A 56456-nucleotide genomic window follows, 5' to 3' on the forward strand; every position below is an offset into this window, starting at 1 on the left:
GCGGCTCGCCGACCTGTGGCGGCTGCTGCTGCCCGGCGTCGTGGCCGCGGACCGGCAGGACCGCGTGCCGCTCCTCGTCGACCTCTTCCTCCACGGCACGACCTAAACCGGTCGAACGGTTTGTTTTTTCCGGGAGCCCGGCTACTGTTGCTTCTGGCACGGCAGGGGCTCCGTGGGGGAAGCCCCCTGCCCGATCCGCGAGGATCCCGCCCGCGGGCGTCCACGGCAGCGAACGGCTTCGCTGGACGCCCGCTCCTCCCCCTCCCCGATCCGTCCGGATGCCGCCGGTCGGCGCGGGCGCCTCACTAGAGTGGGACCCATGCGCTACGTGAAACTCGGCTCCACAGGCCTCGACATCTCGCCCCTCGCCCTCGGCTGCATGAGCTACGGCACCCCGGACCGCGGGAACCACGCGTGGACGCTCCCCGAGGAGGAGAGCCGGCCCCTGATCAGGGCCGCCGTCGACGCCGGGATCAACTTCTTCGACACCGCCAATGTCTATTCGGACGGCTCGAGCGAGGAGATCGTGGGGCGTGCCCTGGCCGACTTCACCCGACGCGACGACACCGTGATCGCCACGAAGGTCCACGGGCGCATGCACGAGGGCCCCAACGGTGCCGGCCTCTCCCGCAAGGCGATCCTCGCCGAACTGGACGCCAGCCTCCGGCGGCTCGGTACCGACTACGTGGACCTGTACCAGATCCACCGCTTCGACCCCACGACTCCCCTGGAGGAGACGCTCGAGGCGCTGCACGACGTCGTGAAGGCGGGCAAGGTCCGCTATCTCGGTGCGTCCTCGATGTACGCGTGGCAGTTCTCGAAAGCGCTCCACCTCCAGCGCACGAACGGGTGGACGAGGTTCGTCACCATGCAGGACCACTACAACCTCATCAATCGTGAGGAGGAACGCGAGATGTACGGGCTGTGTGCCGACCAGGGCATCGGAGTCCTGCCGTGGAGCCCCCTCGCGCGCGGCAGGCTCACCCGGGCGTGGGACGAGACGACGTCGCGCTCCGAGTCCGACCAGTTCGGCAAGACCCTGTACGGCACCGTCGACGCGGACCGCCGCGTCTCCGACGCCGTCGGCGCGGTGGCGGAGGCCCGCGGTGTGACCCGGGCGCAGGTGGCCCTCGCCTGGGTGTCCCGGAATCCCGTGGTGTCGGCGCCGATCGTCGGCGTCGGCAAGCCGCACCACCTCGAGGACGCCCTCGCGTCGCTGGACCTCGAGCTGACCGCGGACGAGGTCGCGGCCCTCGAGGAGCACTACGTGCCCCACTCGCTCGTCGGCTTCTGACACCCACGCCGACACCCCCTACCGGGATTGCTCCGGGGCAGCAAGACCCTTCGCCGTGTCCGTGGCGTGCTGTACGTTGTGAGCACCCTCACCCGGAAGGCACAACGATGACCATTTCCAGACGGCAGATCCTCGGCGGCGCAGGTTTCCTCGCAGCGGCAGCAGCACTGAACGGTTGCGCCGGATTCTCGGGCGGCGGCAACGACAGCGGCGGCGACGGCGACGGCACCGACACGCTCACCTTCACCACCTGGGGCAGCGCAGCCGAGGAGGAGGGCTTCCGGAAAGGGATCGCCGCCTTCGAGGCCGCGAACTCCGGCACGAAGGTCGAACTCAACCTCGTGCCGTACGAACAGATCTTCACCAACATCGATGCGCAGCTCCAGGCCGGGACGGCCCCGGACCTCTTCCGCGTGGACTACGGCACCATCGGTGCCTACAGCAGCCAGGACCAGCTCCTGGACCTCAGCGGCTACTTCGACACGGCCGCCGCCGAGGAGTTCCTCCCGGCGATGTGGCAGGCCGTGCAGTTCGACGGCAAACCCTTCGGCGTCCCCCACCAGACGGACACCTCGGCCCTCGTCTATCGCACCGACCTCTTCGAGCAGGCCGGCATCACGAGCGTGCCGGACACCCTCGACTCCGCCTGGACGTGGGACGAGTTCCGGCAGGTGGCCGAGCAGCTGCGCGGCTCCATCCCCGACGATCTCTACCCGTTCGTGTACAACTGGCAGCTCGGCGGCTCCACCCGGTGGCTGAGCTGGCTGTTCCAGGCGGGCGGCCGCCTCTTCAACGACGACCTCACCGGCTCGGCCATCGAGTCCGACGCGGGGAGGAAGGCGCTCGAGTTCACGCAGGGCTTCTTCACCGACGGCCTCGTGCCGCCCAGCAGTTCCGTCAAGTCCTCGACCTACGCCGACGACGCCTTCTCCGCGGGCACGACGGCGATGGCTTTCGTCGGCAACTTCGTGCTGCCCGGCCTCGATGAGAACATCAAGGACTTCGAGTGGGGCGCCACCTACCTGCCGCGGGACGAGCGCGGTGCGTGCGACCTCGGCGGCAACGCCCTCGTCGCCACCAAGAGCGCCCGCAACCCCGAGCTCGCGGCCGAGTTCCTGAAGTTCATGACGCAGCCGGAACAGATGTCCGACTTCTGCGCCCGCGCCATGGAGCTGCCCACCCTCAACAGCCTCGTCGGGACCGAACTGGACTACCAGACGCGGCCCGACATCGCGGGCATCTTCGTCGAGCAGGCCACCACGCTGGAGCCGTCCGACGTCGAGCAGCTCACCGCACCGGCGATGGCCACCATCAACCCGAAGCTCCGGGACCAGCTGGAGGCGGCCTTCACCCAGGGCCAGCCCGTGGAGGAGACGCTCGCGAACATCGCTGCGGCCGTCGACGAGGCAGCCGGCTGATGTCCGCCGACACCTCGGCCCGCGAGGAGTCGACCGGCAACACCGCCCCACCGCCCTCCCCCGCGGCCACCTACAGGGCGAAATCCGGCAGGCCCTCGCGACAGCAGCGTTCCACGGGCGCTGCCGCCGGGTTCCTCGGCCCCAACCTGATCCTGCTCGGCATCTTCCTCTTCCTCCCGCTCGGCTGGGCGCTGCTCATCAGCTTCCAGGAGTCCAGCGGCTTCGGCGCCAGCGGCTGGGTGGGCCTCGAGAACTACCGACGCCTCGTCGTGGACCCCACGTTCTGGCAGTCCGCGCTCAACACGGCGGTGTTCACGCTGATCACCGTGCCCCTGAGCCTGGCGCTCGGGCTGGGCCTCGCGGTGCTCATGAACTCGGTGCTGCCCGGCCGGAAGCTGTTCCGCACGCTGATCTACCTGCCCATGGTCATCTCGGGCATCGCGACGGCCCTCATGGGTGTCCTGCTGTTCGACGAGAGCACGGGCATCGTCAACAAACTGCTCCGGGAGGGCGGGTTCGCGACCATCCCCTGGCAGTCGGAGGGCACGGCGGCCTTCGCCTCGATCATCCTGGTGACCCTGTGGATCCGCGTGGGCTTCAACATGGTCATCTACCTCGCCGGACTGCAGGGCATCTCCCCCGAGCTCTACGAGGCCGCGCGGCTGGAGGGGGCGAGCTCGTGGCAGCAGTTCCGCTACCTCACGGTGCCGCTCGTGGGTCCGTCCACGTTCTTCCTGCTGATCATGGACGTTATCTACTCGTTCCAGGTCTTCGACACCATCTTCGTGATGACGGGCGGCGGGCCCGGCCGGTCGACGTCGGTGCTCGTCACCTACGCCTACGAGAACGGCTTCGTGACCCGTGACCAGAGCTACGCCGCGGCCATCGGGATCGTGATCTTCCTCGTCACGCTCGTCTTCACGGCCATCCAGTGGCGGGGCAACCGATCCAGGGACACGGTCGGCTGATGGCAGCGTCACCGGCATCGACACCGACCACCGACCACCTCGGACAAGGATCACCATGGCCCATCCACTGACAGCCCGGGGGAACGGCGCGGCACCCCGCGTCCGGCGCGTGTCACCCGCGCAGCGCGCCTCCTCGATCGCCCGCCTGGTGACCGCCGTCGTCGTGGGCCTCGTGATGATGTTCCCGCTGTACTGGATGATCACGATCGCCTTCTCGCCGAGCGCCGACGTGGTGAGCCGCGAGCTCCGCGTCTGGCCGTCGGAGTGGACCCTCGACAACTTCCGGACCATCTTCGGCACCTTCCCCGCGGCCACCTGGTTCGGCAACTCCGTGGTGGTCACGGCGATCATCACGATCCTCACCGTCTCGGTGAACCTGCTGGCCGGCTACGCCTTCGCGAAGCTCGACTTCAGGGGCAAGGGCTTCGTCTTCCTGCTGGTGCTCAGCACCATGATGGTGCCGGTCCAGGTGCTGATGGTGGCGCAGTTCCGCCTCGTCACCCAGCTCGGGATCTACGGCACGTTCTGGGCGGTCATCTTCCCGTCCGCGGCGTCCGCGTTCGGGATCTTCCTCGCCCGGCAGTTCATCATCGCCATCCCGGACGAACTCCTGGAGGCGGCCAAGATGGACGGCGCGGGGACCATCCGCATCTTCCTGCAGATCATCCTGCCCCTCTGCAAGCCGCTCATCGCGGTGCTGGTGCTGCTGACGGTGATGTATCAGTGGAACGACTTCGCGTGGCCGCTGATCGCCCTGAAGGACGCGCAGCTGTTCACGCTGCCCATCGGGCTGCTGTACCTGCAGGGCCAGTACGGCGCCGACTACGGGGCCATCATGGCGCTGGCGCTGCTCTCCATCACGCCGATCGTCATCATGTTCCTCGCCTTCCAGAAGTACTTCGTGCAGGGCCTCGCGCGGAGCGGCATCCGCTAGGGCCCCCCGGACTACCACCGCCGGAAGCCGCCCTCCGTGCTCAGCACCTGGCCCACCATCCAGCGCCCCTCGTCGCTCAGCAGCCAGGCGATCAGGCGTGCGGGGTCGTCGGGTTCGCCGAACCGCCCCGACGGGCAGTGCGCGAGGACGTCCCGGAGCGTCCCGAGCGGGCGGTCGGCCGTGTCGTCGTCGAGGTAGCCCGTGTTGACGGGACCCGGGTTCACGGTGTTCAGGAGGATGCCCCGGTCCACGAGGTGGTCGGCGACGGAGGCCGTCAGTCCCGCGAGCGCAGCCTTGGACGCCGCGTAGGCGATCTCCCCCGTCATGGGGCCGGCGACCTGCCCGGACGTCATCCAGATGACGCGCCCGCCCTCCCGGCCGTCGTGCTGGTCGGCGAACTGCTGTGTGGCGAGGATGGTGGAGCGGGCGTTGACCTGCCAGTGCGCGTCGAGGTCCTCCCAGGAGATCTCGTCGAGCCGGCCGTCTCCCCCGCTCCGCGCGTGGTTGCAGACCAGCCCGTCGAGGTGGCCGAGCACCGAGCGGGCCTCGCCGATGAGCTGCTCGCTGCCGTCGTGCCGCGCGAGGTCGATGCTCGCGTGGCCCAGGGTCGCGCCCTCCTGCAGCCTCCCGCGCAGGGAGGCGACGACGTCGTCGATGCGGTCGGCGCCCCAGGGCTGTGCGGCGTCGTGCGGTGCGTAGTGGTGCAGGAAGAGGCTCGCGCCCAGCTCGGCGAGACGCGAGGCCACGGCGTAGCCGATGCCCCTGCGCCGGCTGACACCGGTGACCACGAACGTGCGCCCTGCCAGGGAGGTGGATTCCATGGGCCCCACCCTAGGCGCGGTGCTTCGCTAGGCTGGGATCGCCACCTCCCGTCCCGTCCCCAGGAGTCCCATGCGCCGCCTGTCGTCCCGTCCCGTGCCGGCGGCCTGGAGCGTCGCCGCGGTGCTCGCCCTCACGGGCTGCGCCGGACCGGTGATCGGGCTGCTGGATTCGGAGCAGACGGAGCAGGACGTCCTGACCATCCGGACGGACCTCGACGGGATCGACCTCGACAGCACGCGCTTCCTGGCCGAGCGCGACGGCGTCGAGTACTTCGCGGCCACGCCCGTGGACGGGACGGGCACCGAGGCCACCGTGTGCCTCCTCGTCGAGGAAGGCATCGGGGTGGGGCTCGAATGCACGCCCCTCGAACCCGGGACGGCCGGCCCCACCATCCGCGACAGCAGGGCCACCGTGGTCCTGCTGCCGGACGCGTTCGACAGGGATTCCCTCGCGGCCGAGGGCTTCGAACTGCTGCACCCCAATCTCGCCCTGCGCCCGGCCGCGGAGGGCGCCTAGCATGGGAGGAGCAGGCGGACCCGAGGAGGAGCCATGGCGATTGCGGAGGATGACGGCGGCGAGCTGATCGTCGGCGATGTGACGCGGACCGGAGGCCGGGCCCTCGCCGTCGGGCTCTCCCACACCGCGGACGAGCAGGACCGGCCGATGATCAGGATCGGCTGGATGGAACAGGACCAGCATCTCGAGATCACGGTCGACGAGGCGCGGGCACTCCGGGACGAGCTGTCCCGCATCATCGAGGACGCCGGCAGCTCCGACGCGTGAGCCCCCGGTCCGGTGCGTGAGCCCCGGGGCGCCCTAGGCCGAGACCTGCGTCTGCCCGACGGTGACCCGGTGGTTCTGCTCGCACTGGAAGACGGCGATCGTGCCGGCCGGGACGGGCCCCTCGGCCGGCCACTGGTCCTCGGCCAGTTCGAGCAGGGCAGACCCGCAGCTGGGGCATCCGGTGTCCATTCCGTACTTCCTCTCCTCGCGCTCTCGTCGCGCTCGCCTCGCGGCGCGGGTGCTGGGCCCCGCTCCTCCAGTACACACCGCTCCGGGACGGCGGACCACCCGGCGCCGCCCGCGTACGGTACTGGACTCGTCGACGGGCCGCGCTCCCGCCCCGACGCGGCCGCCGGGCGCTGGTCCGGCGGGTCGACCTCCGCTGGTACGTCCCGCCCCGGATGCCTATAATCGGGCGTGCTCACAGCCGGGGTGGATCTCGCAGCGGAATCGAAGGGCACGGCCCTCGCGGTGCTCGACTGGTCCGGTCCCTTCGTGCGGATGGACGTCCGCACGGCAGTGGCCGACGCCGACATCGCCGCCGTCGCGCCGACGGTCGCCCGCCTGGGCATCGACTGCGCCTTCGGCTGGCCCGACGACTTCGTCTCCTTCCTCACCCGGCACGCGTCGGGCGGACGCGTGGAGGCGGGCGCCGACCAGGGCATGGCGTGGCGGCGTCGTCTGTCCTATCGGGCGACCGACCGCATCACGCGGGAGATCACGGGGCGGTGGCCGTTGAGTGTCGCGACCGACCGGCTGGGACTGACGGCGATGCACTGCGCCGTCCTGCTGGACGCGGTCGGGGATGCGCTGGGGACTCCGGTGGACCGCTCCGGGGGCGGGACCGCCGTCGAGGTCTACCCGGCCGCGGCGCTGCGCGGCTGGGGCTTCGACACACGGGGGTACAAGAACGACATCCAGGTGCGCGGCGCCCTGCTGGCCCGGCTTCTCGAGCATGCGCCCTGGCTGGGGGTCGGGGCCGCGGACCGACGGCTCCTCACGGACTCCGACGACGCGTTCGACGCCGTGATCGCCGCCCTCGCGGCTCGTGCCCACGCGCTCGGCCGAACCCACCCCGTCCCGGCGCAGTTCCGGGAGCAGGCGTGCCGGGAGGGGTGGATCGCGCTGCCCGTGGGACGGTTGGAGGACCTCGCTCCCCGGTGACCGACCGCGGCGCGCATCACGGAAGGACGCAGCACCCATGGACCTGGTGGAACGGGCCGAGGCCCTGTACGCGCTGCCGCTCGACCGGTTCACCGACGCGCGGAACGCCGCCGCGAAGGAGGCCTCGCAGGCGGGCGACAAGGACCTCGCCGCCGCGCTGCGCAAGCTGCCGAAGCCCGCCGCGGCGGCCTGGCTCGTCGATCTGCTGGTCACCCGTCGCCGGGACGAGGTGCAGCAGGTCCTGGAACTCGGAGCCTCGCTCAGGGAGGCGCAGGACGGCCTCGACCGGGCGCAGCTCCACGCGCTCGGCCAGCAGCGCCAGCGGCTCCTCGCCGCCGTCGCCCGGCAGTCCCTCGATGCCGCCGCGGAGGCGGGCTACGACGTCGGCCCCGCGGCCCTGCCGGGGGTCGAACAGACCCTCCGCGCCGCCCTCGCCGACCCGGCAGCCGCTGCCGCCGTCCTGACCGGACGGCTCGTCAGGACCCTCGAGGCGTCGGGCTGGGATCCGGTGGACCTCGAGGGTGCCGTCGGCGGCCCCTTCACCTCCCCCGCGCCGGGCGGCAGCGGACCGGACGAGGGCGACGACGCCGGGGACGGGCGGGCACGGAAGCCCTCGGCGCGGGAACGCAGGGACGCCGGCTCGCGACTCGCCGCAGCACGTGAGGCACACGCGGCGGCCGAGGACGCAGCCTCGGCCCTGCAGCGGAGGTCGCAGCGGCTCGCGGTGCGGCGCGAGGGGGTCGCCGCCTCCATCGAGGACCTCGAGGAACGGCTCGACGCGCTGCGCCGGGAGCGGGCCGACCTCGACGCCGAGACGGCCGACCTCGAGCGGGCCGCGGACGAGGCGGACGACGCCGTCGCCGCAGCGAGGGAAGCACTGGAGCACGCCGCCGCGTACCTCGCAACCCTCGAGGACTGAACGGGGCACGCGCGCCCGGCGTAGACTGCGGAGCCCGGTGCCGACCAGAGAACCGTCACGGCGACGGCCCGTGCCCGGATGCCGCCGCGACGGGGATATCGGCCTACTGCTCCGATACGACGAAGGACCCGCGCTGGCCCACCTACCCCGGGCGCCTCGACACCGGGCGGATCCGGTCGATCCTCGGGGTCCCGTTCGCGCTCGAGGGCGACGGGCAGGCAGCGCTGAACCTCTACTCCGTCGGGCCCGACGCCTTCGTCCCGGCGGGTCATCAACACGGCCGCCGGCATCATCATGTTCCATGAATACGTGCTCGCAGGCGGAGGCCCTCGCGATCCTGCAGCGGGCGTCCAGCAGCCGGAACGTGAAGCTGAGGCTCGTGGCGGAACGCGTGGTGGCGTCCACCAACGGGCAGTCCTGAGGTAGGAGTACCGGGCAGCGTCCTGTCAGGTCCGGGCGCGCCGCGGCAGAACAATTTGCCCCGCCTGGGGCGGGCCGCTACCGTGGAAAGGGTCCAGTAGCGGGCGGATACCACTGTCGGCTGTGCCGGCATCAGGACTCCTGAAGGCATGACGTGAACTCCGAGCCCACTCTCAACGACCTCGCCACGGCTTTCGGCCGCGTACGCGGGCTTCTCCTCACCGAAGAGACCGCGCAGCAAGCCGTCAACCTCCTCGCCGAAGCGGCGAGGGACCTCATTCCCGGAGCAACCGGAGCAGGCGTGTCCCTCATCGAGCACGGACGACGGACGAGCAGCGGCGCGACCGACCGATCGGTCCTGCGAGCCGATGAACTCCAGTACGAGCTCTCCGAAGGACCCTGCCTCAACGCCTGGGCCACGAGCACCCCGACCCGGACGGACGACACCACCGCTCCCGGCCAGCGCTGGCCTCGCTGGGCCGCGGCGGCCGCCGAGATGTCGGTCCTCTCCTGCCAGAGCGTGCCCCTGATCCAGGGCCAGACGACCATCGGTGCCATGAAGGTCCACTCGACGGAGGCTCATGCCTTCGACGAGACGACGGAGCGCGCCCTGACGCGCTTCGCGGTCTCCGCAGCAGCCCTGCTCGGCCACGTACAGACCACGGAGACGCCGAGACGCATCCAGACCGAACTCGCCACCGCCCTGCAGATGCGTGATCGCATCGGCATGGCCAAGGGGATCCTGATGGCGCAGCGTGGCATCGACGACCGCGAAGCCCTCCGCGTGCTCGTCGCCCGTGCGCAGGACGGTCGGCGTACGGTCGCCGACGTCGCCCTGGAGCTGACCGGCGGAGCCGGTTCCGCCAGGGCCTAGATCCCCGGCGCGGTCAGCGAAGGCCGGCCGCGGGCCCCACGAGGTTCACGATGTTCCCGAGCAGCGCCGCGTTGAAATCGACGCCGAGCTGGTTGGGAATCGTCACCAGCAGCGTGTCGGCGGCCTGCACGGCGGCGTCGGCCGCGAGCTGCTCGGCGATGGCGTCGGGCGGGCCGATGTAGCTCCGGCCGAAGCGGGAGCGTGCGCCGTCGAGGATCCCCACCTGATCGGTCGACTCCCGCTGCGCGCGGATGCCGAAGTAGTACTCGTCGGTCCTGCTGACGATCGGCAGGATGCTGCGGCTGACCGAGACCCTCGCCGCACCCTCGTGTCCGGCCTGGGCCCACGCCTTGCGGAAGATGTCGATCTGCTCGGCCTGCAGCTCGTCGAACGGCACGCCGGTGTCCTCGGTCAGCAGCGTGGAGCTCATGAGGTTCATGCCCTGCTCCCCGGCCCAGCGCGCCGTCGCCCTCGTACCCGATCCCCACCAGATGCGCTCGGACAGCCCGGGCGACAGCGGGTCGACGGGCAGGTTCCCGGTACTCCCCGTCATCCGCGGATTGGCTTCCGCGATGCCCTGGCCGGCGATCGCCCTGCGGAACAGGTCCGTCTTCGCACGGGCCATGTCGGCGTCGCTGGAGCCCTCCGCCGGCGGATAGCCGAAGCTGCGGTAGCCGTCGAGAGCCGTCTCGGGTGATCCGCGGCTGATCCCGAGCTGCAGCCGCCCGTTGCTGATGAGGTCGGTGACGGCGGCTTCCTCGGCCATGTAGAGCGGGTTCTCGTACCGCATGTCGATCACGCCGGTGCCGAGTTCGATGGTCCTCGTCCGCGCGGCCATGGCGGCCAGCAGCGGGAAGGGCGCCGAGTACTGCGGCGCGAAGTGGTGGACGCGCACGTACGCGCCGTCGACGCCGAGCTCCTCGGCCGCAACGGCGAGCTCCACGGCCTGGACGAGGGCCTCGCGGGCCGTGGGGACGAGCGAGCCGCGCACGTCCTGATAGTGGCCGAAGGACAGGAATCCGATCTTCTTCATGTCCGGTGCAGCGTCCGGGAGCGTATCCCCATTCCCGGGCGGAGGTTACGTCCCCGAGCGCCGTCATCACTTCAGTCTGGTCAGCGCCAGTCCTGGTGCGGATCCTCCACGCCACGCCGCCGATCGGGCAGGCGTGCAAGACTGCGGCCATGACGATCCCCATCAAGTCCTACGCCCATGTCCGCCTCACGGTCACCGACATCGAGGCCTCCCGCGCGTTCTACGACGCCGTCTTCGGACTGCCCGTCGCCTTCGAGGTGCCCGAGGGCGCCGACGAAGCGACCCGCGAACAGCTCGGTTTCCTGTTCGGCGGCGTCATCTACCAGCTCGGGGACAGCCTGCTGGGCCTGCGGCCCGTGGCCGACGACGTCTTCAGCGAGAACCGGGTGGGCCTCGACCACCTCTCCTTCGCCGTCGAGGACCGAAAGGTGCTCGACGACGCCGCGGGACAGCTCGAAGCCCGCGGTATCCCCCACGCCGGGGTGAAGGACATCGGCGCGGGCTACATCCTGGAGTTCCGCGACCCGGACGACATCGCGCTCGAACTCTTCGCACCCAAGGCGTAGGAGCCGGCTTCCGCCGGCGGGGAGCCGAGGACCTCGGCGTTCACCTCGAGCTCGGCTTCGTCAGCCAGGCGATGAAGTTGCAGGAGACCATGGCCGTCGAGGTCCCGCGGCCTCGTGTCCAGGATGCACAGACTGCCGACGAACCAGCCACCGGGCCCGCGCAGCGGCACACCGGCGTAGAAGCGGATGAAGGGCGCCCCCACCACGAGGGGGTTGTGCTGGAAGCGCTCGTCGGCCCGGAGATCGGACACCACCAGCGGGTCCTCGCCCTGCAGCGTGACGTTGCAGAAGGCGGCGTCCCGCTGGACGTTGCGCGGGAACGACCCCACGAAGGACTTGAGGTATTGCCGGTCCGCGCCGACGAGGGAGATGACCGCCGTCGTCACCCCGAAGTGGGCCTGGGCACGGCGCGTCAGGCGGTCGAACCGCTCCTCGTCGCCGGAGTCCAGAAGACCCAGTCGATCGAGTGAGCGCAGCCGCTGACGCTCGGCTTCGCGGGCCGGGGAACCCTGCAGGTCGGACCGGGCAGCTGCGGCGAAGGAGGATGGGGTAGGCAGGGAAAGAGTCCGCTCGAGTGGTAGTGGGGTGACCATCCGTTCGCTTGGGCAACGGATATATCCATGATGCCAGTTCCGGCTCAACTCACCGGGCAGGAACGGCGGGACAAGACGAAAGCTTCAGCGAAGTTTTCCCTGCACGCCATGTTCCGATGACGGCGCCCGCACGGACGGGGCCGAACGGACCGATGGCGGCGGTCGGACGAAGGACGAATTCGCACCTGTGTTCTATTTCAAGAATGGTACAATAGGAAACATGTTCGACGATGCCGCAGGCACTCGGGAAGGATCCTCGCTCGGACCGGGCGTGGAAACCTCCGTGATCCGCGGCTGGATCAGAAGCCTCGTCCCTCGGACGTCGGCAGGTCATCCTTCGGCTTCGCCCGATGCGCCCATCGAGGGCCCTGAGGAGGCGTTGGTGTCGACGATGCGGGTACTCGAGGACCTGAAGTGCGCTGCGACGGCGGCCCAGGCCCGCGCCGCCATGGCCCTGGATACTGCTCGACGACGAGCGGAGGCGGGCGCCGGCGTCCCGGCCGGGCAGCGCGGGCGGGGCGTCGGAGCCGAGGTCGCCCTGGCGCGACGGGAGTCGCCCCATCAGGGCTCGCGGCTGCTGGGCCTGGCCCGGCTGGTCACGACGGACATGCCTCACACCCTCGCAGCCCTGGAATCCGGTGCGCTCAACGAGTGGCGTGCCACCGTGATCGCGCGCGAGACCATCTGCCTGAGCGCCGAGAACCGTCGGGCCGTCGACGCCGAACTGGCAGCCGATACCGGCGCCCTCGAGGGCGTCGGCACACAGGGGCTGAAGAACCGGGCGCGGAAGATCGCCTATCGTCTCGAACCGGGGGCCGCCGTCGCAAGGGCGCGCAGGGCCGTCGGGGAACGCTACGTGAGCTGTCGGCCCGCCCCCGACACCATGGCCCACCTCACCGCACTGCTTCCCGCGGGCGAAGCCATCAGCGCCTATTCCGCGCTCTCCCGCCAGGCCGATACGCAGATCAGCACCGGGGACGGCCACGGGCGCGGGCGTGGCCAGTTGATGGCCGACGCCCTCGTCGAGCGCCTCACCGGCACGGCTGCCGGGACGGTCCGGGCCGAGGTGCAACTGATCATGACGGACCGGACGCTCCTGAAGGGTGACAGTGAGCCGGCCTTCCTTCCCGGCTACGGCTCCGTCCCGGCCCAGACGGCCCGTGACCTCCTCCGGGCCCGTCCCCGTACCCGGAATCACGGCGACCCGGACGGCGACCTGCTCGCCGGCGGCGGTCCCGTTGCGACCGACGATCCCGCCGCCCGGCTCTGGCTGCGCCGGCTCTACACCACCCCCGACACCGGCCGGCTGGTGGCGATGGATTCACGCGCCCGGCTCTTCCCGCCCGGCCTGCGCCGCCTGATCGCCGCCAGGGACGCGACCTGCCGCACCCCGTACTGTGACGCGCCGATCCGGCACGCGGACCACATCGTCCCCTGGCGGATCACCGGTACGACGGACGCGGACGGCGGGCAGGGGCTGTGCGAGAACTGCAACTACGTGAAGGAAGCGGAGGGCTGGGTGTCCAGACCCCTGCCGGGACCAGGACATGCGATCGAGCGGCGCACGCCCACGGGGCACACCTACGTCTCGGTGGCGCCGCCACTACCCGGCGCACGCCTGCCCGACCCGCCCTGGTCCCGGCGACAGCCCCAGGCGGCCCGGTCGGACAGCCCTTCGCCCGACAGACCTTCATCCGGCAACCCTTCACCCGACGGCCCCTTGCCCGCCAGGACGCGACGGCTGGCGCACTCGGTGGTCGACTTCATCCTTCACCCCGCCGCTGCCTGAACTGCGCCCTGTGGCAGTCATGCAGAGACCCGGCAGTCGGAACGACTGCCGGGTCTCCGGCCGATCACCGGGCTAGCACCGGGCTCAGGGCAGTTTGACCGCCAGGACGTTGCAGGGCGCCGAGAGCAGGATCGTCTGCGCGGTCGAGCCCATGATGAGCTTGCCCACGGGTGTCCGGTGACGCAGTCCGATCACGATCAGCTCCGCATCCAGCTCCTCCGCGGTGTCGACGACCTCCTCGGCCGCCGTCGCCTCGGAGATGCTGTGGCGGATCGAGTAGGGAACGCCGGTGGCGCTGAGCATGCCCTCCAGTTTCGAGACGTCCTCGGAATCGGCATAGGCCGGGTTGACGAGGCGGTCCGCGCGCGTGGTGTTGATGACCACCAGCAGGGCGCCCCGCCGTCGGGCCTCTTCCACCGCCTCGGTGACGGCGGCCTCCCCCAGGGCGTTGGGCACGTAGCCCACCACGATGGCGCTCATCGGTCGTTGTCCTTCCGGTCGGTAGTGGGTGTCGACGTCGACGTGGTGGTCGGCTCGGCCGGGGCCACGGAACCGCGGACGACGTCGGACGCGTCGGCGTTGGCGGCGACCATCGCCTCGAACTGGCGCTGGCGGCGCTTGAGCAGGAACGACAGCGCGAAGATGACGATCAGGACCACGTAGATGGTGGCGGCGACCGGCGACTGGACGAGCGCCATCGGATCGCCCTGGGAGATCGCGAGCGACCGGCGGAGCTGGCTCTCGAAGATCGGTCCCAGGATCAGGCCCACCACCATCGGAGCGATCGGGTAGCCGAAGCGCCGCATGAAGAACCCGAGGATCCCGACCACCAGGAGGATGATGACGTCGATCGGCGTGAAGTTCACCGAGAACGCGCCCAGGACGGCGAACACCAGGATGCCCGCGTACAGGTACGGCCGGGGGATCTGGAGGATCTTGACCCAGATGCCCACGAGCGGCAGGTTCAGCACGAGCAGCATCAGGTTGCCGACGTAGAGGCTCGCGATGAGCGCCCAGACGAGGGCACTGTTGGACTCGAAGAGCTGCGGGCCCACGGGGATCTGGTACCGCTGGAAGGCCACGAGCATCATCGCCGCTGTCGCCGTCGTCGGGATGCCGAGCGTCAGCAGGGGCACGAGCACACCTGCGGCAGCCGCGTTGTTCGCGGCCTCCGGACCGGCCACGCCCTCGATGGCGCCCTTGCCGAACTGCTTCTTGTTCTCGCCCTTGGCGAGCTTGCGTTCCGTGGCGTAGGACAGGAACGTCGCGACATCCGCGCCGCCTGCCGGGATGGTGCCCACCGGGAAGCCGATGAAGGTCCCGCGGAGCCAGGGCTTCCAGGACCTGCGGAGGTCCTCCTTGCGGAGCCAGCTCGTCCAGCCGCCCGTCACCGGGATGACCTTGATGGGTCCGTGGCGCAGCCGGGATGCCACGTACAGTGCCTCGCCGACGGCGAAGAGCGCCACGGCCACGAGGACGACGTCGATCCCGTCCGCCAGGAAGGGGCTGCCGAAGGTGTACCGCTGCTGGGCGGTCAGGGAGTCGAAGCCGACGAGCGCGATGAACAGGCCCAGACCGAGGGATGCGAGGCCCCGCAGCACGGACGAGCCGAGGAGCGCACCGACCGTCAGGAAGGCCACCACCATGAGTGCCACGTACTCCACGGGGCCGATCTGCACCGCGAAGGCGGCGACGAACGGAGCGAGGAAGCTCAGCAGGACGGTCGCGATGGTGCCGGCGACGAACGAGCCGACGGCGGCCGTGGCCAGCGCGGCCGCTCCCCTGCCGGCCTTCGCCATCTTGTTGCCCTCGAGCGCCGTGACGATCGACGACGACTCACCGGGCGTGTTGAGCAGGATCGACGTGGTGGACCCGCCGTACATGCCGCCGTAGTAGATGCCGGCGAAGACGATGATCGCCGCCGTCGGCTCGAGGCTGTAGGTGATGGGCATGAGCAGCGCGACCGTCATGGCCGGGCCGATGCCCGGCAGCACGCCGACGGCGGTGCCGACGAGCACCCCGCCGAGCGCGAAGAGCAGGTAGATGGGCTGCATCGCCGTGGCGAAGCCCTCCATCAGCAGGAAGAAGCTATCCACCGAACACACCCAGCCCTTCGAGGAAGCCCGGAGGCAGCGAGACGCCGAGCAGGCCGCCGAACACGAACTGCAGCACCAGGGCGAGGATGACCGCGGTCACGAGGTTGCGCCACCACGGGCGGGCCCCGAGGGACCAGGCTGCGCCGAAGAACAGGATGGCCGCGGCGACGGGCCAGCCGAGCGGGACGATGAGGAAGGCATGCAACAGGACGAACCCGGCGAGCTTCCCGACGGTCAACCAGTCGGTCTTCGCCTCGAGGTCCACGTCCTCGCCCTCGTCGGCGGACCCGCGGTGACCGCGGAGCACCTGGATGACGAGGCCCGTCCCGACGGCGACCAGCAGGGCGGAGACGGCGTACGGGAAGGCACGGGGGCCGATGTCGCTGGCCGAGGACGGGGTCTGGATCCCGGCCCCGGCGACGAACCCGACGATCCCGATGCTGACGATGAGGAGCGCGAAGACCAGCTCACCGATCGGCCTGCCGGGAGCGGCGGTCGTGCCGCTCCCGGGGCTGTTCTGGATGGAGGTGCTCATCGGCTACAGCAGTCCGATGTCGGTGAGGGTCGTCTTGACGCTGGTGATGTCCTCGTCGAGGAAGGTCTGGAACTCCTCGCCGGTCAGGAACGCGTCCGACCAGTTGTTCTCCTCGAGCGTGGCCTTCCACGTGTCGGTCGCGTGCAGGTCGGTGACGAGCTGCGTGAGCTTCTCCGCCTGCGCGTCGTCGATGTTGCCGGGGGCGACGACGCCGCGCCAGTTGGTGAGCACGAGCTCCACGCCCTCCTCGGTGAGGGTCGGGGTCTCGGGCAGCTGCGGGGCTGCTTCCTCGCCGGACACCGCGAGCGCACGGAGCTTCCCGGCCTCGACCTGCTCGGCGTACTCGCCGACGCCGGAGATGCCGGCGTTGACCTTGTTGCCGAGCAGCGCGGCGAGTGATTCGCCGCCGCCCGAGTAGGGGATGTAGTTGAGGCTGTCCGGGGAGATGCCGGCCTCCTTCAGCATGGACCCGGCGAGGATGTGGTCGGCGCCTCCTGCCGAACCGCCGGTGATGGAGATGCCCTTGCCCTCGGCCTCGATGTCGTCGAGGAGGTCCTGGATGGTCTCGTACGGTGAGTCGGCGGGGACCACGACCACGAGGGGTTCCTCGGTGAGCCGGGCGATCGGGGTCGTGTCCTCGATGCGGGTGGCCGCGTTGTTGGTCTCGACGGCGCCGACCATGACGTAGCCCATGACCATCAGCGTGTTGGGGTCCGTCTCGGTGGCGAGCTGGGCGAGGCCGTTGGTACCGCCCGCCCCGCCGACGTTGACCACGGAGGCGTTGCCCACGAGGTCGTTCTCCTTGAGGTCCGACTCCATGGCCCGGCCGGTCTGGTCCCAGCCTCCACCCGGATCGGCGGGGACCACGATGTTGAGCTTCTCGATGGTCCCTTCCGCGTCTCCTGCGGTGGTGCTCTCCGTCATCGAGCTGCAGGCCGAGAGGGCGAGCGCCGAGACGAGGGCGAGGGATGCGAGGGTCGAGCGGCGCGTCGTCGTGCGATCGATCGTCATTGGTTTCTCTTCCTTGAGATGTGATGCGTGTCACCACTGCTGTTCTCAGGCTAGGAACGCTTCCGATCGGCGGTAAAGCATGCGGTCGTAGTGCTCGTATTGGTCTTTGTGGTCACCGGAGCCGGCCGAGTCGCCCGGGTCGGCTCGGGGTCGACCCGGAGCGGGCGCCGGCCCGCTGTGACGCGCCCGGGCGTGTCACACTAGGGGGATGATCAGGTCGATGTCGCTTCGATCACAGCTGTTCTTCCTGCAGCTGGCCATCGTGCTCGTCATCGTCGTCGTCGCGGGCTCCACGGCCGTCGCCATGCAGCGTCTGCAGATCCGGGAACAGTACAAGGACCGCATGGTCGGCGTCGCCCAGTCGGTGGCGCAACTTCCCTCGGTGATCGATGCCTTCGACGAGGCGGACCCCAGCGCCACGATCCAGCCCATCGCCGACCTCATCCGCCAGTCCACGGGCGTGACGTACGTCGTCGTGACCGACGAGGACGGCATCCGCTACTCCCACCCGAACCCGGAGCTCATCGGCGAGGTGGTCTCCACCGACCCGTCGGCCCCCCTGTCCGGGCAGACGTTCGTGGGCACCCAGACCGGCACGCTCGGCGAGTCCTGGCGCGTCAAGGTGCCCATCTTCGACAGTGACGGCGGTATCATCGGCACCGCGTCGGTGGGCACCCTCGAATCCGAGCTCGACGCCGACCTCTACGAGGACCTCCCCCGCCTGCTGGCCTGGCTGATCGTGGCCGCGCTCGTCGGGTCGGCAGGCGCCATCTGGATCTCCCGGCTCGTCTGGCGGCGCATCTACCGCCTCGAGCCGGAGCAGATCGCGTCCCTCCTCGAGACCCGCGACGCCATGATCCACGGCATCAGCGAGGGCATGGTCGCCGTCGACGAGGACCACCGGATCGCCCTCCTCAACGACGAGGCGAAGAGGCTGCTGGGGCTCGACGACGACGCCACCGGCCGGTCCGCGGCGGAGGTCATGGAACCGTCCCTCGCGCAGCTCCTCACCGACCCCGCCGACACCGACGAGACGGTCCTGTCCGGCGAGCGGGTGCTCCTCGCGCGCACCTCGGACGCCCTCGTCGACGGCAAGCGCGTGGGTCGCGTCATGATCCTCCGCGACCGCACCGAGCTGTACCAGCTGCTGACCGACCTCGACGGCGAGCGCGACGCGACGCAGGCGCTGCGGGCCCAGGCGCACGAGTTCGCCAACCGGATGCACACCATTTCCGGCCTGCTCGAGCTCGGCCGGACGGAGCAGGCCGTCGACTTCATCCAGCGTTCGGGGCACGGCGGCTCCCTCGTGTCGGGGAGCATCGCCCCCGGGATCCAGGATCCGGACGCCGCGAGCCTGCTGATGACCAAGAGCACCATCGCCGCCGAGAAGGGCATCACCCTGTCCATCGACGACACCTCGGTGCTCGAGGCCGACGGGACCACGGACGTGGTCACCGTGCTCGGCATCCTCATCGACAACGCGATGGAGGCCGTGACCGCCAGCGGCCGGCACGACGGGCAAGTCACGGTGCACCTCGCCGCCGAGGACCACGTCCGGATCACCGTCTCCGACAACGGCCCCGGCGTCGCGGCGGACGAGGTCGACGGCATCTTCTCGTCCGGCTACTCGACCAAGGACGGCGGCCACACCGGGACACGCGGGTTCGGCCTCGCACTCGTGGACCGGATCGCGCGCCGCCGTTCCGGGCAGGTCGTCGTCGACGAGTCGGAGCTCGGCGGCGCCGAGTTCACCGTATGGCTCGCGCCGTCGCTCGTCGCCGTCCCCCGTCCTCCCCTGCAGGTGCCATGACCGCCGTCGCACCCGCCCTCATCCCCACGCTGGTGGTGGACGACGACCACGAGGTGGCAGGGATCCACACCGGGTTCCTGCTCGCGCACGGCGCGTTCGACGTCGTGGGCGCCGCGCACACCGGTACGCGTGCGCTGGAGCTCGCCGACGCACTGCGGCCGCGCCTCGTGCTGCTGGACATCCACCTGCCCGACATGACCGGCATCGACGTGCTGCGTGCGCTGCGGAACCGGCCCGGCGAGCCGCTCGACGTCATCGCGATCACCGCGGCCCGCGAGCTCGACACCGTGCGTGCGGCCGTCGCCGGCGGGGTGCTGCACTACCTCGTGAAGCCGTTCAGCGCCGCGGTGCTGAACCAGCGCCTGGACCACTACGTGGCGTACCGTCGCGACCTCGACGCCCAGGCCGAGGACGGCTCCGCGGCCCTCGACCAGGGGCGCATCGACCAGCTCCTGCGGACGACGGCGGGGACCGCCGCGGGCGGCTCCCCCTCGGTCACCGCGACGATCACGACGCCGAAGGGCCTCTCAGCGCCCACGCTCGACGCCGTCATGCTGGACCTGCGGAGCCAGGGCCGCGGGACGTCCGCGTCCGACGTCGCCGAGCGGCTCGGCATGGCGCGCGTGAGCGCGCGGCGCTACCTCGAGTTCCTCGTCTCGCGGGGGCAGGCACGGATCGTCCCGCAGTACGGCTCGGCAGGACGCCCCGAGAAGTTCTACGTGTGGACGGACCGGACGGGCTCGGCTCCAGGGTCGTCCTGACCCGGAATCCGCTCAGGATCGACCCGGATCCGAGCGGCGCGCAGACCCTTTCCGCGCTCTCGGGTACGTTTGATTCCATGCTGGTCCCTCGGGACCCGGTGAGTGTCTCAGTGCGGCCGCCCGGCGCACACAGGTCACCGGAACCGCGCTTCGCGTGCGCGGGCAGGAAGTGGAGAGTGCTGGAGCGTGGGGACCGGAACACAGAACGACGCCGTCGAGGACGGGCAACGACACCGGGGCGATGCGCAGTTCACAGGACGCACCCTCCTCATCCGATCCATCGTGCTGGTCACCGCCGTCCTCGGCCTCAACTACATCGTGTGGCGCTGGCTCTTCTCCATCAACTGGGATGCGTGGTGGATCGCGATCCCCCTCGTCCTGGCCGAGACCTACTCGCTCATCGACTCCCTCCTCTTCGGTTTCACCGTGTGGAGGCTGAGGAGGCGTGAACCCCCTGAAGCCCCGCCCGGACTCACCGTCGACGTCTTCATCACCACCTACAACGAGCCCCTCGACCTGGTCCTCACGACGGCGCGGGCAGCGAAGGCCATCCAGTACCCCCACAAGACGTGGATCCTCGACGACGGCAACAGGGCCGAGGTCCGCGAGGCGGCGGAGGCCGAGGGCATCGGGTGGATCACGCGTTCCGCGGACTGGAAGGACATGCCCCGGCACGCGAAGGCGGGGAACCTCAACAACGCCCTGATGACCACGGACGGCGAGTTCCTGGTCATCCTGGACGCCGACCAGATTCCCGACCCGCTCCTCCTGCACAGGACTCTCGGGTACTTCACGAACGAGAAGATGGCTCTCGTGCAGACCCCGCAGGTCTTCGTCAACGTGCCCGATTCCGACCCCCTCGGAAGCCAGGCACCCCTCTTCTACGGGCCCATCCAGCAGGGGAAGGACGGCTGGAACGCCGCCTTCTTCTGCGGCTCGAACGCCATCATCCGCCGGGAGGCGCTGATGCAGCTCGGCGTCACCCGCTACGTGAGCGAGCTCGAACTCGCCCTGCACAAGGCGCTCAGGACATCGGGCAAGGTGATCGCGAAGGCCAAGAAGAACCTCGGCCCGGAGAACCAACGGGTGGAGGCCGCGCTGGACCTCGTCGCGAAGGACCTGCGCCGCGTGCGCCGCCGACTGCAGAAGGGGGACGGGATCTCCGAGGTCACCTACGAGTTCCAGCAGCGCGTCACGGCCGTCACCCGCACGCTGGTCGCCGCGGACATCGCCGCCTTCCGCGAGGACCTCGCCTCCCTGGCGGACCTCGGGATCACCGGCCTCGATGCCGACCTGGAGGGAGCGTCGGCCGGTACTCCCGGTCTCGCCGTCGTCGACGACGGTGCCCTCGACCAGCTGGCACAGCGGTCCTGGTCCCCCCTCGCCGCGATCGACACCGTCCGCGTCCTCATCGAATCGGTCAACGCCGACCGCGGCGGCGAGGCGCAGGCGGTCATGCCGATGGCCACCATCTCGGTCACCGAGGACATGGCCACCTGCATGCGGCTGCACTCCCTCGGCTGGGAATCGGCGTACCACCACGAGAAGCTGGCGGACGGCCTCGCGCCCGAGGACCTCAACTCGATGCTGACCCAGCGGCTCCGGTGGGCCCAGGGAACCATCCAGGTGATGTTCCGCGAGAACCCCTTCGCGCAGAAGGGCCTGACGATCGCGCAGAAGCTCATGTACGGGGCGACGATGTGGAGCTACCTCTCCGGCTTCGCGGCCGTCGTCTACATCGCGGCCCCGATCATCTACCTGATCTTCGGCATCCTGCCGGTCGATTCGATCAGCACCGAGTTCTTCCTGCGCCTGATCCCGTTCCTGCTCGTCAACCAGCTCCTGTTCGCCGTCGTCGGCAAGGGCGTGAAGACGTGGCGCGGCCAGCAGTACTCGCTGGCCCTGTTCCCCGTCTGGATCCGGTCGATCACCTCGGCATTCGGCAACGTGTACCTCGGCCGGAGTCTCGACTTCGCGGTGACCCCGAAGACGCTGCAGCAGGACGCCCAGCTGCGGTGGGACCTCGTGAAGCCGCAGCTCTGGGCCATGGGCCTGCTGGTCGGCGCCGCGATCGTCGGCCTCATCCGGATGCTCACCGGCCAGGCGGACGTCCTCGGCACCTCCGTCAACATCGTCTGGGTCGTCTTCGACCTCGTGATCTTCAGCGTGATCGTCGAAGCCGTCCGCTACCGGGGCTACGAGCACTACCAGGCCGATATCGCGAAGGCGAAGGCTCGGCAGGAAGCAAAGGGATGACGCCGACCCACCCACGGCGGACGCAGTGGTGGACGGGCGCCCTGACCCTGATGGCGCTGTTGCTGGGACTCCTGGCCGGCGGTGCACCGGCACAGGCGGCTCCCCGCAGCCTCCCGGCCACCGCCGTGGCTCCGGTCGAGGACCCGACCGCGCTTGCCGAGGGCCGGTACTTCGGCCCGGAACTCGACTGGTCGTCCGACAGCGCCCGCGCCTACGCGGACCGCACGGGCATCACGCCGTCGTTCTTCAGCCGTCCCGTCACCTACCCGCTCGACGCCGCAGCGGAGTCGAGCCTCTACGACCTCGCCCGCCAGGAGGCACCGCTCGGGGCTGTCGCCGTCGTGACCCTCGAACCGTCGGTACCGCTCCGAGAGCTCACGGCCGACGACGCCGCCCTCCTCGGCGACACGCTGCGGGCCGTCACCGACGAGTTCCGCACCGCGTTCTTCGTCCGCTTCGCGCCGGAGATGAACGGCACCTGGTTCGGTTGGGGCCAGCAGCCCGCCGCGTACACCGACGCCTTCCGCACGGTCGCCGACGCCGTGCACCGGAAGGTGCCGGACGCTGCCATGGTGTGGGCGCCGTCCTACGCCGCCGGCTACCCCTTCACCGAGGCCTACGGGGCCGTGGAGGGCCTCGAGTCGGGTGCTGTCACGGGGCTCGACACCAACGGCAACGGCCTGATCGACGGGGGCGACGACCCCTATGCGCCGTACTACCCCGGCGACGACGCCGTGGACTGGGTGGGCCTGACCCTGTACCACTTCGGCAGCTACGAGCAGGGCGGAACCCGGAGCGCGGACGGCACCCGCGAGTACTCCGGTGCGATCACCACGTCCGTGGTGCCCGAGCGGGACAAGTTCGCCGATCAGCTCGCCGGGACCTACGGTGCGGCCCCCGGGGCCCCGCGGATCGACTTCGCGAAGGACTACGCCGCGGCGAAGGGCAAGCGGCTCCTCGTCCAGACGGCCGCCCTCCATGATCCCGAGGACGCCGACAGCGTCCCCGGAGCCGAGATCAAACGCGCGTGGCTGGACCAGCTGTTCGACCCGACCATCGCCGAGCGGTACCCCGAGATCGGGATGATCGCCTGGCTCGAGGCGTCGCGCCCGGAGCCCGAGGCCCAGGGCCACACGGTGGACTGGGGCCTCAGCGCGGACGAGGCGACGACGGCGACCCTCCGGGACGCGCTCGACTCGTTCCCGGTGCGGCTCGGTCCGATCACGGAGGTCGTCGACCCGGAGGACGCGAACGAATCGACCCGGCAGGTCTGGCAGGCCGGCGCCCCCGTCAGCGCGGTGATGGGCTGGCTGGTCCTGTGCGTCGTCGGACTCTTCGCCCTGATCCTCCTGGCAGGGCTGGCCAGGCGCGTGGTTCCGCACTGGCGCTACCCGGACGAGCACGCGCCGCGGGATGCCCGGATCGACCTGCTGCGTGGCTGGATCATCACCTCGGTAATCGTCACGCATATCGAGGTCGCCGGACCCTGGTCCTTCATCTCGCGCACCCTCATCGGGACGATCACCGGCGCCGAGCTGTTCGTCCTGCTGTCCGGCGTCGTGCTGGGGATGGTGCACCCCATGGCGGTGAAGCGCCGCGGAGCGGTGGAGGCCGCGAAGGGGACCACCCGGAGGGCGGTCAAGCTCTACATCACGGCCCTCGTCGTCGTCCTCACGGTGTACCTGCTGTCCCTCGTGCCCTTCATCGACGCGTCCGTGCTGACCACCTTCACGGACCGTGGGACGGGCGGGGACGGGGCCGGAGCCGCGGGCCGTGTCTACGACCTCTACCCGAACGTCGCGCGCCTCTTCGACTATCCGCCGGCAGGGTATGCCGTCCGGGACCTCCTGCTCCTCGCGATGGGCCCGTGGGCGTTCAACATCATGGGACTGTACGTGGTGCTGACGCTGACGGTCCCGCTGCTGGTCCTGATGCTCCGGAAGAGGCTGTGGTGGCTCCTGCTCGCCGTCAGCTGGGCGCTGTACGCCGTCGACGCCCTCTTCTCGCTGCGGGTCCTCCCCTCCCAGTTCCAGGACGTCTTCCCGCTGCTGACCTGGCAGGTGATCTTCGTCCACGGTGTCGTCCTCGGTTACCACCGTCGGGCCGTCATCGACGCCCTCAGCACTCCTCGGGGGAAGGTCCTCGTGGGCGCCGCCGCCGGGCTGTACGCGCTCGCGCTCGGGACACTGTGGCTCGACCATGTCCTGGGGCTCGGACTCCCGTTCATCCCTGCCGGCTTCTACGGGACCCTCTACGACTCGGCGTACGTGAGGGTGTTCCTCCAGCCCGGGAGGCTCATCGACCTGGCGTTCTTCATCCTCGCCGCCCACGTGGTCCTGACCTCGTTCTGGCGGCCCATCAGCAGGGTCACGGGCTGGCTGTACATCCCGCTCGGGCGGGCCAGCCTGTACGTGTTCATCGTCCACGTGTTCTTCGTGCTCGCGGTCGCGAACATCCCCCGGCTCGATGCCGGCAGCGTGTGGCAGGGCCTCGTCATCCATGCGGCGGTGACCCTGGTCATCTGGGTCATGGTGAAGAAGAGGTTCCTGTTCTCGGTGGTCCCGAACTAGGTCCGGCCGCGGTCAGCTCCTGCCGCGCCAGATGCGTCGCCAGAAGGAGGGCTTCGGCGCCGCGGGCGGCTCTGCCGCGTCGGCCGCGAGGCGTGATGCCGCCCGGCGTTCGCGCCAGCGTTCCACCTCCGCATCCACGTCGCGGAGCTTGGTGATGACGGGCGGGCCGCCCTGGAGCTGGCGCCTCGCGTCGATGACGCGGTAGTTGAAGTCGTCGAGGACCTCGCGGACCTGCTTCTCCGTGTACTGGCGGTCGAGGCGGTCGTCGAGTTCGGCGTCCTCCGACCGCAGCAGGATCGCCCGAGGGCCGAGCCCCGTGATGTTCTCCCGCTGGATCAGGCCCTTGACCCACCAGTCGGGATCGTGGCTGTCCCCCAGCCCCGGGATCGGCTTGCCCGCGAGGCTCAGGTTGTCGAAGTCGCCCCGCGCCACGGCCCGGTCCACGATGAGGCGTGCCCGCTTGGTCTCGTCCTCGCCCTGGCGCAGTGGCGCCATCCCGCCGTTCGCCACGTCGTCGTCGTTCTGCCGGTCCACCTCGGCCAGGGCATCGGCTGCATCTCCCGCGCCTTCCCGGGCAGCACGGTACTGGGCTGCCTTGCGCAACCTCTCCTCGTTCTCCTGGGACCCGCTGATGCCGCTACCCTCCGCCTGTTCCTGCCGGTGCTCCCAGTATTCCGAGGACCCGGCGGGGCCCGCAACCGATTCTCCTGCCGACGAACAGCGCCGTCGGACACTGCCGTCGGACCGCCCTGGCCCACACCCGGCGCGGCCGCCCAGACCCGGTGCGCATTCACCACGGCTCTGGGCACCCGGCGCGGCGGCTCCCGTGAGGCAGCCCCGACCGCCCGCGCACCCCGCCCGAACCCGGTGCGCGGAAAGGACCGCGGACGACGACGGCGGGCCACCCCGCAAGGAGTGGCCCGCCGCCGGACTGGGAACTGCTAGACCAGCCAGGCCGTCGTGCCGCCCGGCAGCCTGCCGTCCTCGAGCGGCGAGCTGCTCAGCAGCACCGTCCCCTCCGGCAGGTCGACCGGGGTGGAGCCGAAGTTGGTGACGCTGTGCCACCCGCTCGGGCGGGTGAAGTGCAGGACATCGGTGGAGGGCTCGTCGACCCACTCGAAGTCCTCCTCCCCCTGCAGCTCGCGCCGCAGCTCCAGCGCGCGACGGTAGAAGCTGAGGTTCGAGGAGGCATCGCCTTCCTGCACCTCGACGGCGTACTCGCCGAACCACGCGGGCTGAGGCAGGTGTGCGCCGCCGAAGCCGAAACCGAAGGACTCGCCGTCGCGCGTCCATGGCAGCGGCACCCGGCAGCCGTCACGGCCCACGTCGACGCCCTTGTTGCGGAAGAACGTGGGGTCCTGGCGGTCCTCGTCGGCGATGTCTGCGACCTCGTGCAGACCGAGCTCCTCGCCCTGGTACAGGTAGGCGGAGCCGGGCAGGGCGAGCATGAGCTGCGAGACGGCACGGGCCCGGCGTTCGCCCAGGGCGCGGTCGAGTTCGGGCTCGGTGCCGCCGCTCATGAGCCACGCCCCGCCGTCCTGTCCGTCCTCGCTGTCGGGCGCGGCCGGTGGCAGGCCGTAGCGCGTGGCGTGCCGGACGACGTCGTGGTTGGAGAAGACCCAGGTCGACGACGCGCCGGAGGACGTCGCCTCGACGAGGTTCTTCGTGATGATCTCGCGGAACTGGCCGGGGTTCCAGTCGGCCTTGAGGAGGTCGAAGTTGAAGGCCTGGCCGAGTCCTTCGGGGCTGGCGTAGCGGGCACGGCGGTCGGCGTGGACCCACGCCTCGGCGACGGCGGTGCGTGGCGGGGTGTACTCGTCGAACACCTTGCGCCACTCGGCGAAGACCTCATGGACCTCGTCGCGGTCCCAGAACGGGTGCTTGCCGCGGTTGTTGCCGCCCTCGGGGCCGAGCTCCGCCTTGGACGGCAGCGGCTCGGTCATGTCCTTGGTCAGGGCGTGCGCCACGTCCACGCGGAACCCGTCCACGCCGCGGTCCGACCAGAAGCGGAGGGTCGCCAGGAAGTCGTCGCGGACCTCGCGGTTGTCCCAGTTCAGGTCGGGCTGCTCGCGGGCGAAGATGTGCATGTACCACTGGCCGTCCTCGGTGCGCTCCCAGGCAGGACCGCCGAACACCGATTCCCAGTCGGAGGGCGGCTCGGCACCGTCGGGGCCGAGGCCGTCGCGGAAGATGTAGCGGTTGCGGGCGGCCGATCCCCTGGGCGCGGCCAGCGCCTCCTGGAACCACTCGTGGAGGTTCGAGGTGTGGTTGGGGACGATGTCCGCGACGAGCTTGATGCCGGCCGCATGCAGTGCGGCGATCATCTCGTCGAAGTCCTCGAGCGTGCCGAGCTTGGGGTCCACCTCGCGGTAGTGGTCGACGTCGTACCCGCCGTCGGCGAGCGCGGACGGGTAGAACGGGCTGAGCCATACGGCGTCCACACCGAGCGACTTCAGGTACGGGATGCGCGAGGTGATGCCCTTCAGGTCACCGATGCCGTCCCCGTTGGAGTCGGCGAAGCTCCGCGGGTAGATCTGGTAGACGGCGGCCTGCCGCCACCAGTTCGGATCCTGCATGCGCTCGGCGAGGGCGTCGGCGGACAGCTCCGCGGGGTGGACCGCGGAGTCGACGTCGGGGTTGACGGTGGAAGTCACGAAGGTGGGTCCCTTTCGGGGGTGAGTGGACGGGATACATCAACGGTGCCATCGCCACGAGGTAGGGCGCGACTGCCACAGGCACTCGGTGTGGGATTGCATCCGGGATATGACCTGTGCCAACGGGAGTGCACGCGGTGAGCGCGCAACCGGTAGGGGGCAGCACTTGCCGGCACGATTTATTTTTACGCCACAATAAACAGGAGTGTCAATCGTCCCAGCCCGGTGCAGAGCTTGCGTGAAGCGGTGTCGAAGGCTTCAGGAACCCCCACCATCGCGCCTACTCTGAAAATAAGTCCCCCACTGCGAACGGAATGCCATGGACTCGGTCACCTCGCTCGCGCCCTCCAGCCCGGCCCGGGCGCTCGCGCGCGAAGTCCTCATCCGCGGGCCCATCTCGCGCGGCGATCTCGCGGCACGCCTCGGGCTGTCGGTCGCCAGCCTCACGCGCCTCAGCAGGCCGCTCCTCGATTCCGGCGTGCTCCGCGAATCGGACGAGGCCACCGTCCCCTCGATCGGCCGGCCCATCCGCCCGCTGGAGATCAGCCCGGACGCGCACCGCTTCGTGGGCGTGAAACTCACCGGGGACACCGCGGCGGCGGTCGCCACGAACCTGAGATCCGACGTCGTCGGTGCGAGCGAGCGGGCACTGCCGAACCACGACGTACAGGACGTACTCGGGACCATCGTGGACGCCATCGCGGACCTCGGCCCCCTCGACGGCTTCAGCGGCATCGGCGTGAGCATCGGCGGCAAGGTGGGGCCGGGCGGCAGGGTGCTGCGTGCCCCGTTCCTCGGATGGCGCGATGTGCCCCTCGCCGAACTCCTGCAGCAGCGGACGGGCCTGCCCGTCGCCGTCGAGAACGACGTCGTCGCCCTCACCGTCGCGGAGCAGTGGTTCGGCGCGGGGCGCGGGGAGAAGGACTTCGCCGTCCTGACCGTCGGGGCGGGCGTGGGCTACGGACTCGTCATCAACGACGCCGTCATCGCACCGCCCGACGCCGGCCTCGGCCTCGTGGGCCACTATCCGCTCGATCCTTCCGGGCCCCGGTGCCTCGAAGGGCATCGCGGCTGTTCGTCGGCGGTCCTCACCATCCCCGCGATCTGCTCCCAGTTCGCGGCCTCCACCGGGGAACAGCTGTCCTACGCGGCGGTCCTCGACCTCGCCGCGGAGGGCCATCCGGTCGCGGGCGCCGTCGTCGAGTCGGCAGGCCGGTCGCTCGGCCTGCTGGTCTCGGCAGTGGCGAACCTGACGATGGTGGATCTCATCGTCCTCTCGGGCGAGGGCATGGACCTCGCGGACGTGGCGGCGACCGCCCTCCAGGAGGCGATCGCCTACCATCGCGATCCCGAGGCGTCGCCCCTCCGGCTGAGCCGCCAGCCCTCGGACTTCGCCCAGTGGGCGCGCGGCGCCGCCGCCGTCGTCATCCAGCGCACCATCCTCGGAACACTGCACTAGGACGGGGCCCACTCAGGGTCACGGAATGATTACGGCCCGGATGCTCTTGAACCGGACATGACAACTCTCGCAATCATCGGAGCAGGACGCGGCCTCGGAGCCGCAGTGGCACGGCGTTTCGGAGCCGAAGGATTCTCCATCGCGCTCATCTCCCGCAACCAGGGCAAGCTCGACGCCCTCGCGGAGGACCTCGGCAAGGAAGGGATCCACGCACGCGGCTTCACGGCGGATGTCCGCGACCCCGAGTCCATCGCCGCCGCACTGGAGGCGGCGACCGAGACCCTCGGCCCCATCGAGGTGCTGCAGTACAGCCCCCTCCCCCAGAAGGACTTCATGCGGCCCGTCCTCGAGACGACACCCGCCGACCTCAGGGGCCCCATCGAGTTCTCCATCTACGGGCCCGTCGCCGCGGTCCACCAGGTGCTGCCCGGCATGCGGTTCCTCGGCGAGAACCGTGGCACCATCCTCTTCGTCAACGGCGGGTCGGCGGTGAAGCCCGGACGGTCCGTCACGGGCACGTCGGTGGCTTTCGCCGGCCAGGCCGCGTACGCGCAGCTCCTCCACGAGGTGCTCGGCGAGGAGGGCATCCAGGTGTCGCAGCTCATCATCGGCGGCAGGATCATCGAGGGCGACCCGGAGAAGGACCCGAACATCCTCGCGGACATCCTCTGGGGCCTCCACGCCAGGCGGGACACCTTCCGCCACCAGGTCAGCGCCGACTGACGACCGGACGGCCCTCCCCGACGCCGCGCAGGAGGGCACGAGCATGTCGGGCGGCTCGACCTCGTCGGCAACGCCGGCTACGGCCTGGCGCCCTCGGCCCTGCCCCGCTCCGACGCCACTACTTCCCGACGCCGTCCGCGAGCCCCCGCACGAAGTACTTCTGGGTGAGGAAGAAGAGCAGGATGACCGGGACGGCCGCGATGGTCATGCCCGCGAAGACCACGGGGTACTCGGTACCGTGCTTGCTCATCAGGTTGGTCAGCCCGATGGGCAGCGTCTGCAGGTCTCCGCCGCTGGTGAACACCATCGCGAACAGGTACTCGTTCCAGGTGAAGAGGATGTTCAGGATGACGCTGGAGACGAGGATCGGCTTGCACATGGGCAGGACGATGCTCCAGAACGCTCTGGCCTTGCTGGCGCCGTCCACGGCCGCAGCCTCGTCGATCTCCAGCGGCAGGTCCACCATGTAGGCGCGGATCAGGAACGTCGTGAACGGGATCCGGAAGGCCACGTAGAGGATCAGCAGCGCCCAGAACGTGTTGTAGAGGCCGAGCGCCTGGAACATCCTGACCAGCGGGATCAGCGCGACGGCGGGGGCGAGCATCAGGCCGCCGAGGATCAGCGCGAGGACCGTCCGGCTGAAGGGGATCTGCATCCGGGTGAGCCCGTACGCGGCCCACGCGCTGATGAAGACTGTCGCGATCGTGGCCGTGACGGTAACGAGGATGCTGGTCATCAGGTAGCTGCTCACGCCACGGTTCCATGCCTTGGCGTAGTTGTCCCAGGTGAGCTGGACCGGCAGGGCGAAGGGATTCCCGAAGAGCTCGCTGTTGGTCTTGAACCCGTTCATCACCATCCACAGCAGCGGGTAGATCACGACGACGGCCAGGGCGAGCAGGAAGGACGCGATGAACGTCCGCAGGACGACGCCCACCACACTCGATCGACTTACCATTCCACTCTCCTCTTGCGGGTGATGGCCAGTTGCAGCAGTGCGATACCGAGCGTCAGCACGAAGATCACCGTGGCGATGGCCGCCGCGTAGCCGAAGTCGTTCCGGCCGAACCCCATCCGGTACAGCCATGTCACCAGGACCTGGCTCGAGTTGTTGGGACCGCCGCTGGTCATGACCATGACCTCGTTGAACACCTGGAATGCTCCCGAGAGCGTGACGATGATCATCAGCCCGGTCATCTCGCGGGTGAGGGGGACCGTGACCTGGAAGAACCTCCGGATCGGCCCGACACCGTCGAGCGCCGCCGCGTCGAAGAGGTCCTGTGGGATCCGCTGGATGGCGATCGCGAACAGCAGCGTGGAGTAGCCGAAACCCTGCCATTGACTCATCGCGATGACGGCCCAGATCGCCGTACCCTCCTGCCCCAGCCATGCCTGCGTCAGCGACTCCAGCCCGACGCCCCTCAGGAGCGCGTTCAGGATGCCCAGTTCCGGCTCGTAGATGAAGTAGAACAGCAGCCCCGCCACCGTCAGGGAGATCGCGGACGGGACGAAGTAGACGGCCCGGAGTGCTCGCCGCCAGCGTTCGGACCGCAGGCCCTCCACGAGTGCCGCCAGGATAAGCGCACCGAAGACCTGGCAGATCAGGGACACTGCGGCGTAGGCCGCGTTGTTGAACAGGGCACGCCAGAACACGGGATCGCCGGCCAGCTTCTCGTAGTTGGCCAACCCGACGAAGGACGAACCTCCCGCGTAGATGTCCCACTCCATGACGCTGTACTGCAGGTTCTGCAGCAGGGGCAGGTACACGAACACACCCAGGACGAGGAGCGCCGGAGCGACCCACGCCCACCCGCGGGACCTGCGACGGCGCCGCGCCCCTGCTTCCACCGGGTGGAGAGGCAGGGGCGCGGCGTCCGTCCTACTCGGCGCTGTCCGAAGCGGCGCGGACATTGCTCAGGACCTCTTCCGGAGTCTCGGACCCCGACACGAGCGCCTCGCCACCGGCGAGCCATGCGTCGGCGACGTCGGGCACGGTGACGGCGTCGAGCCAGCCAAGGAGGTAGCTGGCCTCGTTGAGTCTGGTGACACCCTCGACGACGGCGGGGCTCGCCGTCGACTCCGACACGGCACCCACGATCGTGCTCGGCTGGCTGTAGGGCGCCCCGGCGAGCGTCTCGGCATTGGTCTTGCTGGTGACGAACTTGAGGAAGTCGACGGCGAGTGCCTGGCGCGGGGACCTGGCGTTGACCATCATGCCCTCCGGCGAGCCCTCGAGGGCGGCTGGGTCGCCCTCGGCTCCCTCCGGTGCCGGCAACGCGAAGATCCCGAAGTCCTCGGCCTTGATCGCCGAGGATTCCGTGACCACCGAGTCGAACTCCAGGATCTCCTGGAAGTACATGGCGGCCTGACCGGCGGACTGCGCCTGCTGGGCCGTCGAGTAGAGCACACCGTTGGAGTCGGAACCCGTGATGGTGCACTCCTGGACCACGGTCTGGAACTCCTCGAGCGACTTCACATACCCCGGGTGGTCCCACGACGCCGTGGCAGGGACGAAGTCCTTCTCGAGGACGTCCTGCGGGACGTTGTAGGCGAAGAGCTGCTGGAGGAAGTGCAGTCCGGGCCAGCCGTCCTTGTTCCCGAATGCCAGCGGCTCCACACCCTGCGCCTCGAGTTCCGAACAGGCGGCGACCATCTCCTCGAAGGTGGTGGGGACGGCAACACCTGCCGCTTCGAAGATCGCCTTGTTGTAGCCGATGAACTTGCCGTTGTTGTAGAGGGGGACGGCGAAGTACTTCCCGTCCTTCGCGAACGCATCCAGCGATGCCGCGCCGAAGGTCCCTCCCCACTCGGAATCGGGCGACAGCACGGAGGTGAGGTCGGTGGCCAGGCCGCCCTCGATGAACTTGTCGGCGTAGTCGCCGGTCCACGAGAAGTAGATGTCCGGCAGCGCCGACGAGGCGACGAGCGTCTTCGTCTTGTCCTTGATGCTCTGGTCGGTCTCCTGGATGATGTCGAAGTCCACCTCCGGGTGCATGGAGCTGTACTCGGCAGCCAGGTCCTCGAAATAGGGCGAAAGGGGGTCTCCCCCGAATTTCGTGAGGATCGACAGGGTGCCCTCGTACTCGGGCGAGGCCGTGAGGTCGGCTGCCTCGACGTCGGTCCCACCTCCGCAGGCCGTGAGGCCCATCAATGCCGCAGCGGACACCGCGCATACTCTCAGTCGGACGTTGTTCATGGCCGAGCCTCCTTCTTGGACCGGGACCTCCCCGGAAGCCTCCCTGTGGATGGTCGGCGGTTGCCCGATGGGCCCGCCTCTTCCACGTGGTGCGGATCACAGTAGCGCATTCTTGATACCGGTACCAGACCGCTGACAGGAAAGTTCGGGAGGCGGAGATGCCGGATCGAGCGAGCGGCACAGACGGTTGACGCTCACGAAACCACCGTGCAACGATATGCCGGTGATACCGGTATCAATCGGTCACGCTCGCCTCTTTGGAAGGGATCACCATGCTGAAGTTCGACGAGGACCAGTTCCTCACACGCGCCCAGAGTTTCCTCACCCTCCAGCCGCAGATCGAGGACATCGTGGGCAGCCTCGCCGACGTCGAAGCGGTCTTCCTCATCGGGTCGGGAGGAACCTACGCCGCCATGTGGCCCTACGAGCACCTGATGCGCCGCAGCACCACCGTCCCCGTCCGTTCGGCCGTCGCCGCGGAGCTGGTCCTCTCGGGTGACGCCCTGCTCAACGAACGATCGGTCGCCGTCTTCACGTCGGCCTCGGGAACGACCGAGGACGTCATCCGGTGCATCGAGTACTGCCGGGACCGCGGCGTCCGTACCGTCGGTTTCACCGGGATCGCGGACAGCCCGATCGCGCGGGCCGTGGACCACGCGCTCATCACGGAGCCCGATGCCTGGCCGTTCGATCTCGGCCTGCTGCTCCTCACCACGCGCTTCCTGTCGGAGCGCGGCGAGTTCGCCGGCTACGACAAGCTGGTCGACCAGCTGCCAGCCGTACCGAAGGCGCTCGTCGGCGTCGCCCGTCAGGCCGAACCCGTTGCGGAGGCCTTCGCGGACTGCCACAGGGACACCGACTTCCACTTCGTGGTGGGCAGCGGGAACCTCTGGGGCCATGCCTACCTGTACTCCATGTGCATCCTCGAGGAGATGCAGTGGCTGCACACCACCAGGGTGCACGGTGCCGAGTTCTTCCACGGCTCCCTCGAGCTGATCGAGGAGGACACGAGCGTCCTGCTCTTCGTGGGCGAGGACGAGACGCGCCCCCTGATGGAGCGTGTCGTCGCGTTCTCCGAGAAGTACTCGAAGGCCACCACCGTCCTCGACACCGCGGACTACCCGTTGGAAGGGATCGACGACGAGTTCCGGGGGTTGCTCGGTCCGCTCGTCATGGACACGATCACGAGCCGGATCAGCAAGCACCTCGAGAAGCAGCGCGACCACTCGCTCGACCTGCGTCGGTACTACCGCGTGGTGGAGTACTGAGCCGACCCACGGCATGACCCCGCCACAGGCCGGGTGCACGGCACCCGGCCTGTGGTCCCTCCCTCGAGCAGCAAGGCACCCATGCGCGTTCTCGGCTTCGGCGACAACATCGTCGACCGCTTCATCGACCGCCGCACGTCGTATCCCGGCGGCAACAGCGTCAACTTCTCCGTCTTCGCGCGGCGCCTCGGGGCCGAGTCCGCGTACCTCGGCGTCTTCGGTGCCGACCGGTTCGGCGGCCTCCTCAAGGAGTCCCTGCTGGCCGAATCCGTGGACATCTCGCGCTCCGTCACCCGCGACGGCCCGAGCGGCTGGACCAACATCCGGCTCGAGGCGGGTGAGCGCCGATTCCTGGAGTGGAACGGCGGAGGGATCACCCTCGCCGAGCCCTTCCGTCCGTCCTCGGAGGACCTCGACTACATGGGCCGGTTCGACGTCGTGCACTCGAGCGTCTACTCCGGCATCGAGGAGCACCTCCCGGCCGTTCGGGCCGCCGTCCCCAGGGTCAGTTTCGACTTCTCCGCCGACGACGACCGACGCTCCGACGCCTACCTCGCCGCCGTGTGCCCCACCGTGGACCTGGGACAGTTCTCCTGCGCCGACCTCAGCGACCGTGACTCGCGGGACCTCCTCCGGACCGCGGTCCGCCACGGCGCAGGGTCCGCACTCGCGACACGGGGGACCGATGGCGCCCTCTTCCTCGACGGCGGCACGTTCCACGAGGGCGGCGCGGAGTTCGTCCCGACGTCGTCGATCGTCGACACGATGGGGTGCGGGGACGCGTACCTCACGGCATTCCTCCTCGACCTGGTGCGGGCCGGATGGTCCCGGAGCCGCCGTGCCGATGCCGGCGACGTCGCGGCCGCGATGCGGACGGCCGCCCGCTACTCCGCGCAACAGTGCACGGTCGAAGGGGCCTTCGGGCGCGGCTGGCCGTTCTCGGATGCGGACCCCGACGCCGCGCGCGCGGCACTGGCCGAACCCGCATCCTCACTCCCTCGTTACCATTAGCCCATGGCGTCCGAGCATCCTCCCAGCAGCGCCCCCACCATCTCCGACGTCGCCGCGGAAGCGGGCGTCGGCCGGGCGACGGCGGCGCGCACGCTGGGCGGCTACGGGTCGGTCAGCGCCGTGGCACGCGAACGCGTCCTCGCCGCGGCGGAGCGCCTCGGATACCGGTCCAACATCCTCGCGCGGAGCATGACCACGGGAGTCACGAACTCCCTCGGCATCGTCGTCGCGGACATCGGCAACACCTTCTTCTCCGGGTTGATCCGTGGCGCATCCGACGCCGCGAGCGCACGGAACCTCGACGTGATCGTCATCAGCACCTATGAGGACCTCGCGGCCGAGCGGCACGCCGTGGGTGTCCTCCTCGACAAGCAGGTGGACGGCATCGTGGTGTCCTCCGCAGCGCTCGGCGCCCCCGAGGCGGAGCACCTCGCCGAGGCGACCCGACGCGGTACGCCGGTCGTCCTGATCGACCGCCTCATCCCCGGGCTGCACCTCGACGCCGTCGTCGTCGACAACCGCGCGGAGGCTCGGCGCGTGACCCGGGCGCTCATCGAGGCGGGCCACCGCCGGATCGGTTTCCTGTGGGGCCCCACCACCGATGCCGCGATCGACACCCTGGACGATCTCCTGACCGTCAACGCGCGCAGCCTGTGGAGCGACGCCGAGCGGCTGCGCGGATACCTGGACGCCCTCCAGGATGCGGGGATCCCCTACTCGCCGGCCCTGGTCACCACGGGGGCGAAGACCGAGGAGGCGGCAGCGAAGGCTGCGCACGCGATGCTCGAGTCGGCGGATCCCCCCACCGCACTCTTCGCGTCGGAGGCGGAGGCCCTGATCGGTGCTCTCCACGCGGTGCAGGGCCTCGGTCTCTCCTACCCCGCGGACATCTCCCTCGTGGGTTTCGACGACACGAGCTGGGCGACGGTCATGCAGCCGCCGCTCACCATGGTCGCCCAGCCCGTCGAGGAGATGGGGCGCCTGGCGGTCGACCAGGTCGCGTCGCGCATCGGCACACCGGAGTACGAGCCGAGGCTGCACATGCTTCCCGCGGAGCTCAGGATCCGCTCGTCCATCGGCCCGCCCCTCCGGGCGCCACGCTAGCGGGCCGCGAACTCCAGCGGGGAGTCTGTCGCCGGCGACACTAGGACCCTCCCCCCATCCGGGACAATGACGGAAGGACACCCACCAGCAACCGGAGGATTCATGAAGATCGCACTGCTCGGCGTCGGACGCATGGGATACGAACTCGGCGTGCACCTCCTGGCTGCCGGCCACGACCTGACCGCCTGGAACCGGACGGCCGCCGCCGTCGCACCGCTGCGCGACGCGGGCGCCCTGCAGGCCGATTCCCCCGAGGACGCCGTCCGGGGCGCCGACGTGGTCATGACGGTCCTCTTCGGACCCGACACGGTACGGACCGTGGTGCTCTCCGGGCTGGAGATCCCCGCCGAAGCCGTGTGGCTGGACGTCACGACGGTCTCCCCCGAGGACGCCCGCGAGTTCGCCGACTACGCCGCCGCAGCCGGCGTCCGCTACGTGCACGGTCCCGTCGTCGGGAGCCTCGCCCCCGCGCGGGCAGGCCGGCTGGGCGTGCTGCTGGGCGGTGCGCCGGAGGACGTCGACGTCGTCGAACCGCTCGCGGCCCTGTGGGCCGATCCCGAGCGCCTCCGCCGCGTCGCCACGCCGTCGGACGCGGCGACCGGCAAGCTGCTCGCCAACCTGGCACTCGGCGTCACGCTGCAGGGCCTCGTGGAGGCGCTGCGCCTCGGCCGTGCGAACGGCCTCGACGCCGCAGCCGTGATGGACCTGCTGAAGGGGACGGGGCTCGGCGTCATCGCCGGCATGAAGGGCCCCGTCATCACCGGCGGGACGTTCGGGGACACGCAGTTCTCCGCCGACCTGCTCGCGAAGGACGCGCGCCTCATGCTGCGCTCCACCCCCGATCCCCTGCCCGCGGTGACCGCCGTCCTGCAGTCCCTCACCGACGCGCAGCGCGCCGGATCCGGCGACGACGACATCGCCGTCATCGCGAAGCCCGAACTGGGCTAGGCACGGCTCCGAGGAAGCAGGGAACTGCTGTCTGAGGGCACGACGGTCTGGGTACGGTACGAAGTATGGCTACAGCTGACACCCCCGGTCCCGACGCAACCCACCAGCGCCCCGCAGGGGTCTCCGACATCACGGTGGAGGCCCTCGGCAAGCTCTCCGAGGCCCTCGAGGTCCTGGAGCACGCCCGCGGCCACCTCTACGGCTTCCACCGCCTCACCGGCACCGCCGACCTCAACCTCTCCGAGGCCGAGGAGCTGTTCCGCAAGGGCGGCCACACCGAGATCGCCGACAGGCTCGCGAGCGAGATCATCGGCCGCAACGTGATCGAGGGGCGGTGGACCTTCCAGATCGTCGAGGACTACGACGACCACTACTACTCCGAGTTCAAGTCCTTCGAGAAGGAGGCCCGCGACGAGCTGGTCGAGGGCAAGCGCCACCTCTTCGAGGCCGAGATGAAGGAGGACCGCCGCACCAAGGGCAAGGAGCACCACGAGGCGCTGCCGCCCGAGGCCTGAGCCCCGCCGTAGGCTCTACCTGTCGGGCTCTCCTCCTGCGTCCGCCGGTACCGCCACGGCCGTCGTCGAAAGGATCGTCCGATCGGAAGTCTCCCCGCGCCCGCGCAGCCCACGGAGTACACCGCGCAGCGGCTGGGACGCGCACGCTTCGCGGTCAGCGCGCTGTTCCTGACGAACGGGGCGATGTTCGCGAACATCCTCCCCCACTACCCGGCCATCAAGGACGGGCTGGAGCTGAGCAACGCCGCGTTCGGCGTCTCGGTCGCGGCGTTCCCCCTCGGAGCGATCACGGCCGGACTCGCCTCGGGGTTCCTCGTCCGCCGGTTCCGGTCCTCCCGCGTCGCGACGGTGGGCACGTGGCTCATCGGCCTGTCGATCCTCCTCGCGGGCATCGCGCCGTCGTGGGCCGTCCTGACGGCCACCCTGTTCCTCGCCGGAGCCATGGACGCCATCACCGACGTGGCACAGAACTCGCACGGCCTGCGGGTCCAGAAGCTGTACAAGCGGTCCATCCTCAACTCGTTCCACGCCGTGTGGAGCATCGGCGCGGTGCTGGGCGGCCTGATGGGTGCGACGGCGGCGGGCCTCGCGATCCCGCGCGGACTGCACCTCTCGGTGTCGTTCGTCCTCTTCAGCGCCCTCACCCTCGTGTGCTACCGCTTCCTCCTGCCCGGCCCCGAGCCGACCGAGGCCCCCGGCTCCTCCCCGTCGAGGGAGCACCCGGGCGACGTCCCGCCGCGCAGGACGGCCCGGCCACGACTGTTCGGTACGGTCGGCATCCTCGCGGCCCTCGTGGTGATCGGCATCGCCGGTGCGCTCGTCGAGGACGCCGGGAGCACCTGGGCGGCCGTCTACCTCACCGGCTCCCTCGACGCGACGCCCACGATCGCGGGCCTCGGCTTCGTGGCCCTCGTGGGCTTCCAGTTCGTGGGCCGCCTGTTCGGGGACCGCCTCGTGGACCGGTTCGGGCAGCGCGCGGTGGCGCAGGCCGGCGGCGCCCTGGCGGCGATCGGCATGGGCGTGGCCCTGCTGTTCCCGTCGATCCCCCTGACGATCCTCGGCTTCGGACTGGCGGGGCTGGGCGTGGCCACGCTCGTGCCGGCGGCGATGCACTCGGCGGACGAACTGCCCGGGCTCCGCGCCGGCACGGGCCTCACCGTGATCAGCTGGCTGCTGCGCCTCGGATTCCTGCTCTCGCCGCCGATCGTCGGTGCCGTCGCCGACGCCTCCGCACTGCGGGTCGGGCTCGTCGTGGTCCCGCTCGCCGGCATCCTGACCCTGCTGGCCTCTCCCGTGCTCCCGAAACGGGTCCCCGTCCGCCGCCTCTGACAGCGCCGCGCCAGCACGACCTCGCAGCATCAGTAGACTGCGGATATGCTGCACTCCGCGCGCCCGTCCCGCACCCCCACCCCCGCGTGACGCCCACGAGCGGGACTGCCGCAACCGATCGCGTCGACCGTGCCCTCGCCCGGGCCGTCGAGCTCGGCACCCGGATACCCCTGCCGGGATCGGGCAGGACCGCCGAGGCGTGGCAGCTCCTCACCGACCTCGCCGCCACCGACCTCACGCTCGCGCGCGTCGTCGAACCGCACCTCGACGCCCTGGCCATCCTCGACCAGGCCGGACTGACCGGGCTCACCACGCCGGGAACCGGGACGTGGGGGGTCTTCGCGGCGGAGGGCCCCGACGTCGTCCTCGAGGCGACGTCCAGCGACGGCGCGTGGACCCTCACCGGGACGAAGCCCTGGTGCTCCCTGGCCGGCTCCCTCGACTCCGCGCTCGTCACCGCCCGGGTGGGCGACGGCGGGCGGCGGGCGTTCGCCGTCGACCTGCGCGCAGAAGGCGTCAGGGCTGAACCAGCGGGGGCCTGGGTCAGCCGCGGGCTCCCGGCGGTGACCAGCTGCCCGGTGCACTTCGACGCCGTGGAGGCCACCCCGGTCGGAGCCACCGATTGGTACCTCACCCGCGACGGCTTCGCCTGGGGCGGCATCGGCGTGGCGGCCTGCTGGTTCGGCGGCGCACTCGGCGTCGCCCGGACCCTGCTCGCCGCGTCGCATCGACGGACGCCCGACCAGATCGCCCTGATGCATCTCGGCCGCGTCGACGCCGCACTCCACGAGACCCGGACACTCCTCGCCACCGCCGCGGACGCCGTCGATTCCGGGCGGGCGAGGGGGCAGGACGGCGCCCTGCTCGCGGCCCGCGTCCGTGCCACGGCCTTCCGCTGTGCCGAGCTGGTGCTCGAGGCGGCCGCTCACGGGCTCGGCCCGGCGCCGCTGGCCTTCGACGAGGACCACGCCGCGCGCGTCGCCGACCTCCATCTCTACGTGCGACAGCATCATGCCGAGCGCGACGACGTCTCGCTCGGCCGACGCGTCCTCGACCGGTCCCGGCAGGGCGCGGCAGCATGGTGAGCTTCACGCACGACGGCGAGGGCACACCGGAGGCGCTCTGGCGCGCGTGGGAACAGGAGCGCGAACCCGGCAACGACCTGCAGGTCGAGGCCCTCTTCGACGGACGGCTGCCCACCCGGTTCCTCCTGCTGGCGGCGCATCCCGACGACGAGACCCTCGGGGCGGGCGCCCTCCTCGCCCGCCTGGCGCGCGAGGGCGTGCGCTGCGACGTCGTCGTCCTCACCGACGGCGACGCATCCCACCCGTCCTCACCCACCTACTCGCCCCACCAGCTCGCCGAGCTGCGGCGCCGCGAGGTGGCGGACGCCGTGCAGGTGCTCGCCCCGGCCGCGCACGTGAGCTTCGAAGGACTGCCCGACGGCAGGCTCCGGCAGGAGGACGTCACCGCGGCGCTCCTGCGCGCCCTCGGCGACGGCGACGACACCCGTACCCTCGTCGCGGCGCCCTGGCGCCAGGACGGCCACCCCGATCACGAGGCCGTCGGCAGGGCGGCGGCGGACGTCTGTCGCGGGCGCGACATCCCCCTGCTCGAGTACCCGATCTGGCTCTGGCACTGGGGCAGCCCCTCCGACCGGACGGCAGAGCTGGATGCACTGTCCCTGCACCGGCTCTCCACCGAGGACCAGGCACGCAAGACGTCGGCCCTCGCCACGCACACCTCGCAGGTCCTGCCGCTGTCGGACGCACCGGGTGACGAGGTGCTGCTCGCACCGGCGGTCCTCGAGCACTTCAGCCGGAACTTCGAGTCCTTCTTCGTCACCGCCGGCTCGTCGACGTTCGAGCGCCTGCATCGCGACACCGCCGATCCCTGGCAGGTCGCCGAGCGCTTCTACGAGCAGCGCAAGCGTGCCCTGACCATGGCCAGCCTGCCGCGGCGCCGGTTCGGCCGGACCCTCGAGGTCGGCTGCTCCGTGGGCGCACTGACACGGGAACTCGCCACCGTCTCGGACAGCCTGCTGGCCCTGGACACCAGCGAGACCGCCGTACGCCGGACCAGTGAGGCGCTCATCATGACCCCCGCCGCCACGGCGCGGCTGGCGACCGTCCCCCGCGACTGGCCTCGCGGGGAGGGGCCCTTCGACCTCGTGGTCCTCTCGGAGACGGGCTACTTCCTCTCCTCCGACCAGCTCGACGAGGTCATCCGCCTCATCCGCGCGTCCCTCGACGACGACGGTGTGCTCCTGCTGTGCCACTGGCGCCACCCGATCGAGGGGTGGGAACTCGACGGCGACGCCGTCCACGACCGCATCCGGCGGACGTCCGGCCTGACGACCCTCGCCCTGCACACCGAGGAGGACTTCGTGCTGGAGGTCCTCGTCCCCGCGCCGGCGCGGTCCGTGGCGCGCCGGGAAGGGCTGCTGTGATCCCCGGCCAGGTGGCCGTCGTCGTCCCGGCCCGCAACGAGGAGGAGTGGCTCCCCGCCTGCCTCACCGCCCTCGACGCCGCGCGGGTCCACCTCCTCCGGACCATCCCCCGCGTCCTCGTGACCGTGACCGTGGTCCTGGACCGCTGCACCGACCGTTCCGCGAGCGCGGCGCGGAGCGTCCCCGGGGTCTCCGTCCTCGCCGGCGACTTCGGGTCCGTCGGGGCGGCCCGCGACGTGGGTGTCCGCTTCGCCCTGGCACGCTCCCGCAGTTCGCCCGAGCGGACCTGGATCGCCAACACCGACGCCGATACGCTGGTCCCGCGTGACTGGCTCGTGCGGCACCACCGGCTGGGCAGCGGCCACGATCTCGTGCTGGGAACCGTCCGTCCGACGATCACCGCGGACAACGCGCAGCGCCTCCAGCTGTGGTCGAACGCGTACGTGCCCGACGACGGACACCACCACGTCCACGGGGCGAACCTCGGGATCCGGGGAAGCACCTACCAGAAGCTCGGGGGATTCCGACCGCTGGCCCAGGACGAGGACGTCGATCTGGCAGCCCGGGCGAAGGCCGGCGGAAGCGCATGGACCGCTTCGGGGACCGTCGCGGTGACGACGTCCTCCCGCACGACCGGCCGCGTCCCCGCGGGGTTCTCCACCTATCTGCGCGGACTCTGCTGATCGGGATCGGCGACGCTTTCCCGAATGTCCGCGGCATCTGCTAGAAAATATAGGTCACGCAACGAACCCTGCAGAGTGGATCGTCGGGACCACATCTATGGGGGACGTGAAAGCATGCGATTCGGGGACATGCTGCGCCAGGCGCGCAGTGCCAAAGGACTCACCCAGGCCGAACTGGGTGCCGGGGTGTACTCCGATCATTTCATCTCGCTGCTGGAGCGGGGACTGCGCCAGCCGACACCGGACATGGTGCAGCACTTCGCCACGCAACTGGGCATGGCCGTGCAGACCCTGAACTGGTGGGTCGAGCGGCCGAGTGCCGAGGACCAGCCGGCCCTCACCACCGCGATGTTCGCCGCCAACTACGCCCGCGACATGCACGACGACGCCCTGGCGGCGTCCGAGGCCGAGTACGCGGCCGACATCGCCTTCGAGCAGCGCAATGGGCCCGCCTGGTGGGACATGTCGATGCTCCACGCACAGTCGCTGATCGCCCTGCGGCGGCTCGACGAGGCCGAGGCGGTCCTGCTGCAGATGGAGAAGCCCTCGCTGATGGTCGCGTCCGCCGAACTGCGGTCCGTCGTCCAGGGGCGTCTCTCCACCATCGCGCGCGCCTCGGGACGGCTCCTCGACGCCCTCGAGCTCGCTCGCCGGTCCGCCGAATCCGCGGCGGAACTGCCGGAACAGTCACCGGCCCGCCTCCAGGCCGCGTTCATCCTCATCGCCGCACTGTCCGTCAAGGGCGACCTCGACGAGGCGTGGGACGTGGCGACGGGTCTCGACGTCGTCGAGGGCGCCCCGTTCGTGCCGTCCCTCCTGATCGCGCGCGGAGCATGGGCCATCGGCAACGTGGCCTTCCGCCGCGGCGAGGTGGAGGTGGGGCAGGAGCAGCACGCCCTTGCCGCCAGACTGCTGCTGCCGCAGTCCGACCTCGTCACGTGGGCCGAGTTCCACCGCGCGAGTGCCAGCCTCAAGATGCAGGCCGGGATCGTGGACGAGTCCGTCCGCGAATCCCTGGGCAAGGCCGAGCTGGGGCTGCGGCTCGTCGGCAGCCCCAGCCACCGCTCCGAGCTCACCCTCGTCCAGGCCCGCTTCGCGCTGCTGAGCGAGGACCTCGGGGAAGCGAAGGAGCTGCTCGACGCCGTCGACGGGCAGCGCACCCTGCTCGACTTCGAATCGATCACCGAGCTCGAGGACTGTCTCGGCCAGTACCACGCCGCGGCCGGCGCCCCGTCGCTGGCCGCCCGCCACCTCGCCGAAGCGGCACGCCTCTACTCGGACGCCGGTGCGGAGGAGAAGGCCCGCGAGCTGACGGAGCAGATCCGGGCACTGAAGGGCCGAGGGGTGCGCTAGGTCTCCTTCGCCCCGGACGACGGCAATTTCGCGCCGCGGTCGTGGACACCCCCTGAAGGCCGGTCCTACGCTTGAACCGCGCGCCGGCCCCGGGGGACTTCGAGGCCCGTGCGGGTAGTACGGCGGCGCTGCCGCCCCTCGGTGCTGGGCCGGTCTGAGCGTCTCAACGATCCCTCGCACCCAAGGACAGCAACCATGAAGGGTTCACGCACGTCCATCGCGGCAGCGGCTCTCGCCGTCGCCCTCACCTCCTCCGCCGCCATCGCAACCGCAGTGCCCTCCGCCGCCACCTACGGGCACGGCGACCCGGAGGTCACCGCGGGAGAGTCGGTCGATCTCGCGACCGGCCTCCTGTCCCCGCTCCGGGTGGCCGTCGGCCGCGACGACACCGCCTACGTCTCGCAGAACTTCGCCGGCCTGCTCACCAGCGTCGATCGCGACGGCGGGACCGCCACGCTGGTCGAACGCCCCGGTATCGAGATCGGTGGGGTCTCCACCCGGTACGGCGACGTCTACTACACCGAGAGCGCGGGCGGACCCGGCAGCACGGACCCGTTCGTCGCCAACGTCAGCGTCCTCGAGGACGGCGAGACCCGCGTGATCGCCGACTTCGCCGCGCTGGAGACCGAGAACAACTACGACGGCGACAACGAGTACGGGTTCCAGGACCTGCCCGAGGCCTGCGCGGCCGAACTCCCCGCCGACCTCCGCGAGTTCCTGCTGCCCCGCGGCGGCGAGGTCTACTCGCACCCGTTCGCGACGGCGGTGTCCGACCGGGGCCGTTACGTGTACGTGGCGGACGCCGGGGCCAACGTCATCTGGACGGTGGACACCCGGCGCGACGACATCGAAGCGACGGTCCTCGAGCCCGTGCCCACACTGGCCACGGAAGAGCTCCTCGCCTCCCTCGAGGGCCAGGGCATCAACCTGCCCGACTGCGTCCTCGGCTACACGTTCAACTCCGAGCCCGTGCCCACGGACATCGAGTTCGGGCCGGACGGGCTGCTGTACCTGACGTCGCTGCCAGGCGTCCCGGAGGATCCGACGCTCGGTTCGGTGCGCAGCTTCGACCCGGACTCGGGCGATATCGACGTCGTCGTCTCCGGTCTGACCTCGCCCACCGGGCTGGCGTTCGACCGCCATGGCAACCTCTTCGTCGCCGAACTCTTCGCCAACAGGATCTCCATCATCCCGGCGGGGACGGACGAGGCGGAACTCTTCGCCGAAGCCGTCCAGCCGGCGGACGTCGAGGTCGACGACGAGTACCTGTACTCGACCAGGAACGCCCTGTCGGAGGAAGCGGGCGGAACGCTCGTGCGCACCGCGCTGGACTACGACTGGGACTGACACCCTGCAGGAACGACGACGACGCGTCCCGCACGGGGCGCGTCGTCGTCGTGTGCTCCCGTCGGTCCGTCAGTGCCGGAAGCGGCGGATGCTGTAGACGATGAACACGGCGGCCAGTACGCCGGAGAGGATCAGGCTCGACCCGACGCTCCAGCCACCGGTGAGCCACCAGCGCTCGTCGAGCGGCCACCAGGCGGGGCTCGGCGGGTTCACACCCCACAACACGCCGAGCAGGATCAGGACGAGGGCACCGGCGAAGCTGAGCACGATGGCACGCTTGGTCCTCACGCCCTGCGCGGCGGCAGCGAAGGCCTTCTCCTTGACGGGCTTCAGCCAGCGCCTCGCCCACTCGTACTGCTGTGCGAGGACGGCGAGGCCTGCCACGAGGGCCAGCAGGCCCGGGCCGGGAAGCACGAGGGCGGCCAGCCCGATGAGCACGAGCAGCCAGCCGACCACCAGCCCGAGAATCCGGCGTGCACCGCGCGGCCGGCTGCGTCCGGCGGATCGGGCACCCCGGGCAGCACCGGGTCGATCGTTCCGCTCCATCAACAATTCCTCGCTCGGCATGGCATTCCTCTATCGTTGAACCGATCGACGGTCCTGGCAACGCCCGATGCACGGAGGCGGGTTGCTTGCCACCGGGACCCACAGACTTCCCGCGCGGAGCGCGGCCTCTTCCAAGGAGATTCATCATGATCGGTTTCATCATCGCGGGACTCGTCATCGGCGCCCTCGCGCGGCTCATCAAGCCCGGCAAGCAGAACCTCGGGCTCATCGCCACCCTGCTGCTCGGGCTCGTCGGCTCCGTCATCGGCGGCCTGATCGCGAGCCTCCTCGGGACGGGGGACATCTTCGAGCTGAACGTCCTCGGCTTCATCGTGTCCGTCATCGCCGCCGTGCTGCTGATCGGCGTCGCCGAGACGGTCGCCGGCCGTCGCCGCGTCACGCGCTAGGTCTTCCGGCTTCAGGGGAAGGGGCGGCTCCGGCCGCCCCTTTTTCGCGTGTCGGCGGCACGCCTCACCGGTGCCGCTCGTTCTCCGAAGTACACGTGCCCAACGCCCAGCTTGCAGGTGTAGCCTTGGCGTCAGATGGGGCACAAATCCGTTCGGAAGGCTCAATCATGAACAAGAACTGGCGCTGGCTCCCGGCCGGCATCGTCCCAGTCGTCATCGTCACTGCCGCCGTGAGCGGCTCCGCCGTCGCCGAAGCCCAACCGCAACTGCCCGCGAAGACCGCGCAGGAACTGCTCGAGTTCGTGGCCACCAGCACCGACGACGCCTACTCGGGCACCGTCGAGCAGTCGTCCGACCTCGGCCTCCCCGATATCAGCATGGCCACTCCCCCGGGCCGCACGTCCAGCTCCGATCCCACCTCCACCGCCCTCGAGCTCCTGACCGCCGACCACACCGCACAGGTGTACGTCGACGGGACGGAGAAGGCACGGGTCCAGGTGCTCGACCAGCTCGCGCAGCGCGACGTCGTCATCAACGGGAACGACGCCTGGTACTACGACTCCGAGTCCAACGAGGCCACGCACGCCGCCCTCCCCGACAAGGACGCCGTGAAGGCGGACCTCGAGGCGAAGCTGCAGGAGAAGGCCGCCGAGCACCCCGAGCTCCTGAACCTCCCCCGGACACCTGCCGAGGTCGCCGAGGTGTTCCTCGCACGGATCGACCCCAGCACCGAGGTGCAGGTCGAGGGTACGAGCCGCGTCGCGGGACGCAGCGCCTACGAGCTCGTCCTCACCCCCGAGGACGATGCCACCCTGATCGGCTCCATCTCCGTCAGCGTCGACTCCGAGACCGGCGTCCCCCTGAACGTCACGGTCCTGGCGAAGGGCCAGGAGGAGGCCGCGTTCTCCGCCGGCTTCAGCGCGGTGGACTTCAGCACCCCGGACGCCGATGTCTTCGCGTTCACCCCGCCGGCAGGTGCCACCGTCACCGAGGCTCCCACCGCCGACGAGGTGAAGGCGGAGCTCGAGGCCAAGCAGGACCTCGCCCGGACTCCGGCCGAGGCACCCCAGCAGCCGACGGTCATCGGCGAGGGCTGGAGCACGATCGTCGAACTACCTGCCGGCACCGCAGCGGGACTGGGACTCGATGCCGCCGCGGGGAACGCCGCCGGCATGGGCGACATCATGGAGATCAAGCCGGGCATGGATCCCGAGGAGGTCGCAGGCGCCCAGGCCCTCCTGGAGCAGGCCCTCACCGACGTCGACGGCGGGAAGGCACTCCAGACGTCGCTCGTCTCGGTGCTCGTCACCGACGACGGCCGGATCCTCGCAGGCGCCGTCGGCGTCGACCAGCTCGTCGCTGCCTCCCGGCAGTGATCGCAGGAGTACCCGCGGAGTCCGCACAGGCCGTGCGGACTCCGCCGGTGAGCGCCCGTGAGTTCGCGATCGAGACACGCGGGCTGACCAAGGTCTTCGGCAGGCAGCGGGCCGTCGACGGTGTCGATCTCGCCGTCCCCCGCGGCACGGTGTTCGGGTTCCTCGGGCCCAACGGGTCGGGCAAGACCACCACCATCCGCATGCTCCTCGGCCTCGCCGCGGCGACCAGCGGCGAGATCCGGTTGCTCGACGGCGCCATGCCGAAGGACACCCGCTCCGTCCTGCCGCGCGTGGGAGCACTCGTCGAAGGGCCTGCCATCTATCCCTTCCTCTCGGGGCGCGCGAACCTCCAGCGCTTCGACGCGGCCGACCGCCACACGTCGCCCGCCACCCGGAATGCCCGCGTCGATGCCGCCCTCGAACGCGTGGGCCTCGGCCACGCGGCGAAGAAGCGGGCCCACGCCTACTCGCTCGGCATGAAGCAGCGCCTGGGCATCGCCAACGCGCTGCTCGCGCCGCGCGATCTGCTGATCCTCGACGAACCCACCAACGGGCTCGACCCGCAGGGCACGCGCGAGGTCCGCAACCTCATCAGGTCCCTGTCCGACGACGGCACCACGATCTTCGTCTCCAGCCACCTGCTCGCCGAGGTGGAGCAGATGTGCACCATGATCGCGGTCATGAGCGCGGGCCGGCTCGTGGCGCAGGGCACCCTCGACGAACTCCGCTCCGCCGGCACCGCGCGGGTCCGCATCACCACGCCCGACCATGCCGACGCCCACCACGTCCTCGCCGGGCTCGGGCTCGTCCCCGAGATCCACGGGCGCGACGACGTCATCACCGCCGAACTCTCCGTGCCCGGCCTCCAGCCCGAGACGGTGAACGCAGCCCTCGTCCGCGCCGACGTGCGCGTCCGGGGTTTCGAGGCGAGCGGCGCGTCCCTCGAGGACCGGTTCGTCGCACTCACGGGAGAGGGGTTCGACGTTGCCGGCTGACGTCTCGCTCGGACTGACCCTCGTGGTCTCGGAGATCACCGTACTGTTCCGCAGGTTGCGCACCTGGGCGATGATCGGCGCCCTGGCGCTGATCCCGATCCTCATCGCCGTCGTCGTCCGTGTCTCCTCCGACGGGTCGGCCAGCGGCCGCGGCCCGGCGTTCCTCGACAGCATCACGCAGAACGGGTTGTTCGTCTCGCTGACGGCGCTCACCGTCGCCATCCCCCTGTTCCTGCCGCTGACCATCGGCGTCGTCGCGGGCGACACGATCGCCGGCGAGGCCAACCTCGGGACGCTGCGCTACCTGCTCGTGGCGCCTGCAGGCCGGGTGCGGCTGCTGCTCGTGAAGTACGCGGGGGCGGCACTGTTCTGCTTCGTGGCGACCCTGACCGTCGTGGTCACGGGCGCGATCATCGGGGCGCTGCTGTTCCCCGTGGGGCCCGTGACGCTGCTGTCCGGGGACACCGTGGGCATCGTCGGCTACTTCGGGCGGCTGCTGCTGCTCGCGCTGTACGTGACGGTGTCGCTGCTGGGCCTCAGCGCCATCGGGCTGTTCATCTCGACGCTGACGACCATCCCGGTGGGCGCCATGGCCGCGACGGCCGCACTGGCCGCGGTGTCGCAGATCCTGGGTGCCCTGCCGCAGCTCGAGTGGCTGCACCCGTGGCTGTTCACCAACTACTGGCTCGGCTTCGGGGACCTGCTGCGGCAGCCGATCGTGTGGAACTCGTTCGCGGACAACGCGCTGCTGCAGTCCGGCTACATCGCCGTGTTCGGCGCGCTGGCGTACGGGCGGTTCAGCACGAAGGACATCCTGAGCTGATCCCGAATGGCCCTGCCTACTTAACTTAGGCTACCCTTGCTCGTTGAGAGCCTCGCGTTCGACGGACACCCCCACTGCCTGAGAAGAGACCTGATGCACCCGCGCCCCCTGACGGCCACCCTCGTCGGACTGACTGCCCTGACCTCGATCCTCACGGGCTGCAGTGCCATCGGCGGCGACTCGGCCGACCTCCAGATCTACTCCGCGCGGCACTACGACCTCGAGGGTGCCTTCGGGCAGTTCACCGACGAGACGGGCATCACCGTCGAATTCATCACCGGCGACGACGCCGAGCTCCTCGAGCGCCTCAAGGCCGAGGGCGACGACACCCCGGCCGACGTCTTCATGACGGTCGACGCCGGCAACCTCTGGAACGGTGCGCGCCAGGGCGAACTCGCCGTCACCGATTCCCCGGTGCTCGACGAAGCCGTCCCCGAGGACCTGCGCGACGACGAGGGACGCTGGTACGGGCTCGCCCTGCGCGCGCGCACGGTCACGTACAACCCCGACGCCGTGGACCCCGCCGACTTCGATGCGACCGAGACCTACGCGGGCCTCGCGGACCCGAAGTGGAAGGGCCGGCTGTGCATGCGGGACGCCACCTCCGCCTACACCCAGTCGCTCGTGGCCGGCCTGATCGACCTCCACGGCCGGGAGCGGGCCCTCGAGATCGTCGAGGGCTGGGTGGCCAACGACGTCGAGATCCTGAGCAACGACGTCCTCCTCCTGGATGCCATCGACGCCGGGACGTGCGATGTCGGCATCAACAACCACTACTACCTCGCCCGGACCCTCGAGGAGAATCCCGACCTGAACGTGGACCTGTACTGGGCGAGCCAGGAGGGCGCCGGGACGCACGTGAACATCTCGGGCGCGGGCGTGGTCGAAGGCTCCGACAGCGCGGAGGACGCGCAGAAGCTCATCGAGTGGCTCGCCACCGACGGGCAGAACGCCTTCGTGGACGCCAACCACGAGTTCCCCGTCAACCCGACCGTCGAGCCCGAGCCGGTCATCGCCGGGTTCGGCGAGTTCACGCGGATGCCGCTCAACGCCGAGGCCTACGGGACGCTCAACGCCGACGCCGTCGACCTGCTCGCCGAGGCCGGATACAAGTGACGGGCACGGCGGCGCTCGCCGAGCCACGGCCGCCCCGCCGTCGCTACCGGACGTACGGCGTCGGCCGGCCCGCCTGGTCGACGCTGGTCGTGACCGTCGCCGCCGTCGTCGCCACCCCCGTCCTGGCGGTCGTTCTCGACGGCCTCGGCAGCCTCGGCGGCACCGCCCCGCCGCGGGACCTCGTCCCGATGATCCTCACCACCCTCGCCCTGATGCTGGGCGTCGGCGCGGGGGCGCTGCTGGTGGGCGGGGGCCTGGCGTGGCTCGTCACCGCCTACCGGTTCCCGCTGCGCGATCTGCTGGTGTGGCTGCTCGTCCTGCCCCTGGCGGTGCCGGCCTACGTCCTCGGCTTCATCTTCCTGTCCGTCTTCGACGTCGCCGGCCCTGTGCAGTCCCTCTTGCGGACCGTGTTCGGGACGGATGTCTGGGTGCCCGAGGTCCGCTCGCTGCCCGCCGCGATCCTCGTGATGACGCTGTCCCTCTACCCCTACGTCTACCTGATGGCGCGCTCGGCGCTGATCGAGCAGTCGTCCGGGACCTACGACGCCGCCCGCACCCTGGGTGCCAATCGCGGGCAGGCCCTGCGACGTGTGGTGTTGCCGCTCGCCCGGCCGTCCCTGGCCGCGGGACTGGCCCTGGTGATGATGGAGACGCTGACCGACTTCGCCACCGTCCAGTACTTCAACGTGCAGACCGTCTCGGTGGGCGTCTACCTCGTCTGGAAGGGCACGTTCGACTTCCACGCCGCGACACAGCTCGCGGTCCTGGTCCTGCTGTTCGCGGTGGCCGTCCTGGTCGCCGAACGGGCGCTGCGCGGCCGTGCACGCTACCACCAGCAGGGCGGACGCCGGCAGGGCTTCCAGCCGGAACGGCTGCGGGGCGTGCCCGCCTGGATCGCGATGGCGGTCTGCGTGGCGGCCCTGTCCGCCGGGTTCCTCATCCCCGTGGGGCAACTGCTGATCTGGGCGTTCGGGCAGGCCGCCTCCGACGCGTCCTTCCTCGCGGACCCGCGCTTCGCCGAGTACCTGGCCAACAGCCTCCTGGTGGCGGCGATCACCGCCGTCGCGTGCGTCGCCATCTCCCTGGGGGTCGGCCACGCGATCCGCATGGGCGGGGGCCGTCTCGTCTCCTACGCGGCGCAGCTGACCACGTTCGGGTACGCGGTGCCCGGGGCCGTCATCGGGATCGGGGTCCTGCTGTCCTTCGCCGCCCTCGACACCGCCCTGGAACGCGCCGGGGTCCCCGGGGGCACCGGACTGATCGTCACCGGGTCGGTGGTCGGCATCCTCTACGCCTACGTGATCCGGTTCCTCGCCCCGGCCTACCAGTCGGTGAGTGCGAGCCTCGAGAAGATCGCCCCGACCCTCACGTCCTCCGCGCTGAGCCTCGGGGCAGGACCGCGCCGGATCCTCGGCCGGGTGCATCTGCCCCTCGCCCGCCCCGGTGTCGCCGTCGCGCTGATGCTGGTGGTGATCGACGCGATCAAGGAACTGCCCATCGTGCTGCTCCTGCGGCCCTTCGGGTTCACTACGGCCTCCGTCTGGGTCTACGAGCTCGCACGGGAGAACTTCTGGGAGAAGGCCTCCCTCCCGGCCCTCGTCATCGTGGCGGCGGCCATCATCCCCGTCTTCGTCCTCGTCCGCCAGACCCGACGGCGCGAAGTACACGGGACCGCCTCCGGAAGGGAAGGACAGTGACGGCACAGATGCAGAGCGCGCCGCCGGCCGGTACAGGCCCGGCGGGCGCCCCGCCGGCGCTCACCCTCGAAGGGGTGGCCAAGCGCTACGGGTCCGCCCGCGGCGTGGAGGGACTCGACCTCGCCATCCCCGCCGGTGAACTCGTGACCCTGATCGGACCCTCGGGTTGCGGCAAGTCGACGACGCTGCGGCTCGTGGCGGGCCTGGAGAGGCCCGACGCCGGGCGGATCACCGTGGCCGGCGACGTCGTCGCGGACGGGACCCGGTTCGTGAACCCGGAGAACCGCCGCGTGGGGCTCGTGTTCCAGGACCATGCACTCTTCCCGCACCTGACCGTGGCCCGGAACGTGCAGTTCGGGCTCGACCGGCTGCCGCGGGGCGAGCGCCGGAAGCGCGTCGGCGACCTCCTGGACCTCGTCCGGCTGGCCCACCTCGCGGACCGGTACCCGCACGAGCTCTCCGGCGGCGAGCAGCAGCGCGTGGCCCTCGCCCGCGCGCTGGCGCCGCGCCCCGCCGTCGTCCTCCTCGACGAACCGTTCTCCAGCCTCGACGAGTCGCTGCGCGCGCAGGTGCGCCGCGACACCGTGGCGGCGCTGCGGGAGACCGGCACCACGGGCGTGCTCGTCACCCATGACCAGACGGAGGCGCTGTCCGTGGGGACCCGCGTGGTCGTCATGCACGACGGCGTGATCGAACAGGCCGATGCGCCCGAGAAGGTCTTCGAGCAGCCCGCCACGCGCTTCGTCGCCTCGTTCATGGGGGACGCCGACTTCCTGCCCGCCCACGTGCACCGCGCCCTGCTGACCTGCGAGATCGGCGTCGTCTCCACGGTTCCCGGGTGGGCGGACAGCGACGTGGACGTCGACGTCGTCCTCCGGCCCCACGAGGTGGCCCTGCGCCCGGCCGCGGACGCCACCGCCCACGTCTCGGCCGTGGAGTACCACGGCGCGTTCGTGCTGCACCATGTGACGCTGGCGTCGGGGCGGACCCTGCGGTCCTGGCAGCCCCACGACGTACGCCACCCCGTCGGCACGGCGGTCGTCGTGACGGTGGCACCCGGCACCTCCCCCACGCTCCTCGTCGGCGACCGGGCCGTCACCACCCCGCCCCGTAACGCCCCCCGACCCCCGGTAGCCCCATGAGCCTCGACCCGGACCTCTCCGAGGCCACGTTCACCGACCTCGCCCGTCACGGCGACCGGCCGGTGATCCTCACCGCCGGCGGCGTGCTCTCGTACCTCGAGCTCGCGGCCCGCGTCGACGACGTCGTGGTGCGCCTCGGCACAGAGCGACGCCTCGTCCTGCTCGCGGCACGCAACGACGTGGAGACCCTCGTGGCGTACCTCGCGGCGATCACGGCCGGTCACCCGCTGCTCGTGGTGCCGGCGGACAAGCCCGCCGCGCTCGAATCCCTCGTCTCCGGCTACGAGCCCGATGTGGTGCTCCGGACCGGGAACGGCTCGCTCGACGTCGACGAGCGGTGGCCCGGCACGCGGCACGAGCTCCATCCCGATCTAGCACTGCTGCTCAGCACCTCGGGGTCCACCGGCTCCCCGAAGCTGGTGCGGCTGTCCCGGGCGAACCTCGAGGAGAACGCGCGGTCCATCGCCGAGTACCTGGGCATCGGCCCGGACGACCGGGCCGCCACCACCCTGCCGTTCTCCTACTGCTACGGCCTCTCCGTGGTCAACAGCCACCTGGCCCGCGGGGCCGGTCTCGTGCTCACGGACCTGTCCGTCGTCGACCCCTGTTTCTGGGACGTCTTCCGTGAGCACGGCGCCACCTCCTTCGCCGCCGTGCCGTACAGCTTCGACCTGCTCGACCGGGTGGGCTTCGCGGACATGGACCTGCCGAGCCTGCGCTACGTCACCCAGGCCGGTGGACGGCTGGCGCCGGACAAGGTCCGGTCCTGGGCCGAGACGGGCCAGCGGCGGGGCTGGGACCTCTACGTCATGTACGGGGCGACGGAGGCCACCGCACGGATGGCCTACCTGCCCCCGGACCTGGCGGCGGAGCACCCGGAGACCATCGGGGTGCCGGTACCCGGCGGCTCCTTCCGGATCGATCCGGTCGAGGGCCTGCCCGATGGAGAGCTGGTCTACACCGGCCCGAACGTGATGCTGGGCTACGCCGAGCGTCCCGGCGACCTCGCGCGCGGGCGCGAACTGCACGAACTCCGGACCGGGGACCTCGCCCGCCGGCACCCGAACGGCCTCTACGAGGTGGTGGGTCGTCGCAGCCGGTTCGTGAAGATCGCCGGTCTGCGGGTGGACCTCGGGCAGGTCGAGCGGATCCTCGGCGACCTGGGCGCCGTCACCGCCGTCGCCGGCTCCGACGACGGCCTGGTGATCGCGGTCGAGGGCGGACACGACACGGACCTCCTGGCGAAAATCCTCGCCACCGACCTGGGCCTGCCGCGGGCTGCGGTCGGGCTGCACCCGGTGGAGCGCCTGCCCCGGCTGGCCACGGGCAAGATCGACTACCCCGCCGTCCGGGGCCTGGCGGCACCGGAGACCGGGGCCCCCGCCGCCGAACGACCGCAGCAGGAGGGTCCCGCCGATGTGCCGCGGATCTTCGCGGAATGCCTCGACCGCGCCGATGTGCGCGGGACGGACACCTTCGTCACGCTCGACGGCGACTCGCTCTCCTATGTCGCACTGTCCGTCCGGCTGGAGGCGGCCCTCGGTCCGCTGCCCACCGACTGGCATCTCCTGACCGTGGGCGAGCTGTCGGCCCGCGGCAGGCCCCGGCGCCGACGGTTCGTCTCCTTCCTGGAACCGTCGATCGTGCTGCGGGCCGTCGCGATCATCTGCATCGTGGCCGCCCACGTCGAGCTGTTCACGTTCCACACCGCGCATCTGCTGTTCGTCGTCGCCGGCTTCAACTTCGCACGGTTCCAGCTGACCGGGGACCGGCCTGCGCGGCTGAGGCGCCATGCCCGGAGCCTGGCGAGGATCGTCGTCCCCTCGGTCGCGTTCATCGCGGTGGCGTATGTCCTCACCGACAACTACAGCGTCGCCAACATCTTCCTGCTCAACGGCATGGTGGGGCCGCAGGAGGTCACCAGCGAGTGGCACTTCTGGTTCGTCGAGATGCTCGTCTACGTGCTCGTCGCCGTCACGGCGCTGCTCGCCGTGCCCTGGGTGGACCGGCTCGAGCGACGTGCACCGTTCGCCTTCGCCCTGGGCCTCCTGGCGGTCACGCTGCTCAGCCGGTACGACATCGTCGATCCCGGCCTGCCCAAGCCCCTTCCGGTGTTCTGGCTCTTCGCGTTGGGCTGGGCCGTGGCGCGGGCCGGGGACACCCGACGTCGCCTGCTGGTGTCCGCCCTCGCCGTGCTGACCGTGCCGGGCTTCTTCGACCACCCGCTCCGTGAGGCGACCATCGTGGTCGGCCTGCTGCTGATCACGTGGGTGCCGGCGCTGCCCGTGCCGTCGATCCTGCGGCGCGTCACGGGCTGGCTCGCCGCCGCGTCCCTGTACATCTACCTCACGCACTGGCTCGTCTATCCCGTGCTGCTCCCCATCCACCCGGTCCTCGCCGTCGTGGGGTCCCTGCCGGTCGGGGTGGGCTACTGGGCGCTGTGCCGGTGGGCGCCCATCGCGTTCGCGCGATGGAGGCGGCGCCGGGCACTGGTTCTCGCGCCGTAGGTCCCGCCGGCTCTCAGCGCGACCGCGCGGGCTGCGCCGCGGGCCACAGCGCGTCCAGCGAGTGCAGCGCATGCTTCCGTGCGATGGCGACGACGGCGGCGGCACAGATCTCCGCGTCGCTCCCGGCGTCGTGATGCCGGAAGGCGCCCAGGCCGAGTGCTCTCGCGATGTGCGGGAGCTTGTTCACCTCGAGGCCCAGGAGGCGGCGGGCGAGAGCGACCGAACAGTGGAACGGGTTCTCCGGCGCTGCCAGCCCCGACTCCGCGCATGCCCCGCGCAGCACCGAGCGGTCGAAGGACGCGTTGTGGGCGACGAACGGGTCGTCTCCCGTGAAATCCACGATGCGCCGAAGGCTCTCGGGCCATCCTGGGGCCGTGCGGACGTCGGCGGGACGGATGCCGTGGACGGCGACGTTGATCGGGGAGAACTCGCTGACGGAGCGCGGGGGTCGAATCAGCCAGGACGCGGATTCGACGACGACGCCGTTCATCACCCTCGCGAGGCCTACGGCACACACCGAGCCGCGCTTGCTGTTCGCGGTCTCGAAGTCGATCGCGGTGAAGTTGAGACCGTGCACTGTTCTCCCTGTGGCTGTGACCGCTCGTTCCGCGGCCCTGACCAGCGTAGCCGCCCGCCTTCGGGCGGTCCGGCGGCCCGTCCGCCGCGAGGTGCGGAAATGCTGAGGGAATCCTGCCGCCAACCGGCGTAGCAGACAGGCCCCTTGCTGAGGACCGGGCGATAGATTCGTCGTACCCGTCGAGGCTCAGCTCGTCCGGGCTGCTCAAGGGGATCCGCATGAACTACGGACACAGGCCGTGAACGCCGTCGCGCCGCTCGACGACGCCGCGCACATCGAGCCGGCAACACTGGGGCTGCTCAGGAACCGCATCCCGGGGCAAGCCGTGATGGAGCAACTGCTCGACGTCCACAGCACCAACTCCCCACGTGGGCTGGTGGCGCGGACCTTCGGCGTCCACCCGCTCGGCCCCGAAGGCCGTCCCTGGTACTGGGGCGCTCTGGGCGAGCGTGCCGTCGGCCGTACCCTCGCGTCGCTGGGACCGGAGTGGACCGTCCTGCATGCCGTTCCCGTGGGCGAGAAGTCCTCCGACATCGACCATGTGGTGATCGGCCCGACCGGGGTCTTCACGATCAACGCGAAGCGGCACGTCGGCCAGAACGTGTGGGCGGCGAAGGG

55 protein-coding genes (2 of these 55 only partly in view) are annotated in these 56456 nt (G+C 70.4%); 40 read left to right on the forward strand and 15 right to left on the reverse strand.

Annotated features, from left to right (window positions below):
* From CXQ97_RS20535 to CXQ97_RS07590, 5 genes are all read left to right on the forward strand, one after another.
* A protein-coding gene (locus CXQ97_RS20535) for a ScbR family autoregulator-binding transcription factor (protein ID WP_104180217.1) crosses the window boundary here: on the forward strand, positions 1-106 show its 3' end. The gene continues 536 nt to the left of window position 1, outside the view; the window shows 106 of its 642 coding nt (coding positions 537-642); the start codon falls outside the window, past its left edge; it ends in the stop codon at positions 104-106.
* Between the two features lie 213 nt (positions 107-319).
* Complete coding sequence (locus CXQ97_RS07575; protein WP_104180218.1) at positions 320-1294, forward strand: aldo/keto reductase; 975 nt, start codon at positions 320-322, stop codon at positions 1292-1294.
* 107 nt (positions 1295-1401) lie between these two features.
* Positions 1402-2712 (forward strand): sugar ABC transporter substrate-binding protein, encoded by a 1311-nt coding sequence (locus CXQ97_RS07580; RefSeq protein WP_104180219.1) that lies wholly within the window; start codon positions 1402-1404, stop codon positions 2710-2712.
* Positions 2712-3680 carry a carbohydrate ABC transporter permease gene (locus tag CXQ97_RS07585; protein ID WP_104180220.1) on the forward strand — a complete coding sequence of 323 codons (969 nt, stop codon included), beginning with the start codon at positions 2712-2714 and terminating at the stop codon, positions 3678-3680. The genes CXQ97_RS07580 and CXQ97_RS07585 overlap by 1 nt, the downstream gene beginning before the upstream one ends.
* A gap of 55 nt (positions 3681-3735) precedes the next feature.
* Positions 3736-4614, forward strand: a complete 879-nt coding sequence (locus CXQ97_RS07590) for a carbohydrate ABC transporter permease (RefSeq protein ID WP_104180221.1) — start codon at positions 3736-3738, stop codon at positions 4612-4614.
* Between the two features lie 11 nt (positions 4615-4625).
* Here the strand turns inward: CXQ97_RS07590 and CXQ97_RS07595 are convergent, their stop codons facing one another.
* On the reverse strand, positions 4626-5435 hold the full coding sequence (locus CXQ97_RS07595) for an SDR family oxidoreductase (protein ID WP_104180222.1): 810 nt from the start codon (positions 5433-5435) through the stop codon (positions 4626-4628).
* Between the two features lie 70 nt (positions 5436-5505).
* Between CXQ97_RS07595 and CXQ97_RS07600 the strand changes: the two genes are divergently transcribed.
* Complete coding sequence (locus tag CXQ97_RS07600; RefSeq protein WP_104180223.1) at positions 5506-5952, forward strand: hypothetical protein; 447 nt, start codon at positions 5506-5508, stop codon at positions 5950-5952.
* A 33-nt stretch (positions 5953-5985) separates the two neighbouring features.
* Positions 5986-6219: a hypothetical protein gene (locus CXQ97_RS07605; RefSeq protein WP_104180224.1), complete on the forward strand. Its 234-nt coding sequence runs from the start codon at positions 5986-5988 to the stop codon at positions 6217-6219.
* A gap of 33 nt (positions 6220-6252) precedes the next feature.
* Here CXQ97_RS07605 and CXQ97_RS19775 read toward each other — a convergent pair whose 3' ends face one another.
* Positions 6253-6408, reverse strand: a complete 156-nt coding sequence (locus CXQ97_RS19775; protein WP_181035002.1) for a hypothetical protein — start codon at positions 6406-6408, stop codon at positions 6253-6255.
* A gap of 228 nt (positions 6409-6636) precedes the next feature.
* Here CXQ97_RS19775 and CXQ97_RS07610 point away from each other — a divergent pair, with 228 nt between their 5' ends.
* From CXQ97_RS07610 to CXQ97_RS07620, 5 genes are all read left to right on the forward strand, one after another.
* Complete coding sequence (locus CXQ97_RS07610) at positions 6637-7383, forward strand: DUF429 domain-containing protein (protein WP_104180225.1); 747 nt, start codon at positions 6637-6639, stop codon at positions 7381-7383.
* Positions 7384-7420: 37 nt separating this feature from the next.
* On the forward strand, positions 7421-8302 hold the full coding sequence (locus tag CXQ97_RS07615; RefSeq protein WP_104180226.1) for a transposase: 882 nt from the start codon (positions 7421-7423) through the stop codon (positions 8300-8302).
* A complete protein-coding gene (locus CXQ97_RS19430; RefSeq protein WP_146069604.1) occupies positions 8299-8607 on the forward strand; it encodes a GAF domain-containing protein in 309 nt (102 codons plus the stop codon). Before CXQ97_RS07615 ends, CXQ97_RS19430 begins: the two co-directional genes overlap by 4 nt.
* The gene (locus tag CXQ97_RS19435) at positions 8604-8723 is read left to right on the forward strand and encodes an ANTAR domain-containing protein (protein WP_146069596.1); all 120 of its coding nucleotides are present in this window, start codon (positions 8604-8606) and stop codon (positions 8721-8723) included. Before CXQ97_RS19430 ends, CXQ97_RS19435 begins: the two co-directional genes overlap by 4 nt.
* A gap of 153 nt (positions 8724-8876) precedes the next feature.
* A complete protein-coding gene (locus CXQ97_RS07620) occupies positions 8877-9596 on the forward strand; it encodes a GAF and ANTAR domain-containing protein (RefSeq protein ID WP_104180227.1) in 720 nt (239 codons plus the stop codon).
* A gap of 13 nt (positions 9597-9609) precedes the next feature.
* Here the strand turns inward: CXQ97_RS07620 and CXQ97_RS07625 are convergent, their stop codons facing one another.
* Positions 9610-10629 (reverse strand): LLM class flavin-dependent oxidoreductase, encoded by a 1020-nt coding sequence (locus tag CXQ97_RS07625; RefSeq protein WP_104180228.1) that lies wholly within the window; start codon positions 10627-10629, stop codon positions 9610-9612.
* 149 nt (positions 10630-10778) lie between these two features.
* Here CXQ97_RS07625 and CXQ97_RS07630 point away from each other — a divergent pair, with 149 nt between their 5' ends.
* Positions 10779-11195, forward strand: coding sequence for a VOC family protein (locus CXQ97_RS07630; protein WP_104180349.1), 417 nt, complete (start codon positions 10779-10781; stop codon positions 11193-11195).
* Here CXQ97_RS07630 and CXQ97_RS07635 read toward each other — a convergent pair.
* Positions 11132-11788, reverse strand: a complete 657-nt coding sequence (locus tag CXQ97_RS07635; RefSeq protein ID WP_104180229.1) for a GAF domain-containing protein — start codon at positions 11786-11788, stop codon at positions 11132-11134. The two genes, CXQ97_RS07630 and CXQ97_RS07635, sit on opposite strands and share 64 nt — an antisense overlap.
* Before the next feature lie 391 nt (positions 11789-12179).
* On the opposite strand from CXQ97_RS07635, the gene CXQ97_RS07640 reads away from it, so the two are divergent.
* Complete coding sequence (locus tag CXQ97_RS07640; protein WP_104180350.1) at positions 12180-13577, forward strand: HNH endonuclease signature motif containing protein; 1398 nt, start codon at positions 12180-12182, stop codon at positions 13575-13577.
* Positions 13578-13661: 84 nt separating this feature from the next.
* Here the strand turns inward: CXQ97_RS07640 and CXQ97_RS07645 are convergent, their stop codons facing one another.
* From CXQ97_RS07645 to CXQ97_RS07660, 4 genes are read right to left on the reverse strand one after another with little or no spacing between them, the layout of a single operon-like run.
* On the reverse strand, positions 13662-14057 hold the full coding sequence (locus CXQ97_RS07645) for a universal stress protein (protein ID WP_104180230.1): 396 nt from the start codon (positions 14055-14057) through the stop codon (positions 13662-13664).
* The gene (locus CXQ97_RS07650) at positions 14054-15673 is read right to left on the reverse strand and encodes a tripartite tricarboxylate transporter permease (protein WP_104180231.1); all 1620 of its coding nucleotides are present in this window, start codon (positions 15671-15673) and stop codon (positions 14054-14056) included. Before CXQ97_RS07650 ends, CXQ97_RS07645 begins: the two co-directional genes overlap by 4 nt.
* Complete coding sequence (locus CXQ97_RS07655; RefSeq protein WP_104180232.1) at positions 15666-16208, reverse strand: tripartite tricarboxylate transporter TctB family protein; 543 nt, start codon at positions 16206-16208, stop codon at positions 15666-15668. Before CXQ97_RS07655 ends, CXQ97_RS07650 begins: the two co-directional genes overlap by 8 nt.
* A gap of 3 nt (positions 16209-16211) precedes the next feature.
* Entirely contained in the window at positions 16212-17219 is a 1008-nt protein-coding gene (locus tag CXQ97_RS07660; RefSeq protein ID WP_104180233.1) for a tripartite tricarboxylate transporter substrate binding protein, read from the reverse strand.
* A 220-nt stretch (positions 17220-17439) separates the two neighbouring features.
* Here CXQ97_RS07660 and CXQ97_RS07665 point away from each other — a divergent pair, with 220 nt between their 5' ends.
* The 4 genes from CXQ97_RS07665 (at position 17440) to opgC (ending at position 24616) form a co-directional block, all read left to right on the forward strand.
* On the forward strand, positions 17440-19029 hold the full coding sequence (locus tag CXQ97_RS07665; RefSeq protein WP_258062405.1) for a sensor histidine kinase: 1590 nt from the start codon (positions 17440-17442) through the stop codon (positions 19027-19029).
* Entirely contained in the window at positions 19026-19790 is a 765-nt protein-coding gene (locus CXQ97_RS07670) for a response regulator (RefSeq protein ID WP_104180235.1), read from the forward strand. Before CXQ97_RS07665 ends, CXQ97_RS07670 begins: the two co-directional genes overlap by 4 nt.
* Before the next feature lie 270 nt (positions 19791-20060).
* Positions 20061-22046: a glycosyltransferase gene (locus CXQ97_RS07675; protein WP_181035014.1), complete on the forward strand. Its 1986-nt coding sequence runs from the start codon at positions 20061-20063 to the stop codon at positions 22044-22046.
* On the forward strand, positions 22043-24616 hold the full coding sequence (gene opgC / locus CXQ97_RS07680) for an OpgC domain-containing protein (RefSeq protein ID WP_104180237.1): 2574 nt from the start codon (positions 22043-22045) through the stop codon (positions 24614-24616). Before CXQ97_RS07675 ends, opgC begins: the two co-directional genes overlap by 4 nt.
* 12 nt (positions 24617-24628) lie before the next feature.
* On the opposite strand, the gene CXQ97_RS07685 is transcribed toward opgC, so the two are convergent.
* Together CXQ97_RS07685 and CXQ97_RS07690 are read right to left on the reverse strand one after the other, a co-directional pair.
* The gene (locus CXQ97_RS07685; protein ID WP_104180238.1) at positions 24629-25219 is read right to left on the reverse strand and encodes a DUF1992 domain-containing protein; all 591 of its coding nucleotides are present in this window, start codon (positions 25217-25219) and stop codon (positions 24629-24631) included.
* A gap of 338 nt (positions 25220-25557) precedes the next feature.
* Positions 25558-27192, reverse strand: coding sequence for an alpha-amylase family glycosyl hydrolase (locus CXQ97_RS07690; RefSeq protein WP_104180351.1), 1635 nt, complete (start codon positions 27190-27192; stop codon positions 25558-25560).
* 397 nt (positions 27193-27589) lie between these two features.
* On the opposite strand from CXQ97_RS07690, the gene CXQ97_RS07695 reads away from it, so the two are divergent.
* Together CXQ97_RS07695 and CXQ97_RS07700 are read left to right on the forward strand one after the other, a co-directional pair.
* A complete protein-coding gene (locus tag CXQ97_RS07695; protein WP_104180239.1) occupies positions 27590-28729 on the forward strand; it encodes an ROK family transcriptional regulator in 1140 nt (379 codons plus the stop codon).
* A gap of 57 nt (positions 28730-28786) precedes the next feature.
* The gene (locus tag CXQ97_RS07700) at positions 28787-29452 is read left to right on the forward strand and encodes an SDR family NAD(P)-dependent oxidoreductase (protein WP_104180240.1); all 666 of its coding nucleotides are present in this window, start codon (positions 28787-28789) and stop codon (positions 29450-29452) included.
* A gap of 118 nt (positions 29453-29570) precedes the next feature.
* On the opposite strand, the gene CXQ97_RS07705 is transcribed toward CXQ97_RS07700, so the two are convergent.
* The 3 genes from CXQ97_RS07705 to CXQ97_RS07715 are packed head-to-tail and all read right to left on the reverse strand — an operon-like array spanning position 29571 to position 32645.
* On the reverse strand, positions 29571-30407 hold the full coding sequence (locus CXQ97_RS07705; protein WP_104180241.1) for a carbohydrate ABC transporter permease: 837 nt from the start codon (positions 30405-30407) through the stop codon (positions 29571-29573).
* Entirely contained in the window at positions 30401-31360 is a 960-nt protein-coding gene (locus CXQ97_RS07710; RefSeq protein ID WP_104180242.1) for a carbohydrate ABC transporter permease, read from the reverse strand. The genes CXQ97_RS07705 and CXQ97_RS07710 overlap by 7 nt, the downstream gene beginning before the upstream one ends.
* Entirely contained in the window at positions 31329-32645 is a 1317-nt protein-coding gene (locus CXQ97_RS07715; RefSeq protein ID WP_104180243.1) for an ABC transporter substrate-binding protein, read from the reverse strand. The genes CXQ97_RS07710 and CXQ97_RS07715 overlap by 32 nt, the downstream gene beginning before the upstream one ends.
* Before the next feature lie 272 nt (positions 32646-32917).
* On the opposite strand from CXQ97_RS07715, the gene CXQ97_RS07720 reads away from it, so the two are divergent.
* The 11 genes from CXQ97_RS07720 to CXQ97_RS07770 all read left to right on the forward strand — a co-directional run bounded on the left by CXQ97_RS07720 (position 32918) and on the right by CXQ97_RS07770 (position 44652).
* The gene (locus CXQ97_RS07720; RefSeq protein ID WP_104180244.1) at positions 32918-33913 is read left to right on the forward strand and encodes an SIS domain-containing protein; all 996 of its coding nucleotides are present in this window, start codon (positions 32918-32920) and stop codon (positions 33911-33913) included.
* 81 nt (positions 33914-33994) lie between these two features.
* Positions 33995-34924, forward strand: coding sequence for a PfkB family carbohydrate kinase (locus CXQ97_RS07725; RefSeq protein WP_104180352.1), 930 nt, complete (start codon positions 33995-33997; stop codon positions 34922-34924).
* A 3-nt stretch (positions 34925-34927) separates the two neighbouring features.
* Entirely contained in the window at positions 34928-36028 is a 1101-nt protein-coding gene (locus CXQ97_RS07730) for a LacI family DNA-binding transcriptional regulator (protein WP_104180245.1), read from the forward strand.
* 102 nt (positions 36029-36130) lie between these two features.
* Positions 36131-36976 carry an NAD(P)-dependent oxidoreductase gene (locus CXQ97_RS07735; protein ID WP_104180246.1) on the forward strand — a complete coding sequence of 282 codons (846 nt, stop codon included), beginning with the start codon at positions 36131-36133 and terminating at the stop codon, positions 36974-36976.
* A 65-nt stretch (positions 36977-37041) separates the two neighbouring features.
* Entirely contained in the window at positions 37042-37491 is a 450-nt protein-coding gene (locus CXQ97_RS07740) for a hypothetical protein (protein WP_104180247.1), read from the forward strand.
* A gap of 168 nt (positions 37492-37659) precedes the next feature.
* Entirely contained in the window at positions 37660-38820 is a 1161-nt protein-coding gene (locus CXQ97_RS07745) for an MFS transporter (protein WP_306739625.1), read from the forward strand.
* Positions 38821-38906: 86 nt separating this feature from the next.
* Positions 38907-39905 (forward strand): acyl-CoA dehydrogenase family protein, encoded by a 999-nt coding sequence (locus CXQ97_RS07750; protein WP_104180249.1) that lies wholly within the window; start codon positions 38907-38909, stop codon positions 39903-39905.
* A complete protein-coding gene (locus CXQ97_RS07755; protein ID WP_104180250.1) occupies positions 39899-41269 on the forward strand; it encodes a bifunctional PIG-L family deacetylase/class I SAM-dependent methyltransferase in 1371 nt (456 codons plus the stop codon). The genes CXQ97_RS07750 and CXQ97_RS07755 overlap by 7 nt, the downstream gene beginning before the upstream one ends.
* Complete coding sequence (locus CXQ97_RS07760) at positions 41266-41952, forward strand: glycosyltransferase family 2 protein (protein ID WP_104180251.1); 687 nt, start codon at positions 41266-41268, stop codon at positions 41950-41952. Before CXQ97_RS07755 ends, CXQ97_RS07760 begins: the two co-directional genes overlap by 4 nt.
* A gap of 114 nt (positions 41953-42066) precedes the next feature.
* Complete coding sequence (locus tag CXQ97_RS07765; RefSeq protein ID WP_181035004.1) at positions 42067-43305, forward strand: helix-turn-helix domain-containing protein; 1239 nt, start codon at positions 42067-42069, stop codon at positions 43303-43305.
* A 195-nt stretch (positions 43306-43500) separates the two neighbouring features.
* Positions 43501-44652 carry a ScyD/ScyE family protein gene (locus CXQ97_RS07770; protein ID WP_104180253.1) on the forward strand — a complete coding sequence of 384 codons (1152 nt, stop codon included), beginning with the start codon at positions 43501-43503 and terminating at the stop codon, positions 44650-44652.
* 69 nt (positions 44653-44721) lie between these two features.
* On the opposite strand, the gene CXQ97_RS07775 is transcribed toward CXQ97_RS07770, so the two are convergent.
* Positions 44722-45198 carry a PGPGW domain-containing protein gene (locus CXQ97_RS07775; protein WP_219815385.1) on the reverse strand — a complete coding sequence of 159 codons (477 nt, stop codon included), beginning with the start codon at positions 45196-45198 and terminating at the stop codon, positions 44722-44724.
* Positions 45199-45344: 146 nt separating this feature from the next.
* Between CXQ97_RS07775 and CXQ97_RS07780 the strand changes: the two genes are divergently transcribed.
* From CXQ97_RS07780 to CXQ97_RS07810, 8 genes are all read left to right on the forward strand, one after another.
* Positions 45345-45605, forward strand: a complete 261-nt coding sequence (locus CXQ97_RS07780) for a GlsB/YeaQ/YmgE family stress response membrane protein (protein ID WP_104180255.1) — start codon at positions 45345-45347, stop codon at positions 45603-45605.
* 167 nt (positions 45606-45772) lie between these two features.
* A complete protein-coding gene (locus CXQ97_RS19780; RefSeq protein WP_181035005.1) occupies positions 45773-46981 on the forward strand; it encodes a sigma-E factor regulatory protein RseB domain-containing protein in 1209 nt (402 codons plus the stop codon).
* 47 nt (positions 46982-47028) lie between these two features.
* Complete coding sequence (locus tag CXQ97_RS19785; protein ID WP_258062406.1) at positions 47029-47976, forward strand: ABC transporter ATP-binding protein; 948 nt, start codon at positions 47029-47031, stop codon at positions 47974-47976.
* Positions 47966-48799 carry an ABC transporter permease gene (locus tag CXQ97_RS07790; protein WP_258062407.1) on the forward strand — a complete coding sequence of 278 codons (834 nt, stop codon included), beginning with the start codon at positions 47966-47968 and terminating at the stop codon, positions 48797-48799. Before CXQ97_RS19785 ends, CXQ97_RS07790 begins: the two co-directional genes overlap by 11 nt.
* A 36-nt stretch (positions 48800-48835) precedes the next feature.
* Positions 48836-49915, forward strand: coding sequence for an extracellular solute-binding protein (locus tag CXQ97_RS07795; RefSeq protein WP_258062408.1), 1080 nt, complete (start codon positions 48836-48838; stop codon positions 49913-49915).
* Positions 49912-51612 carry an iron ABC transporter permease gene (locus tag CXQ97_RS07800; protein WP_104180257.1) on the forward strand — a complete coding sequence of 567 codons (1701 nt, stop codon included), beginning with the start codon at positions 49912-49914 and terminating at the stop codon, positions 51610-51612. The genes CXQ97_RS07795 and CXQ97_RS07800 overlap by 4 nt, the downstream gene beginning before the upstream one ends.
* Positions 51609-52754, forward strand: coding sequence for an ABC transporter ATP-binding protein (locus CXQ97_RS07805; RefSeq protein WP_258062409.1), 1146 nt, complete (start codon positions 51609-51611; stop codon positions 52752-52754). Before CXQ97_RS07800 ends, CXQ97_RS07805 begins: the two co-directional genes overlap by 4 nt.
* Positions 52751-55261 carry an AMP-binding protein gene (locus CXQ97_RS07810; protein ID WP_104180258.1) on the forward strand — a complete coding sequence of 837 codons (2511 nt, stop codon included), beginning with the start codon at positions 52751-52753 and terminating at the stop codon, positions 55259-55261. Before CXQ97_RS07805 ends, CXQ97_RS07810 begins: the two co-directional genes overlap by 4 nt.
* A gap of 13 nt (positions 55262-55274) precedes the next feature.
* On the opposite strand, the gene CXQ97_RS07815 is transcribed toward CXQ97_RS07810, so the two are convergent.
* The gene (locus tag CXQ97_RS07815; RefSeq protein ID WP_181035006.1) at positions 55275-55838 is read right to left on the reverse strand and encodes a 3'-5' exonuclease; all 564 of its coding nucleotides are present in this window, start codon (positions 55836-55838) and stop codon (positions 55275-55277) included.
* A 238-nt stretch (positions 55839-56076) separates the two neighbouring features.
* Here CXQ97_RS07815 and CXQ97_RS07820 point away from each other — a divergent pair, with 238 nt between their 5' ends.
* On the forward strand, positions 56077-56456 hold the beginning of the coding sequence (locus CXQ97_RS07820) for a nuclease-related domain-containing protein (RefSeq protein ID WP_258062410.1). The gene runs 445 nt beyond the window's last position; the window shows 380 of its 825 coding nt (coding positions 1-380); its start codon is at positions 56077-56079; its stop codon lies beyond the right edge, outside the window.

This window comes from Arthrobacter sp. B0490 (assembly GCF_002929355.1).
Lineage (GTDB): Bacteria > Actinomycetota > Actinomycetes > Actinomycetales > Micrococcaceae > Arthrobacter_D.

Coding starts and splice junctions, on each gene's coding strand:
- CXQ97_RS07575 (WP_104180218.1), top strand. CDS start 320: ATGCGCTACGTGAAACTCGGCTCCACAGGCCTCGACATCTCGCCCCTC.
- CXQ97_RS07580 (WP_104180219.1), top strand. CDS start 1,402: ATGACCATTTCCAGACGGCAGATCCTCGGCGGCGCAGGTTTCCTCGCA.
- CXQ97_RS07585 (WP_104180220.1), top strand. CDS start 2,712: ATGTCCGCCGACACCTCGGCCCGCGAGGAGTCGACCGGCAACACCGCC.
- CXQ97_RS07590 (WP_104180221.1), top strand. CDS start 3,736: ATGGCCCATCCACTGACAGCCCGGGGGAACGGCGCGGCACCCCGCGTC.
- CXQ97_RS07595 (WP_104180222.1), bottom strand. CDS start 5,435: ATGGAATCCACCTCCCTGGCAGGGCGCACGTTCGTGGTCACCGGTGTC.
- CXQ97_RS07600 (WP_104180223.1), top strand. CDS start 5,506: ATGCGCCGCCTGTCGTCCCGTCCCGTGCCGGCGGCCTGGAGCGTCGCC.
- CXQ97_RS07605 (WP_104180224.1), top strand. CDS start 5,986: ATGGCGATTGCGGAGGATGACGGCGGCGAGCTGATCGTCGGCGATGTG.
- CXQ97_RS19775 (WP_181035002.1), bottom strand. CDS start 6,408: ATGGACACCGGATGCCCCAGCTGCGGGTCTGCCCTGCTCGAACTGGCC.
- CXQ97_RS07615 (WP_104180226.1), top strand. CDS start 7,421: ATGGACCTGGTGGAACGGGCCGAGGCCCTGTACGCGCTGCCGCTCGAC.
- CXQ97_RS19435 (WP_146069596.1), top strand. CDS start 8,604: ATGAATACGTGCTCGCAGGCGGAGGCCCTCGCGATCCTGCAGCGGGCG.
- CXQ97_RS07625 (WP_104180228.1), bottom strand. CDS start 10,629: ATGAAGAAGATCGGATTCCTGTCCTTCGGCCACTATCAGGACGTGCGC.
- CXQ97_RS07630 (WP_104180349.1), top strand. CDS start 10,779: ATGACGATCCCCATCAAGTCCTACGCCCATGTCCGCCTCACGGTCACC.
- CXQ97_RS07635 (WP_104180229.1), bottom strand. CDS start 11,788: ATGGTCACCCCACTACCACTCGAGCGGACTCTTTCCCTGCCTACCCCA.
- CXQ97_RS07640 (WP_104180350.1), top strand. CDS start 12,180: ATGCGGGTACTCGAGGACCTGAAGTGCGCTGCGACGGCGGCCCAGGCC.
- CXQ97_RS07645 (WP_104180230.1), bottom strand. CDS start 14,057: ATGAGCGCCATCGTGGTGGGCTACGTGCCCAACGCCCTGGGGGAGGCC.
- CXQ97_RS07655 (WP_104180232.1), bottom strand. CDS start 16,208: ATGAGCACCTCCATCCAGAACAGCCCCGGGAGCGGCACGACCGCCGCT.
- CXQ97_RS07660 (WP_104180233.1), bottom strand. CDS start 17,219: ATGACGATCGATCGCACGACGACGCGCCGCTCGACCCTCGCATCCCTC.
- CXQ97_RS07665 (WP_258062405.1), top strand. CDS start 17,440: ATGTCGCTTCGATCACAGCTGTTCTTCCTGCAGCTGGCCATCGTGCTC.
- CXQ97_RS07670 (WP_104180235.1), top strand. CDS start 19,026: ATGACCGCCGTCGCACCCGCCCTCATCCCCACGCTGGTGGTGGACGAC.
- opgC (WP_104180237.1), top strand. CDS start 22,043: ATGACGCCGACCCACCCACGGCGGACGCAGTGGTGGACGGGCGCCCTG.
- CXQ97_RS07690 (WP_104180351.1), bottom strand. CDS start 27,192: ATGCAGGATCCGAACTGGTGGCGGCAGGCCGCCGTCTACCAGATCTAC.
- CXQ97_RS07695 (WP_104180239.1), top strand. CDS start 27,590: ATGGACTCGGTCACCTCGCTCGCGCCCTCCAGCCCGGCCCGGGCGCTC.
- CXQ97_RS07700 (WP_104180240.1), top strand. CDS start 28,787: ATGACAACTCTCGCAATCATCGGAGCAGGACGCGGCCTCGGAGCCGCA.
- CXQ97_RS07705 (WP_104180241.1), bottom strand. CDS start 30,407: ATGGTAAGTCGATCGAGTGTGGTGGGCGTCGTCCTGCGGACGTTCATC.
- CXQ97_RS07710 (WP_104180242.1), bottom strand. CDS start 31,360: ATGTCCGCGCCGCTTCGGACAGCGCCGAGTAGGACGGACGCCGCGCCC.
- CXQ97_RS07715 (WP_104180243.1), bottom strand. CDS start 32,645: ATGAACAACGTCCGACTGAGAGTATGCGCGGTGTCCGCTGCGGCATTG.
- CXQ97_RS07720 (WP_104180244.1), top strand. CDS start 32,918: ATGCTGAAGTTCGACGAGGACCAGTTCCTCACACGCGCCCAGAGTTTC.
- CXQ97_RS07725 (WP_104180352.1), top strand. CDS start 33,995: ATGCGCGTTCTCGGCTTCGGCGACAACATCGTCGACCGCTTCATCGAC.
- CXQ97_RS07730 (WP_104180245.1), top strand. CDS start 34,928: ATGGCGTCCGAGCATCCTCCCAGCAGCGCCCCCACCATCTCCGACGTC.
- CXQ97_RS07735 (WP_104180246.1), top strand. CDS start 36,131: ATGAAGATCGCACTGCTCGGCGTCGGACGCATGGGATACGAACTCGGC.
- CXQ97_RS07740 (WP_104180247.1), top strand. CDS start 37,042: ATGGCTACAGCTGACACCCCCGGTCCCGACGCAACCCACCAGCGCCCC.
- CXQ97_RS07755 (WP_104180250.1), top strand. CDS start 39,899: ATGGTGAGCTTCACGCACGACGGCGAGGGCACACCGGAGGCGCTCTGG.
- CXQ97_RS07765 (WP_181035004.1), top strand. CDS start 42,067: ATGCGATTCGGGGACATGCTGCGCCAGGCGCGCAGTGCCAAAGGACTC.
- CXQ97_RS07770 (WP_104180253.1), top strand. CDS start 43,501: ATGAAGGGTTCACGCACGTCCATCGCGGCAGCGGCTCTCGCCGTCGCC.
- CXQ97_RS07775 (WP_219815385.1), bottom strand. CDS start 45,198: ATGGAGCGGAACGATCGACCCGGTGCTGCCCGGGGTGCCCGATCCGCC.
- CXQ97_RS07780 (WP_104180255.1), top strand. CDS start 45,345: ATGATCGGTTTCATCATCGCGGGACTCGTCATCGGCGCCCTCGCGCGG.
- CXQ97_RS19780 (WP_181035005.1), top strand. CDS start 45,773: ATGAACAAGAACTGGCGCTGGCTCCCGGCCGGCATCGTCCCAGTCGTC.
- CXQ97_RS07810 (WP_104180258.1), top strand. CDS start 52,751: ATGAGCCTCGACCCGGACCTCTCCGAGGCCACGTTCACCGACCTCGCC.